At 60.4% G+C, this 56,363-nt stretch carries 57 protein-coding genes (1 of these 57 running past the window's edge); 40 read left to right on the top strand and 17 right to left on the bottom strand.

Annotation, left to right across the window (positions count from 1 at the left end):
• Window positions 1-1,839 carry the 3' portion of a type IV secretory system conjugative DNA transfer family protein gene (locus G518_RS35730; RefSeq protein ID WP_051236978.1) on the top strand. The gene continues 18 nt to the left of window position 1, outside the view, so 1,839 of the gene's 1,857 nt are visible here — the last part of the coding sequence; its start codon lies off the left edge, out of view; it ends in the stop codon at window positions 1,837-1,839.
• A 63-nt stretch (window positions 1,840-1,902) separates the two neighbouring features.
• On the opposite strand, the gene G518_RS0118040 is transcribed toward G518_RS35730, so the two are convergent.
• The 3 genes from G518_RS0118040 to G518_RS0118030 form a co-directional block, all read right to left on the bottom strand.
• Window positions 1,903-2,145, bottom strand: coding sequence for a hypothetical protein (locus G518_RS0118040; RefSeq protein ID WP_028603752.1), 243 nt, complete (start codon window positions 2,143-2,145; stop codon window positions 1,903-1,905).
• 78 nt (window positions 2,146-2,223) lie between these two features.
• Window positions 2,224-2,505 carry a hypothetical protein gene (locus G518_RS0118035; RefSeq protein ID WP_028603751.1) on the bottom strand — a complete coding sequence of 94 codons (282 nt, stop codon included), beginning with the start codon at window positions 2,503-2,505 and terminating at the stop codon, window positions 2,224-2,226.
• A gap of 290 nt (window positions 2,506-2,795) precedes the next feature.
• The gene (locus G518_RS0118030) at window positions 2,796-4,703 is read right to left on the bottom strand and encodes a DNA cytosine methyltransferase (protein WP_028603750.1); all 1,908 of its coding nucleotides are present in this window, start codon (window positions 4,701-4,703) and stop codon (window positions 2,796-2,798) included.
• Window positions 4,704-4,925: 222 nt separating this feature from the next.
• Between G518_RS0118030 and G518_RS0118025 the strand changes: the two genes are divergently transcribed.
• The 4 genes from G518_RS0118025 to G518_RS0118010 are packed head-to-tail and all read left to right on the top strand — an operon-like array spanning window position 4,926 to window position 12,988.
• Complete coding sequence (locus tag G518_RS0118025; protein WP_028603749.1) at window positions 4,926-7,265, top strand: ATP-dependent DNA helicase; 2,340 nt, start codon at window positions 4,926-4,928, stop codon at window positions 7,263-7,265.
• 2 nt (window positions 7,266-7,267) lie between these two features.
• Window positions 7,268-8,311 carry a conjugal transfer protein TraF gene (gene traF, locus G518_RS0118020; protein WP_028603748.1) on the top strand — a complete coding sequence of 348 codons (1,044 nt, stop codon included), beginning with the start codon at window positions 7,268-7,270 and terminating at the stop codon, window positions 8,309-8,311.
• A 19-nt stretch (window positions 8,312-8,330) separates the two neighbouring features.
• Window positions 8,331-9,785 carry a conjugal transfer protein TraH gene (locus tag G518_RS0118015; protein WP_028603747.1) on the top strand — a complete coding sequence of 485 codons (1,455 nt, stop codon included), beginning with the start codon at window positions 8,331-8,333 and terminating at the stop codon, window positions 9,783-9,785.
• A 23-nt stretch (window positions 9,786-9,808) separates the two neighbouring features.
• Window positions 9,809-12,988 carry a conjugal transfer protein TraG N-terminal domain-containing protein gene (locus G518_RS0118010; RefSeq protein WP_028603746.1) on the top strand — a complete coding sequence of 1,060 codons (3,180 nt, stop codon included), beginning with the start codon at window positions 9,809-9,811 and terminating at the stop codon, window positions 12,986-12,988.
• Window positions 12,989-13,033: 45 nt separating this feature from the next.
• On the opposite strand, the gene G518_RS0118005 is transcribed toward G518_RS0118010, so the two are convergent.
• The gene (locus G518_RS0118005) at window positions 13,034-13,309 is read right to left on the bottom strand and encodes a hypothetical protein (protein WP_028603745.1); all 276 of its coding nucleotides are present in this window, start codon (window positions 13,307-13,309) and stop codon (window positions 13,034-13,036) included.
• Here G518_RS0118005 and G518_RS40470 point away from each other — a divergent pair.
• From G518_RS40470 to G518_RS0117910, 18 genes are all read left to right on the top strand, one after another.
• Window positions 13,308-13,646, top strand: coding sequence for a hypothetical protein (locus G518_RS40470; protein WP_028603744.1), 339 nt, complete (start codon window positions 13,308-13,310; stop codon window positions 13,644-13,646). The two genes, G518_RS0118005 and G518_RS40470, sit on opposite strands and share 2 nt — an antisense overlap.
• Window positions 13,647-13,699: 53 nt before the next feature.
• Window positions 13,700-14,494, top strand: a complete 795-nt coding sequence (locus G518_RS38615; RefSeq protein WP_051236976.1) for a lytic transglycosylase domain-containing protein — start codon at window positions 13,700-13,702, stop codon at window positions 14,492-14,494.
• Window positions 14,495-14,508: 14 nt separating this feature from the next.
• Window positions 14,509-14,925, top strand: coding sequence for a hypothetical protein (locus G518_RS0117990; protein ID WP_028603743.1), 417 nt, complete (start codon window positions 14,509-14,511; stop codon window positions 14,923-14,925).
• 13 nt (window positions 14,926-14,938) lie between these two features.
• Entirely contained in the window at window positions 14,939-16,273 is a 1,335-nt protein-coding gene (locus tag G518_RS35715) for a GspE/PulE family protein (RefSeq protein WP_051236973.1), read from the top strand.
• A 12-nt stretch (window positions 16,274-16,285) separates the two neighbouring features.
• Window positions 16,286-16,984 carry a thioredoxin domain-containing protein gene (locus tag G518_RS0117980; protein WP_028603742.1) on the top strand — a complete coding sequence of 233 codons (699 nt, stop codon included), beginning with the start codon at window positions 16,286-16,288 and terminating at the stop codon, window positions 16,982-16,984.
• A 410-nt stretch (window positions 16,985-17,394) separates the two neighbouring features.
• On the top strand, window positions 17,395-17,991 hold the full coding sequence (locus G518_RS38610; RefSeq protein ID WP_028603740.1) for an OmpA family protein: 597 nt from the start codon (window positions 17,395-17,397) through the stop codon (window positions 17,989-17,991).
• On the top strand, window positions 17,988-18,287 hold the full coding sequence (gene traL / locus G518_RS0117965; RefSeq protein ID WP_028603739.1) for a type IV conjugative transfer system protein TraL: 300 nt from the start codon (window positions 17,988-17,990) through the stop codon (window positions 18,285-18,287). The genes G518_RS38610 and traL overlap by 4 nt, the downstream gene beginning before the upstream one ends.
• A complete protein-coding gene (locus G518_RS0117960) occupies window positions 18,284-19,150 on the top strand; it encodes a TraE/TraK family type IV conjugative transfer system protein (protein ID WP_028603738.1) in 867 nt (288 codons plus the stop codon). Before traL ends, G518_RS0117960 begins: the two co-directional genes overlap by 4 nt.
• A 19-nt stretch (window positions 19,151-19,169) precedes the next feature.
• Window positions 19,170-19,952: a TraK domain-containing protein gene (locus G518_RS0117955; protein WP_028603737.1), complete on the top strand. Its 783-nt coding sequence runs from the start codon at window positions 19,170-19,172 to the stop codon at window positions 19,950-19,952.
• 2 nt (window positions 19,953-19,954) lie between these two features.
• Entirely contained in the window at window positions 19,955-21,211 is a 1,257-nt protein-coding gene (locus G518_RS0117950) for a TraB/VirB10 family protein (protein ID WP_028603736.1), read from the top strand.
• A gap of 20 nt (window positions 21,212-21,231) precedes the next feature.
• Window positions 21,232-21,849, top strand: coding sequence for a TraV family lipoprotein (locus G518_RS38605; RefSeq protein ID WP_051236971.1), 618 nt, complete (start codon window positions 21,232-21,234; stop codon window positions 21,847-21,849).
• A 31-nt stretch (window positions 21,850-21,880) separates the two neighbouring features.
• Window positions 21,881-22,261, top strand: coding sequence for a TrbC/VirB2 family protein (locus G518_RS38600; RefSeq protein WP_051236970.1), 381 nt, complete (start codon window positions 21,881-21,883; stop codon window positions 22,259-22,261).
• 61 nt (window positions 22,262-22,322) lie between these two features.
• Entirely contained in the window at window positions 22,323-24,842 is a 2,520-nt protein-coding gene (locus G518_RS0117935) for a TraC family protein (RefSeq protein WP_028603735.1), read from the top strand.
• Window positions 24,843-24,872: 30 nt separating this feature from the next.
• On the top strand, window positions 24,873-25,445 hold the full coding sequence (locus G518_RS0117930) for a hypothetical protein (protein ID WP_028603734.1): 573 nt from the start codon (window positions 24,873-24,875) through the stop codon (window positions 25,443-25,445).
• On the top strand, window positions 25,426-25,986 hold the full coding sequence (gene lepB, locus G518_RS38595; RefSeq protein ID WP_051236967.1) for a signal peptidase I: 561 nt from the start codon (window positions 25,426-25,428) through the stop codon (window positions 25,984-25,986). Before G518_RS0117930 ends, lepB begins: the two co-directional genes overlap by 20 nt.
• Entirely contained in the window at window positions 25,952-27,151 is a 1,200-nt protein-coding gene (locus G518_RS0117920; protein ID WP_084651951.1) for a TrbC family F-type conjugative pilus assembly protein, read from the top strand. Before lepB ends, G518_RS0117920 begins: the two co-directional genes overlap by 35 nt.
• A gap of 9 nt (window positions 27,152-27,160) precedes the next feature.
• Window positions 27,161-28,345, top strand: coding sequence for a TraU family protein (locus G518_RS0117915; RefSeq protein WP_028603732.1), 1,185 nt, complete (start codon window positions 27,161-27,163; stop codon window positions 28,343-28,345).
• Between the two features lie 10 nt (window positions 28,346-28,355).
• Window positions 28,356-29,315, top strand: coding sequence for a tetratricopeptide repeat protein (locus G518_RS0117910; protein ID WP_028603731.1), 960 nt, complete (start codon window positions 28,356-28,358; stop codon window positions 29,313-29,315).
• Between the two features lies 1 nt (window position 29,316).
• Here the strand turns inward: G518_RS0117910 and G518_RS35690 are convergent, their stop codons facing one another.
• The gene (locus G518_RS35690) at window positions 29,317-30,129 is read right to left on the bottom strand and encodes a DsbC family protein (RefSeq protein WP_051236965.1); all 813 of its coding nucleotides are present in this window, start codon (window positions 30,127-30,129) and stop codon (window positions 29,317-29,319) included.
• A gap of 153 nt (window positions 30,130-30,282) precedes the next feature.
• Here G518_RS35690 and G518_RS0117900 point away from each other — a divergent pair, with 153 nt between their 5' ends.
• Window positions 30,283-31,011 carry a hypothetical protein gene (locus tag G518_RS0117900; RefSeq protein WP_156909450.1) on the top strand — a complete coding sequence of 243 codons (729 nt, stop codon included), beginning with the start codon at window positions 30,283-30,285 and terminating at the stop codon, window positions 31,009-31,011.
• Here the strand turns inward: G518_RS0117900 and G518_RS41065 are convergent.
• Window positions 31,003-31,530 carry a hypothetical protein gene (locus tag G518_RS41065; protein ID WP_156909449.1) on the bottom strand — a complete coding sequence of 176 codons (528 nt, stop codon included), beginning with the start codon at window positions 31,528-31,530 and terminating at the stop codon, window positions 31,003-31,005. The two genes, G518_RS0117900 and G518_RS41065, sit on opposite strands and share 9 nt — an antisense overlap.
• A 350-nt stretch (window positions 31,531-31,880) precedes the next feature.
• Between G518_RS41065 and G518_RS0117885 the strand changes: the two genes are divergently transcribed.
• The 3 genes from G518_RS0117885 to G518_RS0117875 are packed head-to-tail and all read left to right on the top strand — an operon-like array spanning window position 31,881 to window position 34,028.
• Window positions 31,881-32,147, top strand: coding sequence for a hypothetical protein (locus G518_RS0117885; RefSeq protein ID WP_028603727.1), 267 nt, complete (start codon window positions 31,881-31,883; stop codon window positions 32,145-32,147).
• A complete protein-coding gene (locus G518_RS0117880; RefSeq protein WP_084651949.1) occupies window positions 32,122-32,919 on the top strand; it encodes a helix-turn-helix transcriptional regulator in 798 nt (265 codons plus the stop codon). The genes G518_RS0117885 and G518_RS0117880 overlap by 26 nt, the downstream gene beginning before the upstream one ends.
• The gene (locus G518_RS0117875; RefSeq protein WP_028603725.1) at window positions 32,916-34,028 is read left to right on the top strand and encodes a fatty acid desaturase; all 1,113 of its coding nucleotides are present in this window, start codon (window positions 32,916-32,918) and stop codon (window positions 34,026-34,028) included. Before G518_RS0117880 ends, G518_RS0117875 begins: the two co-directional genes overlap by 4 nt.
• Here G518_RS0117875 and mnmH read toward each other — a convergent pair.
• Window positions 34,008-35,006 carry a tRNA 2-selenouridine(34) synthase MnmH gene (gene mnmH, locus G518_RS0117870; RefSeq protein ID WP_245598016.1) on the bottom strand — a complete coding sequence of 333 codons (999 nt, stop codon included), beginning with the start codon at window positions 35,004-35,006 and terminating at the stop codon, window positions 34,008-34,010. The two genes, G518_RS0117875 and mnmH, sit on opposite strands and share 21 nt — an antisense overlap.
• Window positions 35,007-35,218: 212 nt before the next feature.
• Here mnmH and G518_RS0117865 point away from each other — a divergent pair, with 212 nt between their 5' ends.
• The gene (locus G518_RS0117865) at window positions 35,219-35,680 is read left to right on the top strand and encodes a hypothetical protein (RefSeq protein ID WP_028603723.1); all 462 of its coding nucleotides are present in this window, start codon (window positions 35,219-35,221) and stop codon (window positions 35,678-35,680) included.
• Between the two features lie 242 nt (window positions 35,681-35,922).
• Here G518_RS0117865 and G518_RS35685 read toward each other — a convergent pair whose 3' ends face one another.
• The 6 genes from G518_RS35685 to G518_RS0117835 all read right to left on the bottom strand — a co-directional run bounded on the left by G518_RS35685 (window position 35,923) and on the right by G518_RS0117835 (window position 42,654).
• A complete protein-coding gene (locus G518_RS35685) occupies window positions 35,923-37,098 on the bottom strand; it encodes a replication initiation protein (protein WP_281170540.1) in 1,176 nt (391 codons plus the stop codon).
• 510 nt (window positions 37,099-37,608) lie between these two features.
• Window positions 37,609-39,795, bottom strand: coding sequence for a hypothetical protein (locus tag G518_RS40695; protein WP_028603722.1), 2,187 nt, complete (start codon window positions 39,793-39,795; stop codon window positions 37,609-37,611).
• 17 nt (window positions 39,796-39,812) lie between these two features.
• A complete protein-coding gene (locus tag G518_RS0117850) occupies window positions 39,813-40,943 on the bottom strand; it encodes a hypothetical protein (RefSeq protein ID WP_028603721.1) in 1,131 nt (376 codons plus the stop codon).
• 96 nt (window positions 40,944-41,039) lie between these two features.
• Window positions 41,040-41,636, bottom strand: coding sequence for a hypothetical protein (locus tag G518_RS0117845; RefSeq protein WP_156909448.1), 597 nt, complete (start codon window positions 41,634-41,636; stop codon window positions 41,040-41,042).
• Between the two features lie 97 nt (window positions 41,637-41,733).
• Entirely contained in the window at window positions 41,734-41,934 is a 201-nt protein-coding gene (locus G518_RS0117840) for a hypothetical protein (RefSeq protein ID WP_028603719.1), read from the bottom strand.
• 207 nt (window positions 41,935-42,141) lie between these two features.
• Entirely contained in the window at window positions 42,142-42,654 is a 513-nt protein-coding gene (locus G518_RS0117835; RefSeq protein ID WP_028603718.1) for a hypothetical protein, read from the bottom strand.
• 180 nt (window positions 42,655-42,834) lie between these two features.
• On the opposite strand from G518_RS0117835, the gene G518_RS0117830 reads away from it, so the two are divergent.
• The gene (locus G518_RS0117830; protein WP_028603717.1) at window positions 42,835-44,850 is read left to right on the top strand and encodes a DNA topoisomerase; all 2,016 of its coding nucleotides are present in this window, start codon (window positions 42,835-42,837) and stop codon (window positions 44,848-44,850) included.
• 53 nt (window positions 44,851-44,903) lie between these two features.
• On the opposite strand, the gene G518_RS35680 is transcribed toward G518_RS0117830, so the two are convergent.
• Window positions 44,904-45,899, bottom strand: coding sequence for an AAA family ATPase (locus G518_RS35680; protein WP_051236959.1), 996 nt, complete (start codon window positions 45,897-45,899; stop codon window positions 44,904-44,906).
• A gap of 170 nt (window positions 45,900-46,069) precedes the next feature.
• Between G518_RS35680 and G518_RS0117820 the strand changes: the two genes are divergently transcribed.
• Window positions 46,070-46,993, top strand: coding sequence for an ArdC family protein (locus G518_RS0117820; RefSeq protein WP_028603716.1), 924 nt, complete (start codon window positions 46,070-46,072; stop codon window positions 46,991-46,993).
• A 94-nt stretch (window positions 46,994-47,087) separates the two neighbouring features.
• On the opposite strand, the gene G518_RS0117815 is transcribed toward G518_RS0117820, so the two are convergent.
• Window positions 47,088-47,969 (bottom strand): hypothetical protein, encoded by an 882-nt coding sequence (locus G518_RS0117815; protein ID WP_028603715.1) that lies wholly within the window; start codon window positions 47,967-47,969, stop codon window positions 47,088-47,090.
• A 170-nt stretch (window positions 47,970-48,139) separates the two neighbouring features.
• Between G518_RS0117815 and G518_RS0117810 the strand changes: the two genes are divergently transcribed.
• The 6 genes from G518_RS0117810 to G518_RS41560 all read left to right on the top strand — a co-directional run bounded on the left by G518_RS0117810 (window position 48,140) and on the right by G518_RS41560 (window position 52,207).
• Window positions 48,140-48,598 (top strand): hypothetical protein, encoded by a 459-nt coding sequence (locus tag G518_RS0117810; RefSeq protein ID WP_028603714.1) that lies wholly within the window; start codon window positions 48,140-48,142, stop codon window positions 48,596-48,598.
• Window positions 48,599-48,811: 213 nt separating this feature from the next.
• On the top strand, window positions 48,812-49,171 hold the full coding sequence (locus G518_RS0117805) for a hypothetical protein (protein ID WP_028603713.1): 360 nt from the start codon (window positions 48,812-48,814) through the stop codon (window positions 49,169-49,171).
• Window positions 49,172-49,445: 274 nt separating this feature from the next.
• Window positions 49,446-49,892, top strand: coding sequence for a single-stranded DNA-binding protein (gene ssb, locus G518_RS0117800; protein ID WP_028603712.1), 447 nt, complete (start codon window positions 49,446-49,448; stop codon window positions 49,890-49,892).
• 105 nt (window positions 49,893-49,997) lie between these two features.
• The gene (locus tag G518_RS0117795) at window positions 49,998-50,771 is read left to right on the top strand and encodes a ParA family protein (protein WP_028603711.1); all 774 of its coding nucleotides are present in this window, start codon (window positions 49,998-50,000) and stop codon (window positions 50,769-50,771) included.
• On the top strand, window positions 50,771-51,916 hold the full coding sequence (locus tag G518_RS38590) for a ParB/RepB/Spo0J family partition protein (protein WP_051236955.1): 1,146 nt from the start codon (window positions 50,771-50,773) through the stop codon (window positions 51,914-51,916). The genes G518_RS0117795 and G518_RS38590 overlap by 1 nt, the downstream gene beginning before the upstream one ends.
• Window positions 51,917-51,919: 3 nt before the next feature.
• Window positions 51,920-52,207 carry a TrfB-related DNA-binding protein gene (locus G518_RS41560; RefSeq protein WP_084651943.1) on the top strand — a complete coding sequence of 96 codons (288 nt, stop codon included), beginning with the start codon at window positions 51,920-51,922 and terminating at the stop codon, window positions 52,205-52,207.
• A gap of 94 nt (window positions 52,208-52,301) precedes the next feature.
• Here the strand turns inward: G518_RS41560 and G518_RS0117780 are convergent, their stop codons facing one another.
• Window positions 52,302-52,583: a hypothetical protein gene (locus G518_RS0117780; RefSeq protein ID WP_028603709.1), complete on the bottom strand. Its 282-nt coding sequence runs from the start codon at window positions 52,581-52,583 to the stop codon at window positions 52,302-52,304.
• Window positions 52,584-53,686: 1,103 nt separating this feature from the next.
• Here G518_RS0117780 and G518_RS0117770 point away from each other — a divergent pair.
• From G518_RS0117770 to G518_RS41455, 4 genes are all read left to right on the top strand, one after another.
• Window positions 53,687-54,199: a hypothetical protein gene (locus tag G518_RS0117770; protein ID WP_028603707.1), complete on the top strand. Its 513-nt coding sequence runs from the start codon at window positions 53,687-53,689 to the stop codon at window positions 54,197-54,199.
• 323 nt (window positions 54,200-54,522) lie between these two features.
• Window positions 54,523-55,341 (top strand): hypothetical protein, encoded by an 819-nt coding sequence (locus G518_RS0117765; RefSeq protein WP_028603706.1) that lies wholly within the window; start codon window positions 54,523-54,525, stop codon window positions 55,339-55,341.
• A gap of 63 nt (window positions 55,342-55,404) precedes the next feature.
• Window positions 55,405-55,740, top strand: a complete 336-nt coding sequence (locus G518_RS35670) for an H-NS histone family protein (RefSeq protein ID WP_051236953.1) — start codon at window positions 55,405-55,407, stop codon at window positions 55,738-55,740.
• Window positions 55,638-56,075, top strand: coding sequence for a DUF6283 family protein (locus G518_RS41455; protein WP_342663774.1), 438 nt, complete (start codon window positions 55,638-55,640; stop codon window positions 56,073-56,075). The genes G518_RS35670 and G518_RS41455 overlap by 103 nt, the downstream gene beginning before the upstream one ends.
• A gap of 96 nt (window positions 56,076-56,171) precedes the next feature.
• Here the strand turns inward: G518_RS41455 and G518_RS35665 are convergent.
• Window positions 56,172-56,363 (bottom strand): hypothetical protein (locus G518_RS35665; protein WP_028603782.1); only part of this gene is annotated, 192 nt, incomplete at its 5' end.

Raw genomic sequence — 56,363 nt, 5'->3', positions numbered from 1 at the left:
ATTGAGCGGTACTTGAACCGCACACCGGATCGCAAGAGGCTGCTCAAATCGGTGTACGAGATGAAGATCGGCGGCCCGATGGAAACAGGCGCGCTGCTGGCTCTCGGTACTGGCGCGCTGTCGCTCGCGCCTCCCATCGTGCAGTACACCGGCATCCTTCCGGCCGCCATCTTGAGCGGCCTGGGCGCCACGGTGATCGGGCGCCAGTTCACGCGCTTGCTGAACAAGGACTTCTTGCTGAACAGCCGCGCCACGGTCGAGTCGTCAAAGCCACCGATCGCACCTGGCTCAGACGCACCCGGACTGCTCATTGGCTACACCTCAGACAAGGGTCTGCCGGTGATGATCCCCGACCCTAACCTGTTTCGGCACATGTGGATCATGGGCCAGTCGGGTATGGGTAAAACCGTCGCCGGTTCCCAGATGATGTTCCAGCAGATCCAGCGCGGTGGCGGCGTGCTGTTCGTCGACGGCAAGCTGGACATCGACAACATCGAATCGCTCTACCAGTTCGCGAAGTGGGCCGGCCGCGGCCATGAGTTCTGGGTCATCAACCCCGGCCAGGCCGAGTTCAGCAACACCTACAACCCGATCCTGTACGGTGACCCTGACGAGGTGGCAGCGCGCATCCTGTCGATGATCCCGTCCACCGAAGGATCCGCCGGCTCGGACTTCTACAAACAGTCTTCCAACGAAGCCCTGGTCATCTTCCTGAGCGCGCTCAAGCGCGCGCGCCTGGCCTACAACTTCAGCGACCTGGCCGTGCTGATGACCAATGCTCTCAGCATGGAGGAGCTGGTTCAAAAGGTGGAGGCGGCCGCGCCGGACTGCGCCGAGCTTCGCAACCTCAACCTCTTCCTCGATCGCTACCGCGTGCCGCTGAACGATACGCGCAACCCTCTCGCTGGTCAGATCAACATGACCAAGATGAAGGATGTTCTGGGCGGGCTGGCAGGGCGGATGTTCACCTTCGGGAATGGCAGCTTCGGCACCGTGCTCAACGACTACGATCCAGAGGTCAAGATCTACGACGCCATTCGCGGCAACCAGATCATCTACGTGGCGCTGCCGACCCTGGGGAAAGACGTTGCGGCCAACAACTTCGGCAAGATCCTGATGGGCGACGTGCGCACCAGCTTGAGCTGGCTGCAGCGCAACAAGCAAGACCGCCCGACGATCCCGTCCATGATGTTCCTGGACGAGGCCGCGAGCTACGTCACCGAATCATGGGCCGTCGTGTTCGAGCAGGCGCGCTCCGCCGGCGTGTTCCTCCTGCCGGCAATCCAGACCGACTCGGGGTTCTCAGCCGTCAGCGACGATTTTGCGGAGCGGGTGATCGGCAACACGACCACCAAGATGTACTTCCGGGTCGGCACCACACAGGCGGCCGAGAAGGCCTCCGAGCTCATCGGCAAGACGCGCCGGGTGGCACGCACCCAAACCACCAACACCAGTTCCTCGACTTCGAGCCAGTACGTGCAGATCAGCCCGCAGCGAATGGGCGGAGAAGGCATCTCCGGTGGCATCAGCGAGCGCGAGGAAGAAGTGCCGTTGGTGGAGCCGGACGTGCTCACCAGCCTGGCAATCGGTGAGGCCATCCTGCAGTACGAGGGCAACAAGATCTACGACATTGTCGTGCCCATCGTCGGCCTCTCGAAGGAGTGCCGCGTCAAGCTGGGTCCGCTACAGCTCAACCACAAGCGCAAGGTCAAAACGCCTGGCTTGAACCTGGTCGGCCGGTGGCAGGACTTCGTGTCGACGCCCGTGAAGACGCGTGTTGGCAAGCGCAAAGACAAAGAGAAGAACGTCGACGAGTTCGGCTACGAGAACACGCCATAAGCTCGTCGCCTACCCGGTGCCAAGCCGGTTGGTCGCCAGCCCGCAACAAAGCGAGGTCCGCGGTCAGCCCTTCCGTGAACCTGGTGCTTTCCTCTCCGGCTTGTGCCCTTTGCGCTCTTCCAGCAGCCACGCACAGGCCAATTCGATCCCGGAGCTCAGCCGTCCACCGCCGAGCTCCAGCAAGGCCTCGTACAGCGGCGTGGTCAGCGAAACGGACTTCTTCACCACGGGTCGATCGCCGTCCTTGAAGGGGCGGCCGGTTCTGTCAGGCTTCAGTGGGGGGCGGTCATTGTCCGGCGTCGTCATAGCTTGACTATCCTAGCGCGCCGCCCGCTATGGACCTGGCGGCCATCAGCACATTCTTCCTTCGCTTTGTCGACAACCTCATCGCGGCTCTGGGAAGACCTCAGCCAGGAAGCACTCAGCGGGTGCGTCTGGCCACTCTCGGCGAATGAGGTCGAAGTCCCCGTAAGCCCAGCACCGCAGAAATTCTATCGGCTCTTGACTCCTGCCGTCGTTCAACATGTACGTGTTCACAGCCATGAACGAGGCATCTCCGCCGCTCATGCCGGGGCCTCGCGCCGAATCCACAATGGCGGTGATCTGTGCCAAGGCATCGCTCGGCTTCCATTCGCAGATCTGTCGAATTTCATACAGTGCATCCATCTCAATCTCCTGTATTCATCTTGATGATGATCGACTGGCTAAGCGCATTCGGCACTTGCTGGAAAGCTGCATCAGTTTGCACCGTTTGCCGACCGGCGCTTCGTGCTGGCTTTCGCGATTGACCAGCTCAGCTCGCCCCAGGTGTGCATGCAGTACTGGCAATCCCTAAAGAGGCCGCGTGGCGTCACATACCACTGCTTGACCCCTTTCTTGCCGCACTCTGGACAGATGAGCCGCTTAGGCTTGGGCACCCCATAGCCTTGGCCTTTACGAACGCCCATGGAACCCCCTTACGCAGCGACGCGTTCGCGATGCTGATAGTCGCTGTAGTTGGCTTCGATGATCTGGCGCAACGGCACTGGCGAAACGCTGTTGCCACACATGCGGATCTGGGCCGTCTTCGTCAGCAGCCGGCCGGTGGACGTTCGGTCGATGACATAGCTCGCCGGGAAGTCTTGAGCGTTGTAGAGCTCTCGCGGGAGCAGCATGCGCAGCCAGATGTCGACGATCACCCAAGGTTCGCCGCGCAGCCACACGGTCACCAGCGCCAGGCGGTCGCGGGTGGTGATGGTTGTGGCCGGATCGTTGAGATCTGACCACTGACCGCCGCTGCCGTGATAGCGCATCAAGAATGCAGCGCATCGCAGAGCATCGCGCTCATCTTCTTCGCTCAAGTCTCTGTAGTTGATCTCCGACCGTGGGCTTTCATCGTTGGCCACGGCTTGCAGGTGAGCTTGTATCAGCTGCTGCTGACTGCCTGACGTGGTGACCACGGACATGCTGTCGAAGAGGTCGCGCGCCGGCGTTGCGTTGAAGCCGCCATTCGCTTGAACCATGAAGGCAGTGGCGACTCGGTGGCCGCCGCTGCCCGTGGCAGTGACGGTCCCGATCGGGCCCGCCACATCATTGGCGCCATAGCTGCGCCGCTCTTTGCCAGATGCGCCCTCGCCGTGGCCGGCCTGAACCAGACAGGCTGTGGCCAGGCCGTGCTTACGGCCGCCGGCGACGACCGTGCCGAGCGGCCGATCGATGTCCAGAGCCCGCGGCGCCTGGCCATGTCGCTCGCCATACCCCAGCTGGACCAGGGTGGCGGCCGAGACGGCCACTTCACCGCCTTTGGCCGTGGTGATGGTTCGCAACGGCTCCTGAGGGTCCCATGCCGTGTCACGAGAGTGAGTGACCGGGATCAGCGCGGGGGTGACCAGCATCAGTTCGCCCCGGTTGGCGCCCGTGACGGTGGCCAGCGGATCGGTGACCGGACGGGTGCGGTGGCTTGAGCATTGATGCGTAGCGGGCACGATGAACGGGTTGGGGTTGCGCAAGACGTATTTGTCTATTCCGTAGGCAATGCGTCTCAAAGACGCATCGGCCAACGGCTTGGGGCGGTCAAAAATGCTCCGGCCTGGCACGGACCAGTCGATGCAATCGGAGGCTGGGCGGTGTCGTTGAAGGCCCTTGGTGGGCTTCTTAGCGTGCGTGGGCGCCGGCCAGACGATCGGCTGGCCATCACAGCGCGCCAGCACATACAGGCGGGTGCGCGTGCTGTGCGCGCCCAGGTCCGCGTTGCAGATGGTTCGCCACTCGACCACGTAGCCCATGTCCTCCAGGCCTTTGACGAACCGGCGCCACTGCGAGCCGCTGTCACGCGGATCGGGCACCAGGTATTGGCGGTGGCGCGGGACGTATTCGCCAGGGTCGGCCACCCGAAAACTGCGTCGGCGCGTCACCGGATCAACGATCTCATCCAGCGTCACGACGCGGCCGGTCGCCTTGTCGCGCTTGGCGACGAGCCTGGCCCAGCTGGTCTGGCGCGGGACGTTCTCGACGCTGATGAGCGTGGGCCGTGTCTTTCCCGCCCAGCGATGCACCACCCATGCCAGGGAACGAATGGCCTGTTTGCGCGGCTGACCCCCCTTCGCCTGACTGTGGTCGGTGCAGTCCGGAGAAGCGTGCAGCAGGCCTACCGGGCGGCCGCCCGTGGCCTCCAGGGGACACACGTCCCAAACGTCCGTGCACAGATGGCGCGTTTGAGGGTGGTTGACCTCGTGCATGGCGATGGCGACCGCATCGTGGTTGATCGCGATGTCGACATGGCGGCCCAGCGCTTGCTCGATGCCCGTGCTGGCGCCGCCGCCGCCGGCGAACAAGTCAACAACGAGGGTTGCCCCGAGGGAGAGGATGAGTTGAGGTGTCAGCATGTGTTTAGTCGTACCAAAGTCGATGAGACTTTAGTAGCACCAAACTAACAAGGCAAGCACTTTTTGAAGGATTTACACCACCACCGCCATTTCGCGCGCGCGAACACCTGATAGGCGGGGAATAACCCAGTTCTCGTAAATGGAGCGCAACCTATAATTGCAAAACCTAGACGATAATTGCAAACATTAGAGCGCTAAAAGCGCTTCACGCCCCGCAGATCAATGTTGCAGAACGCTCCAGACCGCCAATCAACGCTGCCAGGCCTGCAGGCCTCGGCCGCTGCCGTCTCCGTTGCGGCCGAATTGCTGTCGTTGAACGTGCTGTCCTCAGGTTGGGGGCGCGCCACGGTGGCGCCCATAGACGGATCTGCACAGCTGTCATTGATCGGCAACTCTCTCGCGGGCCTCACCGTAGGGCATACCTACGAATTTGTTGGTGTCCTCAAGAACCACGTCACATACGGGTCGCAGCTCGACGTGCAGTCCGCGCTCAACTTTGTGCCAAGTGACCCAATTGAGATTCGCAAGCTGCTCATTCGGTGTTTCAAAAACGTGGGCGATGCGAATGCCCGCAAGCTGGTAGCCCTGCACCAAGAACGCAAGACTCTTGCCATGCTGCGCGATCAGCTGATTCGCAACCCCTATCAGATCGACTTCACGGAAGTCACGTCACTGCTTGTGGAGTTCACGGCCGTCGACGATGTCCCTGCGATGGTCGAACGCCTCTTCGCGCTGCATCTTCTTGGCATCGAACGAATGAGTCCCCGTGTCGTCAAGAGCTTGGCGACCCGGTACACGTCGGTACCGCAGCCTGAGCACGGCTCGCTGCTCGACCCGATTCAGCAGGCCTGGGACCACTTCGCTGCCAATCCCTATGCGCCGGTGCGGGACACCGAGGGCTACGGCTTCCCCACTGCGGATGCGATCGCACGCACCCTCAAGATCGCAAGTGACAGCGCCTACCGCCTGGCGGCGCTGACCACCTACGCGCTTGACGAAGGCTGCGCGCGAGAGGGCAACACCTATTTGCGCAAGCGCGAGCTCGCACAGGCTATTTCACTGGTCGACCCCCGTGTAACCGTCGACCAAGCCGTGGCCGCGGCTTTGGCGTCCGGCGAACCCATTCACTTGGAGACTTCGGGCGCCGGCGAGCAGCGCTACTACCCTACCCCGCTGTTTCTCGCCGAGAAAAGAGTTGCCGCGTCCCTGGCAGCTCGCATGCGCGTCTGCCCGCCCATGCTGGATTTGTCCAGAGATGAGCTCGGAAGGCTGATCCGCGATGCAGAAAAAGGCATGGGGTTCAGCCTTGACCCCAGTCAGCAGCAAGCTGTTCTGGCCATCCTGTCCAGCACACGCACCGTGCACACGGTGACGGCCGGGCCAGGCTGCGGCAAGACAGCGATCATGGAAGTGCTGGTGCAGGTGCTGGCCACGCGCAATACGCGCTCAACCGACTATGGGTTCGCCGCGCCCACGGGCAAAGCGGCCAAGGTACTGGGCGCGCGGATCGCGCGAATCAACGCCACGGCGCGCACCATCCACGCCACGCTGGGAGTCAACGAGGACGGGTTCGAGCACAACGCGAACAATCTGCTGGGCTTCAAGGTGCTGGTCATCGACGAGTCCTCGATGCTGGATCTGCTGCTGCTGGATGCGCTGCTGCAAGCAACGCCAATGGACACGCACCTGGTGCTGCTGGGTGATACGCAGCAGCTGCCGTCTGTGAGTCCTGGCAACTGCTTGGCCGACCTCCTCAGCCTCCCCTTCGACCATCACCGCCTGTCGAAGGTGCATCGCAACCAAGGCGGCATCCTGGAGGTCGTCAACCGCGCCGCTGCCGGCGAGTCGGACACCGCCAACCGCGAGGACGTTCGATTCATCCCGGAGCTGCCGGAGGCAACCGAACAAACAGTCGATGCGGTCATTACCTACTACGCCAAAGCAGCCGAAGGACTGGAGGGCGGCCTGGCCAGCGTGTGCCTGTTGGTTGCTCGCCGCAAGGGTAAATCGGACACGCCGGGTTGGAACACCACTTACCTCAATCAACGGCTGCGCGAGCGCTTCAATCCAGACGGCTTGAAGGTGCCAGGTGCGCCGCTTCGCGTAGGCGATCGGATCATCATCCGCAAGAACATCTTGATCCGCATTCCCGAGGAGAAGGGGGACAAGTTTCGCCAGGTCGTCAACGGTGACACCGGCAGCATCGAACGCGTGGCCACGCGCTCTGACACGGGGCGCCTTGAGCACCTGGTCCTCGCTCTCGACGACGGGACCCACGTCCCTTTTCCAGCAGAGCACCTGGCCAATTTGGATCTGGCCTACGCCATGACCGTGCACTCCGCGCAGGGCAGTGAGTACCGGCGCGTCGTCTTCCTGTGCATCAACGGCTCGCCGAGCTTCGTGCACCGCGGCATCGTTTTCACAGCGTACTCAAGGGCCCGTGCTCACCTCACCGTGATCGGTAACCCCTCGGTGCTGGCCAACATCCTCCGCCGTCCGCAACCCGCTCGACTGAGTGGGTTGGTGGAGCGCGTCACGGCACTCCAACTCATTTCGAATTGACCATGGCCCACACAAAGATCGCGTCCAAGTTCTGGCCCAGTCTGGGCGCCCGACTGGCGGCCGGTGGGCTCTGCCTGGCCGCGGCCGCCGGCGCCATTGCGCAAGTGTTGTCGAACGAATCGCAGTACGTGAACAAGAACCGCAACACAGGCTGGTTCTTCTACCGCGACCAGAACCCGCCGCCACCGCCCAAGCCTGCGCAGGTGGCTTCGCAGCCAACGTCCGTGGTCTTCGCGCCCAACCCGGCGCCAGCGGCTTCTTCGATCCTCGCGCCCGCCAAGCTGGCCAACCCATTCAGCGTGTCATGGCTGAAGGAGAAGCTGCCCATCCTGCACGAGAACGCCATCAACAACCCCAGCGATGAGAACGTGCGCGCCTACAAGTACGCCGAACGGTTGATGCTGGACATGGCCACGAACTATGGCAACGCCGTCGAACGCGTTGTGGCAGCTGACCCGATGCTCAACGAAGAGGCGCGCTTCCCAATCGCTGCGGCCGCACGCGCGTCGGCACTGTTCCAGGTGGATGCTGCGCGCAAGGAGATCCTGAAGACCATCGCGCCAAAGACGGGCATCTGGTTTGTGTTCGATTCGACGTGCAGCTTCTGCCACACGCAGTACGACACCCTGCAGGACATGGTCAAGGAATACAACTGGCCCATCCGCTACATCTCGGTTGACGGCAAGCCGCTCAAAGGGATGACCACTTTCTGGCCGGATCCGCGCGGTGAGCGCTCCAAGACTCTCGGTGTGCAGATCACGCCCGCGATTTTGCTGGTCAGTCCACCGCGCAACGTGACGATCGTCGCGCACGGCGCGCTCGCACGCGCAGCCCTGGAAAAGAAGATCGTCACCGCGGCTATCTCCATGAACATCGCACCGCCCGAGTTGGTCGATGTGGCCCGCATGCAGGAGCGCGGAATCCTCACCCCTGCCGACATCAACAAGCTGCAAACACAGAAGGCCGACACAAGCGACCCACGTCAGCTCGTGGAGATCATGAATTCGGCCATCTACGGTACCTACGACACCTCCACAAAACGCTGAACAAAGGAAGGCTCGCACCATGAAAACGCTGTCACACACGTCCCGCCGCCTGCGCAAGGCCATCACCCCCTTGGCACTTGCTGCGGCTTGCGTCACCGCACCAGTCTGGTCGGCCACGGATTCGATGGATGCCATGTGGAATTACACCCGGCCGGCCATGGGCGGGCCCAGCGGCTCGATTGGTGGCTACCTCGGCGGCCTGCAGGTGCGCGTGCCGGTGCGCAACTTCAACCTGCTCAGCGTCGATGCGCCGCGCTTCCATGCAGGCTGCTCCGGCATCGACATGTACCTGGGCTCCTTCAGCATGATGTCCGCGGAGGCCTTGTCCGGGGTGCTGCGTTCGATCATCGCGAGTGCTGGGGGGTATGCCGTGCAGATGGCGATCGAAGCGATCTGCCCGCCTTGCGCGAACTACGTCTCGAAGTTCCAGACGCTCATGAGTCAGCTCAACAGCGGCGCAATGAACACCTGCCAGATCGGCAAGACCATCGCTCTGGGTGCCGCGGCGAACCTCTTCAATGACGAAGAGAAGGCGCAGAAGTATGAGCAAGAGGCAGCGGTCACCACCAACTCGGTGAACGACATCTACGAGGCCATGACCCGCGTCTTCACCAGCCCGAACGCCAACCGTGGTGCCGCACAAGACAAATCCACCGCCTACGGCAACAGCCTGGTCAACTCGCTGGCCACCAGCGGCGCAGCCGAAGGCCTGGACGAGGCCCTGCTGGGCGGGCAGCAGAACGCGATCGAGCTGATGATGAACCTGTTTGGGTTCGCAGTGACGCCCACTACCGATCAAGGCGGCTCTGGCTCGAACCCGCGCGAGGACAAGGTCTATCAGCCGCTGCTCAGCTACAACGACCTGAAGAACGGTCGCTCAGGCGACGAAGGTGCGCAAAAGATCAACGCCTGCGCCAGCTCGCTGCTGAGCTTCGGCTCGAACGACTGCCAGCACATCGAGCCCAAGTCGTTCACCTTCAACGGCATCAAGCGCGGCATCGTGCGTCAGCTGGCAGGCGAGCAAGTGGGCGACGGCCTGACCATCAACGAGATCAAAGGCGGCTCGATCCTGGCCATCACCGGCACGCAGAACAAGACAGGCGATGTAGCACTCAACGACGTGCAGCAGCGCCTGATGGCGGTGGTCCCCAGCGCCCTGCGGCCGCTCTGGAACATCGCTGGCTCCGACACCGTGACCGGCATGGACGCCGCGAACAAGATCGCGGACGTGCTGGCCGATGTCGTGGCGTCGCAGCAGCTGGAAGCGCTGGTCCGCACCATGCGAATGGCACACCGCCCCGGCAGCGTAGGCGACAAAAAGGTGGCTCCATTGTCGGAGGCGCAGGAGCGGGCAATCCTGGAACGCCAGAACGAGATGCGCACCGCCGGCGCCACAGGCGCTGCCCTGGATGCGCGGATCGCCAACCTCGTGTCCGCCTTCATCCTGGCTCAGCGCAATGACCAGCCGACCTGATCAAGACCTATAGGACAACCCTCATGGCCTACAAACACCGCCTATTGCTTGGCGCAGCAGCTGCGCTCGGTGCAGGATCGGCACTCGCAGATGGTCCCGTACCAACCACGATCCCTGGTGATTCGCACCTGACCACGGTCTATACCTTGGGCGACTACAAGGTGTTGGCCTCAGCTTTCAACGCTGTGGCCAGCTTCTTCAATGGCGGCGGTGCCATAGGGGACTCCTTCATGGGCCAGCTGCTGCTGCTGGCCTCCATGGTCAGTCTGTTCTTCTTCATCGCCATCGGTGTGGGGCGCATGAAGATGGGCTTCTCCGCCTGGTTCCTCACCCTGGTGTTCGGCATGGTGCTGTTCATGCCCAGGACCACCGTTTACACCGCCTCGTACTTCGACGTGAACGGCGGTAGCGCCGGCGGCGCAACGCCCTTCGAAGCGGTGGACAACGTCCCAATTGGCGTCGCCTACCCGCTAGGCATCACCTCCTTTGTTTTCAAAGAGCTGACCATGCGTTACGACACCTGGTCAACCACGCCAGGTGGCGCGGCCGACGACGGTGGCTTCGCCGAGAAGGGCCTGGAAGGCTACTTCTCACCTCTCAAGACGATGTTGCGAGTGCAGAAGCTCGCGCTTCCCCCAGTCATCCTGCAGAACATCCGCACGATCTCAACTTGCGATGGCATCGAAGGGCGCATGGCGATGGTTAACGAAGGTGGCCTCAACGGCGCGCTGAACATGCTGGATCAAGGGCCTGGCGTCTCAGGCAGCGTTCGCATCAAGGTCAAGACGTCGGATGGCTACAAAAACTTTGATGTGCCATGCGCGACCGCGCTGCGCACGGTGTTTGCTCAGATGCAGGCATTCGTCGTAAATGAAGCGGCCACGATGTCATCTCCGATGGCCCGATCTATTGTCACAAGCAGTGGCATGGGTGAAGCCATGGGCATCAACAAAGGAGCCACTGAGCGGGCCAAGCAGATTCAGAAAGAGCTGGACGGCGTCGTGAGCCAGTTGCTGGAGTTGACTGGAGCAAGCTCGTCAACGAGCACAGCGAAAACCGAGCAAGATCTCGAAACCATCATGACTGGCGCAAACGGGAACCCTGCCCAGATGGCCCGAGCGTTCGAGAACCAGACCGCGGTGACGGCCGCCAACACCATGGCCAACGCCGTATTTTCGCGGGTCATGGCCGCCTGTGGCACCCGAAACTCGTCTGAGTGCAATCAAGCCACCTACAGCTCATCTGAAGCCATTGCGCGCGGCGCAGTGAACGCAGCCGGCGAAGCAAGCGTTTTCAGCGCCTTCATGTCACACGCCATGAATGCCCTGCTCTACATCTACGTCATCCTGTCGCCGATCATTCTCATGGTGGGCGTGATCATGGGTGTCGCCGGGCTCAAGATCTGGGGAGCGTACCTGCTTTTCGCAGCGTGGATCAACAGCTGGCTCCCCACTGCGGGTGCCATCAGCGCGTACATGCTGCACAACTACACCAACCAGGTCGAACGCATCGCAGCTGCCGCGCAGTCGGACGCGCTGACTTCCGGCGGAGCCTTCAAGATTCCGTCCCTCCTGTTGCCGGGTGGGCTCAACGACTTCATCTTCTCCACCACGAACATGCTGGCATCGGCCAGCACGCTGCTCTCGATGGTGCCGATGATTACGCTCGCCATCATCAGCGGATCAATCTACGGCCTGGTGGGTGTCGCACAACGCATGAACATGCCTGACAACTTCAACGAGGACCGGCTGGCGCCCAAGCTGGATTCATCTGGAGTAGTTGGATCGAGTAACGACATCGCGGCAGGAGCGCGTGACGCAGCCATCGGCTCGGACGCTGTTGCTGCGACTCAAGGCGCTGCAGCAGCTGCCGGCAACTCCATCGACTTCAAGTACAGCTCGGCTGAACAGCAGCAGCAAGCTACGCAGCTGGCACAGCAGGTTTCGGCGGCAAAAGAGCACGCGGAAAGTGAGGTAAACGCGTTCGCCAAGGCCACCGGATCCCAGTTCCAAAGCATGAGCGGAAAAATGGTCACGCTCAGGCACGACGACGGAGTCACCAAGACGTATGACTTCTCCGATTCCAACCAGGTTGCAGATGCTGGTCAATATTCCCATACCAAGTCTGCAAGCGCGCAGGTTGGTGCACAGATTGGGGGGGAACTTGGTGCCGGAGGCAAGGGCGCAAAGGCGAGCTTGGGCGCCTCAGGGAGCAACGGTTTGGGCGAAGGAAAAGTCAACGCCGCTATTCGAACCACCACCGGAACATCCGGGTCATCTACTTCAGAAGGCGGCAGCACAGGAACCACCGTCACGACTGCTGACACTTCCGGCTATTCCAGTGCGGCGATCAGCAGTGCGATTCGGACTCTTACCTCGTCTACGTCAGACACCAACAAGTACATGACAGCTCTGTCTCGGCAGGAAGCATTCACTCACTCTCTGTCTAATTCGTCTGGGATGGACGCCAGGACAAGCCTCAGTGGTGCAGACGCGCAAAGAGCCGTCGCTTATGGCGCATCGAGCGGAGAGCTGGGCGCAGTTATCAATGCCGCTTCCAGCATCAGTCCTGAGCTGGGCGCATCGCTTCGCGAGGCTCAGAATAACCCTAGCTCATTCACGCAGAAGCTATTCGGCGCGTACCAAACCGGGGCGGACGGATCCGCCAACCGCGCTGCGGCCTCAGCCGCTATCTCCGAGGTTGCCAAGATCGGCGGAAGTCATGAATCTTCGGTCGCTGGAAAGTGGGAGACAATCCAGAAAGCTGCATCTCAGAACGCGGGCCTCTACGGCGCCCATTCCGCAATGGACAAGATGGCTGGCCAAACGCCGTTTGAGAGCTCAGCGGCTGCAGTTGGCCCTGCGGCAGATCTCAAAGCTCAGCACGTCAACACCAACCAACCGGGCGGCAGCGCAGCCAACATTCCGGCGCCACGGGGCGGCCACCAAGGAAGCATGCAGTCTCTCCTTGACCAAGGCCGAGGTGACGTTTCCGCTGAGCGGGGTGCACAAGCATCGCGGGCCGCGAGCAAGTCTACTCAGCAGTTGCGCCCGGTTCACGAGCCAGACTCACCTCCAGGTGTCCGGATCGGTGACCCTGGTGGAGTTGGAGGTCGCGCGGTAGATGGGGCCGTTCGCGAAGTTCAAGGCGCGGTTAATGGAGCAGTTGAATCGATCCGTCAATTCACAAAGCCCAAAAAGTAATAGCCAGCAAAGCTGGCTATTGAGTGAGGCTAGCTAGGGCTAGCTTCACGTCTGGGTGGGATACCCGAGATTGAGGTCTACCGGGCTGTAGCGAGGCAGTTCACCCAGCACTTGCAGGCGCAGGTGATCAGGTACCGTTTCATCCCTGTTCAGGTACCGGACGGAGTCTTCAAACAGATCGACAGCGCGCACGTTCGGCGCCTTTTGGCCAGGAGAGCGCCGGCCCGCAACGCCCGCTTCCTGGATCACGTTCATACGCACCAGGCGGTCATAGGTTCCGTTTCCGATCAAAAACCGGAGAAGCATTTTTTTGGCATTCATGGCAGACCTCACTCAAGATCCAGGACAGCTAGTACGCGCTCTCCTGGTTTTTTTACTGGCACTCGTCATTTTCTTCGCGATTCTCCGACTCGTCGCCTCGTTCCTCATGAATCTCTACCTCGACATGAGGGAGAGACGCTGGCAGCTCCGATCAAAGCGTTCGGGTGCGTCCGCGCAGGAGCTGCAGCTTGGCACCGACATCTTCCGAGCCCTCGGCCGCTTGAGGCCGGATGAACTCGAAGAATGCAAAGGCATGTCGAAGGATCAACTTATCGCATACCTGGACGGGAAGTTCAAGAATGCGAAGCGCCCAAGTCGTGTAATCAAGTCAGATTAATAGATCAAGCGTCGCTCGCATCATACAATCTTTGCAATCACGTAATTGCAAGTATGTTGACTACCGTGCGCCGCCTGGCTTTGCTGCCCGTTGCTTTTTTGGTCCACCAAGCTGCCTCCGCAGATGTGACCTACGTTGACCGCTGCCTATCCGGCAAGGTCGACCGCCCCGCGTGCAAGTCCATGATCGAGAACTTCTGGCGGTACAACGAACACCTGGAGAACGCGGCCAGAGCCAAGGGATTGGATCCTTCGCTCATCAAGGCCATGGCAGCTGTTGAATCCAGATTCAAAGCCAATGCAGTCTCGCCCAAGGGCGCGACCGGCTTGCTCCAGATCATGCCCGCCACCGGCACCCAATTGGGGGTTCATCCATCCAACCTCGCCGTGCCTGGCGCCAATGCCATGGCCGGCGCTCAGTACGTGCGGGACATGTACTTCCGCTTTCGCGACTGGAAGCTGACGATCGCGGCGTACAACGCAGGTCCTGGCGCGGTTGCGAAGTACGGGAATCAAATCCCGCCGTACCCCGAGACCCAGTCCTATGTGGCACAGGTCCTCACGCTTTACGCCCGATTCAAGCATTCGGAGCAGCTGCATTCAAAAGTGTCCGTGCCTGTGGCATTGCCGCCGGCGCCCACGGGTGCACCTCAACCTCAACTGGTGAACACGTCGGTCCACCTGGTCAAGGCTGTGACCGCTGCGCCGACCGTTGCTCCTCAGCTTCCGCAGCAGCGCACCGTCGCACAGCATCAGCCGGCCGCGCAGGCGCCCGGATCACACCCAACAAAGGTCAATCGATTCCAGCAGTCTGTCACCCACGTTGGTCGGTTTCAGTACCTGCAGTAGCCAAAGGACATGGCATGAACGCTATTCAAGGATTCTTCGCCGCACTGCTCGTGATCTGGGCCTTCCTGATCGTGGCGCCGCAGGAGAACGAAATTCGCGCCCGCAACATGTGCGCGCCGTTCGAGGTCATCGTGCGTGTGTTCGGTGCATCGACCAAAGCCATCGACGAGTCCACGGGCGAGTCCATCAGCAAGCACACCTCCACCAATGTGGGGTCCAGCTGCCGTTCGCGCATCGCGCCTTCCATTTTGGCTTCGGTAGGTCTGTGGCAGGGCGATACCAGTGTCGGAGCGGCGCCGGCACAGGGAGCGCCGATGCCGGCCGGATCGGCGGCCGCATCCGGTGCTCTGGGTGCGTCCGCACCTGCCGCGCCTCCTAAAACCGCCAGGCCCATCGTGCCGCCCGGCATGAGTCAACCCGACGCGCTTTAAGGAGCCTTGACCGATGAACGCACCCGATCTGCAAGCGATCGATCTGACGCCTATCAATCGCTTTGAAGAGTTTGAACCGCTGTACCAGCGTGGAGACAAGCTCTTCGACCTGGGGGAGCTGGACAAATTCATCAACACCGACCGCGGTGACGAGGAGGTAGTGAAATTCCTCAACTGGATCTTTCCTTACGCTGCCCACGTCAAGGCATCCGACATTCACCTGGCGAACACCGAGCGCGGGTGCGCGGTTCGGCTTCGTGGCCAAGGCACGGAGTTGCAGCAAGAGTTTCTGCTGTCACGAGACGCAGGGATGGAAATTGACAGGAAGATCCGCGCGCGGTGTCGGCTCAACATCAACGATCGCGAGAAGCCACTCGACGGCTCCTTTTTCTTTCAAGCGGAGGTCGGTGGTCAGGCGCCTCGCCTTATCGACGTTCGGGTCTCGATCATGCCCACCAAGATGGGCCAATCCATCGTGCTCCGGATACTGGATTCATCGAACGCTGGCAAGCAGCTAAACGACATCCTCATGACCGACAGCATGAGGGAAGTCCTTCTGAGGCTATTGGAGTCTCCCGAGGGAATGCTGCTGGTGTGTGGCCCGACGGGCTCCGGTAAAACCACGACTCTGTACGCCTGTCTAAACCACCTCAACTCGCCTTCGCGTCACATCGTCACGGCCGAGGATCCAGTCGAGTACCGCCTGCCAGGCGCGAACCAGGTCGAAGTCAACTTCCATCGGCCGTTCCCGCGGGTGCTGAGGTCGTTTCTGCGCCAGGATCCAGACATCATCCTAGTCGGTGAGATTCGAGATGATGAAACTGCCAACGTCGCGGTCAACGCGGCCAACACAGGCCACCTGCTCTTGAGCACGTTGCACGCGAACTCGGCCGCTGTCGCGATCACCCGTTTGGTTGGCCTGGGCGTCGAACGCTACACCATGGCCGAAGCCCTGCGCGGCTTTTTCTCGCAAAGGCTCGCACGCCGTCTCTGCACTTGTGCGCTGCCCTACACGCCCACCGAGGATGAGCTGCGGCGCGTTGCTGAGCACGAATTTCCCGTCGAGCACATGGGCACCAGTCGCTTCCACGTCGTCAACCACGAAGGATGCGAGCTCTGCCAGAACGGGAGTACTGGCAGAGGGTACGCGGGTCGCGTGCCCGTGTTCGAGTTTGCCGAGAACACGCCCGATGTGGCCAGGGCAATTATCACGAACGATCCCGAGCTCATGGCGTCGGCATTGAGCGCTCAACCCCAGTACGAGACGCTGACGCAAGCAGCGCTGGGACTGTCCGCAAATGGTCGACTGGACTTCCACGAGGCCCTATATCTCGTCCAACGCTACTGAGGCTTTCCCAGCATGAACCCACGTCAATCCCGCCGCACCCTGCTCGCCGCCTTGGCCGCGATGGGCACGTTCCCGCCTTTCTTGGTTAATGCTCAAACGCCGGTGCCAAATGCCAGCGCCGACCAAAGCGGTCAGGGCCCAAGAACCGCCGTCCCAACGATCAAGCCGTTCATTGAGATCGGTCGATTCGAAGAGGACAAAGATCGCCTGTTCATGTTCATGCAGTACACATGCCCGTTCTGCGCGAGCTTGCATGCCCCGATCGTGACGTGGGCGCAGACGCTTCCTTCGCCAATGAAACTGGTGACGATCCCATTGGGCGAAGACAACGACGCGACCCGAGCATCCATCTTTGCGCACTATGCCGTGCGCGAAATCGCCCCCAAGCAGCTCGAAGCCTATTCCCAGTTCGCGTACCAGGTAGGCCAGAGCGCCAATCCAACGGCCGCTGGCTATCTCAGCGTCCTGCCCAAACTGGGCCTCAAGCGCGAAGCTGTGGTGTCCGCCATCAATTCCCCTCGAACCCGTGACAGGGTGATGCGAGGCCTGCGCCTGGCAGGCCGGTACCGCGTCACCGTCACCCCTACCTTCGGTGTGGCCGGTCGTTGGACCACCAATCCGGGTTTCACCAGCGGAAAGAGCCAGGACCTGGTTGCGCTGCTCAACGTGCTCGTCACGACCGCCATCCAGGGCGGCGATCTGACGATCTGAGTGCCTTCAATGTCGGCGAGGTTCTATCGGCCGTTTGCATCCGTCGTCGGAATCCTGATCGCGACGGCCATTTGCATCGCGACCTTCGTTCTTCAGCCGAAGCCATCGTGCTCCGATGGCGGTGATCCGACGGCCGCCGAGAACAACCTGATCAGCTTCGATGTTCGGCACCCCGTCTGGGCATCCATTCGCGACACGTTCACCTTCAACAAGGCTGGAGAAAGCTGTTTCGGTAAGGCTTCGGCCGTGGCCTACCTCGGCTGGTCCGACGCCGCTTTCCAAACGCTTCGAGCAAAGAGCCACAGCATCTACGTGACCACAAGGCATTTACTCGCCGGGTGTCTAATACTTGCAATCCTGGGTGCGGTTATCCGTATAATGATTGCAATCGTAACCCGTAGGAATGGTAGATGCCGACACGCCGCAACCTGGGATTTTCAAGTGCCGCCTTGATCGCGTTGGCCTTGGCTGGATGCAACACGACACCGCCTCCAGCCAGGGAATTGGGCATCGAGCGAGCAGAGTTGGTAACGCTTGTAAGTTACACCCAAGATCAGATGGCGGTGTACGCCGAAGGGGAAGGCACTTACTACTGGCGAGGCCGCTCCGACATGCTCCCCCCGGACGCCGTTTTCATCTGGCAGGACGACGAGATCTCCATCACGCCAGCAGTTGGCACGCAAGTATTTCCCCGCCCACGCACCGAAGCCGTCCTGCTGGGCACCGTCTATTTCGGGACGAACTCCGCAGTCCTGACTCCCAAGGCACGCAAAGCCCTCGATGAGCTGCCCGAGTCACATCGCCTCTCGATCGTGTCTGGCCATGCCGATGTGCGCGGCCCTGATCGCATCAACGACCCACTGAGTGAGCGCCGCGCCAACGCGGTTGCCGACTACTTGCGCGCGCGCGGCACCTTGGTGGGCAATGTGACCTGGCACGGGTCACGCCAACCCGAACCGACCCTGCAGAAGTCTCGCCGCGCTGAGATGTGGAAGGAAACCGAATGAAAACCGAACAGATCCCCCAGAAGCTCGACAACCCTGCCCAGGTCTTTTGGCTTGAGGTCGACGAAATCATGCCGTTCTTCATCTGCTGGGCTGCAGGTCTCTTCCTGCGCAAGCTCACAGGTTCGACCTGGATGGTCACCGGCGGCATCGCCGTCGGCATCTTCTTCTCGTGGGTCTACATGAAGCACAAGCGCGGCAGCTTGCCTGGCGCGCTCCAGCACATCTTCTACAACGCCGGCGTCATGGGTTTGAACAAGCGCTTCTCCAACGGCCTCCTGCGGAGCTTCACCAAATGAAACTCAATTTCTTCGCTGGCAAGCTGAAGCAGTCGCTTAGCCAAAACCAAATATTGGCCGTCGGCCTGGTGGCCGTGGTCATTCTGGCCACCATGCAGCAACTCAAGATCAACCAGATGCGAGAGCGCCTGGTAATCCTGCCTGCCGGAATGACCGAAAAGACTGAGATCGCAACGCGGAGCGCGAACGAGGCGTACTACAAGGGCTGGGGGGTCTTCGTTTCGAGCCAGGTCGGATCGGTCACACCTGGCGAAGCGGAATCAACCGGAACCGTACTGGAGCCCTATTTCACGCGGGAAGCCTGGCTTCCGGTCAAGAGCCATCTCAACTCGATCCGCCTGGATCCGAACTACCAGCAGTACGCGGCTGTCAACCAGTTCTCACCCAAGTTGGCCATCTACGAGCCCAGCACGAACAAGACCTTCGTTCAGGGCACACAGAAGACCTCCGTCTACCGGGACAACAAGGCCCTGCCTTTGTCTCAGATGGAAGTCACCTACGAGATGGACATCAAGATCCAGTCCGGTGTGCCGAAGGTGACGAACATCACCAGTTACCGGGGTCCTGCCCACACCATTGCCTGGGCACAGCGCTTCCCCAGCGCCGCGGCCGCATTCAAGGCGCAGCAAGCCAATCGACCTGACCAACTCACGCCTCAGCTGAGTGGCAGCGACGACGCGGCGGCCGACGCGCCCGCCGGCGGTGCATCGGCATCAGCTGCGCCCGCTCTCGTGGCACCTCCGTCGCCTACGGACGCCTCCGTCGAAGGCGCTCCTTCTGACGGCGCGAGCCGCCCGCCAGCTGCTGCCGCGCGTAACGGCAATCAGCCTGATTCCACCCTTTCATCGGCTGATCGCCTCTAAAACCACGGGAGTCATTTTCATGCGACGAAGCGCTATTCAACCGACATCGCTTGCGCTGCTGCTGGCCTCAGCCATGGCCGGCGCATCCGCACAACCCACCTCGGCAGGCCTTGGGCGTCTCAACGTCAACAAGAGCATCGAGGTCCAGGCTGAGTCTGGCCTGCAGAACGTCGTCACGCGATACGGTGAGAACCGCTCGGTCCCCGTGTCCGCCGATCAGCCCAACATGATCCTGACCCCGTTTGCTGACCCTAACGTAGTCGGCGATGGGGTGGGCTATGACTTGGGTCGCAACGGCAACGTGATCATCGTCTCGGCAACGAAGAAGCGCCCATTCTGGATCTCGATCGTCGACAAATCGAATCCAACGGCGACGCCGGTGTCGCTGACGCTCCAACCCCGGCCGGGGATGCAGTCCCAGACCATCGTCATGCAGGTGGCCGGCAAGGGCGCTGTGGACAGCGACAGCGATGGTCACGGGTCAGGCTTCGTGAACCGTATGCGCGATGTGCTGCGCGACATTGTTCAGGGCCGTAACCCTCGCGGATACACGGTGCGGCCGCTGGCCAGCAAGATGGCTCTGACCAACGGCCTTACCGCGAAGCCGGTGGAGCTGTATGCCAGCTCCTCGCACGACATCTATCGCTTCCGCATCACCAACGGCAGCTCTACAACGCAGACCCTCACCGAAGAGTTCTTCGGCGACAAGGACGTTGCGGCTGTGACCATTTACCCGAATCTGTCGCTGCAGCCGAACCAGTCCACGGACGTGCTCATCATGACCAAACGTGGAGGCAACTGAACATGGCCGCCCTCACGAATATCAAGCGCAACTGGGCGCACATGGACTCGAAGAAGAAGCGCAATACGGCGATCCTTCTCGTGATCGTCGCCGCCCTCGGATTCATGGTGCTCACCGGCAACAGGCCGCTGATGACAAAGCCCGACACGTCGAACAACCAGACCACCCTGGTGACGCCGCAAACACGCTCCCTCACGTCGCAGGACGTGATGGATGCGTTGCAGGCCCAGAACAGATCTCTCGCCGACATGAAGAGTCGCCTCGAACAGATGAAACTCACGCAACCCGCACCAGGCGAAGGCGGGGATTTCAACGCAGAGAAGGTTCGGTCGCTCATCGCGGAAGAGATCGCCAAGGCCAACCAGCACCTGCCGCCTCCGCCGACCAATGCGTCGACGCCAGGCGACACAGCGCCCCTGCCCACAACGGCACCGCTTGACGGTTCCGGCGCCGGCGCTGGCGTGCCCGAAGTGCAAGAGCCAAAGGGCCCACGCTTTCGCAGTCTGACCGACAGCCTTCCAGGTGCCACGCCACCTGAAGCGCCTGCGTCCATGGCCGCCGGCACCAGAGTCACGCCGACTGGCGCAGGCAAGTCGCGTAGCAAGATCGGCCAGGCCGGCATGTACCTGCCACCAGGGACGCTGCTGCCCTACGTGATGTTGTCCGGCATGAATGCGCCGACCAACCAGAGCGGTACCAAGGATCCGATGCCGGCGCTGCTGCGTGTCCGTGGCGATGTCATTCTGCCCAACGGCTACACCGCAGACCTCACCGACTGCTTTGTGACCGTCTCAGGCTATGGGCAGATGGCCGACGAGCGCGCGATCCTCCGCACCGAAAAGATCAGCTGCGTTCGCACGGATGGCATGGCCATGGAAGCCGACATGAAGGGCTACATCACAGGCGAAGACGGCAAACCCGGTGTTCGCGGTCGCCTGGTGAGCAAGACCGGCGAGGTCATTGCACAGCTGCTCAAGACCGGCGCCATCAGCACCCTCGGCAACGTCGTTGCAGCCACAGCTCCGGTCTACGCCTCACGCATGAATCAGGGCAGCAACAACGTCGTGGTCAACACCGGCAGCAGCCAGAACCCGGAAACCATCGCCGCGGCCCAAGCGAGCAGCGGCTTCAACAACGTGATGGACAAGATCTCGAACATCTATGCGGAGTACGCCAAAGAGACGTTCCCGGTCATTGAGATCTCCCCCGGCCGTGAAGGAAACATCCAACTCGTGAATGGCCTGGAACTCCCGCACTGAACCGTTTCAAGGAACCGACCATGAACTTTCAACGCCCTTTCTTCGCACTGGCCGCGACGGCCGTCATCACCCTCACGGGCTGCGCCAGCTCCATGAACATCGGCGAGTCCGGACTCACCTGCCCAGCCGGCGAGGGAATGCCTTGCACGGACTCTCGCACCGTGTTCGAGCGCACCAACAATTTCCAGCCTGGCGATTCGATGTATGGCGCGCGGGTCCGCGGTGAAGGCGGTGCCGGCGGCGCTGCGGTCGGCAACTCGCCTCAGCCATTCGACAACTTCGATGTGGACATGCGCGGTGGGGTCATCAACCATCCGTTGCCGGTGCGCACCGGCGCCAAGGTCATGCGAATCTGGGTGAATTCCTGGGTCGACGAGCGAGGTGACCTGAATTACCCGTCCCTGCTTTTCACTGAAATCACGCCGCGTCAGTGGAATGTCAACGAGTCGGCATCCAAAACCATGTCCCCACGTCGTATGACGCCTCTGCGCGTCAAGGAAGGAGCCTCAGCATCGCCCCAAACCAAGCCGCTGCAAGCCAAGCCAGCGCAGGCAGCTGCGCCTGTCGCAACAACTCCTGCGGCCCCCGCCGCACCAGCCAAGCCGGCGCCGCTGTTGCCGGCGCCCCTGGCCAACTGATGTGCATTCTTTTTAACCCCAAGGAGCTTCCATGACAGCACTCACCCTCAACCCCATGGGCCAACTCCCGGCCGAAAAAAACAACCTGGATCCAGCTAAGCGCAAGGAACAGTTGCGCCGCTGGGCTGCTCGCGCCGCGATTGGTCTGATGATGATCGTCGCACTGGCCATGCTGCTAATCCCTGAAGCGGCACACGCTGGCAGCGACAGCACTTTCCGCGCGATCGTGGACTGGCTTGTGGGGATCTTGAAGGGCTCTGGCGGTTTGATGATCGCCGTGATTGCCTTGATCGTTGCGGTCATCTCGCTGCTCAGTGGGCGGTTCATGGCCGTCGGCATCGCCTTCGCCGTGGCCATCGTTGCCATCTACGGCCCGGACGTGCTGGAAAGCTGGTTCACCGCGATTTTCTAAGCGCCCTACCCCCCACGGGCGCGCTCGCGGGGGGTCCTACCACCACTGCACCCGCACGCCCATGAACATACTCGGAACAATTGGCGAGCTGATCCGCAAGGATGAGATCAGCGAATACCTCACCGTCTCGGCGAGCGACGGCAAGGATGTCCTCTTCTTCGAGGAAGAGATGGCGATCGGGTCACTGCTTCGCTTCAACGCTCTCTCGGGCGCTTCCGATCAAACCCAGATCGCGCTCAACACGGTCTGCAATGAAAAGTACCCCGCCGGGACCATCATGCAGATCATCCAGTTCGGTTCACCGAATTTGGAGCAGACCGTCCACCAATACACCAAGCTGCGCGACATAGCCGAACAGCAGCACAATACCGACAGCGATAACTCGCGCGACTTTTGCATCGACTCGACACGCTCCCGCGCTCAAGCATTCCTGGATTTCACCCGCGATCGCGTGGTCCCGAGCTCCGACGTTCGCCTCACGGAGACTAACAGCTACTGGACCCTCAAGATTCCGCTGACCATCAAGGAATTCCTGGGCACCCAGAAAGAACTCGACCAGATCCAGCGCGAGATTGAAGACTTCAAAATCATGCGCGCGCGGCTTATGTCGCAGCTTCAAACTGCAGGTATTCAGTCCTACCCGGTGGAGACCGCAGAGTACCTTGCCATCATGCGCCGGTACTTCGACGTGTACGGCGACTGGGACTGGCGCTGGGATCCCCAAGAGCAGTTGTGCGACCAGATCATGCCGCCTGGATCCCACATCAAGTGGACCGACAAGACCAACCGCTACCTGCATCTGAGCGGCTTCGCCGACAACGAAAAGCACCAGCGACTCTGGTGCGGCATGCTGGCGATCGACTCCTACCCCAAGTCGGCGTCTTTGGCCGAGATGTTCGAGATGACCGGAGACCCGAGTGGTACCGGACCACAGATCGGCATGCCCTACGCCCTGTGCACGACGATCCACTACCCCGACGCGATGATCAAAGAGCAGAAGATTCGCAAGGGCCAGGTGATCACGGACCGGCAGGCCTTTGGCCCGATGTTGCGGTGGAGCGAAAGTCTACGCCACAAATACGAAGGCTTCGCTCTCATGGGTCGGTCAATTGCTGACGGCGATGCGCCGGTCGAAGTCGGCACTACGCTGACACTGTTCAACCGATCGCGCAACGAGATCCATGGCGCGACGGCTCGGATCATCCCCTACTACAACTCGCTCGGCTGGCGCATGCGCCAGGAGCGTTATCTGGTGGGGGTCAGCTTCTTCAACCAATTGCCGTTGTCACCGTCGCCGACCAGCATCCTCCAGACCCACCGCTACAAAACCATGAGCGGTACGCACGCTGCACAGTTTCTCCCGGTTCTGGACGAATGGCAGGGAAGCGGGGCGGCCGTGTTGCTGTCGACTCGCCGCGGTCGCGCCTTCGGTTTGGATTTCTATGCGCCTGAAAACCCAAACTTCAACTGGGCGGTCATCGCCGATTCCGGCTCGGGCAAGTCTTTTTTGCTGCAGCGCCTCCAGATGGACTACGTCAGCTTGGGCTGCAAAGTCTGGAACATCGACAGCGGTGGCTCTAGCGCTCGGGCATGCATGATCTCTGGCGGCGAGGTTCTGAGCCTGCACCGCGAGAGCAAGGTCAGTCTCAACCCCTTCACCAAGGTGCAAGACATCGACGACGAGATGTCCATGATCATCGCGCTGCTGGGCAAGATGGTGGAGCCCGACGACAAGCTCAAGGCCATGGATGCCGCCATCTTCATGGAGGCGATCAAGTCCTGCTGGAGCCACAAAGGCCCGGACATGGAGATTGGGGATCTGATCCAGTATCTAAACAACCAGACGCCAGAAAAAGACCGTAGCGGCCGCGCACTCGATCTTGCAAAGCTGCTGATGCCTTTTGGGCCAATCGGCTCCTATGGCAGTTGGTTCAAAGGGGCCAACAATTTCCGAGCTGACGCCTCTTGGACCGTGCTCGAACTTTCCGACCTGAAGACGAACCCGCACCTCCAGGCCGTAGTGCTCATGCAGCTGGTCAATGCAATCAAGCAGGAGATGTATCTCGCGCGAGATGGCCGAAAGCGCATGCTGATCGTCGAGGAAGCTGGCGAGCGTTTGCGAACCGATCCAGGCTTCGCGGGGTTCATGAGCGAGGCGTATTCGCAGGTGCGAAAGGAGGCCGGCTCGATCGGTCTCGTTCTGCAAAGCCTTTCTCAGATGTTCAATCACACCAAGGATGGCGAGACCATCATGGCGAACTGCCCGAGCAAGCTGCTCATGCACCAAACGGCTGAGACCTTAAATGCCGCGGAGCGCAATGAGTGGCTGAACCTGAACGCCTACCAGCGTTCCATCGCGCGCCAGGTCCACACAGTCAAGGGGCAGTACTCGGAAATTGCCGTCTTCACACCTGGTGGTTCGGGGATCGCGCGCCTGGTTGAAGGCGCCTACAACCAAGCGCTCTTCACCACCGAAGGCCCAGCCTTCCACGAGGTGATGAAAGCACTCCGCAAAGGTGCCACGCCTCACGAGCTGCACGAACTCATCGAGCGCTATTCGCTGGCCACCGACGAGGCCTGATCGCACATCCACCAGCCACAGGGAGAACCTATGTCCGACGAAACCACCCAAACCGACGCAGCGCAACCCGTGGTTGCGGCTCCCACGGCCACCCCTTTGCTGCCTGAACCACGTGCCAGTGAGAAGTCATCCCTCAACACGATCCTGGTCGTCATCATCGTGATCTTGGGCGGCCTGATTGTTGCCAACGGCGTCACAAAGTACTTTCCCGGCTTCGGGGCAAGCGCGCCAGTCGCAGTGCTGGACTCCGACCTCGTCAGTGCAGCCGGGATACACGACTTGCTGCAGCGTGCGCCCAGCATGACGCCAGAGGCCGTTGAGGCGGAGTCGAAGAAGCGCGCCGAAGCCCTCCAGCACACGCTTGCGGATCTTCGCCAGCGCGGCTACATCGTGATCGACCGCACTGCGGCGCTTTCGTGGCCAGCTGCTGCGGACATCACCGAGCAGACCGCGACGAACCTCGCGATCCCGCCGGCCGCATTGCAGGCAGTTCGTGATCGCCGAGCTGAGCAGCAGCGCCTGGCCAGGACGGGCAACGCCGCTTGGCCGCCGACCTCATCGGCTCCAGCTGAAAAGACGATCAGTGGCTCAAACCTCGATTGATCGCGCTCGCCTGTGGCACTGGATCCTGCACCCGGATCCTCAGCTGCTGCGTCGCCGTCTCATCGGCCTGGTCATCGTCATGACCATGGTCAATCTGACGATGTTCGGCACCAACTGGCTCGATCGCAACTACAGGCTGTTCTACGAGAAGTACACCGAAGGGTGCCTGCCCTATTCGTTCTACGCGGTTGAGCGCAGACCGGCCATCGTGATCCAGCACGGTGACGTGGTGATGTTCACCGCGCATCGAATGGAGCCGGTGCTTCCCGACGGTTCTCGCATCGGCAAGCTCGTGATCGGCGTACCTGGCGATCAGGTGGATGTGACCCATGGCCGCCTGTACGTGAACGGCCGCTACTGGGGGTCCACCAAGCTGGGCGCCCAGAAGTTCGCGAAGCAGCCGAGTAGCTGGGACAAGAGCTACGTCTTGAAGCAAGACGAGTTTTTCGTGTTTGGGAGTGAGCCACGTAGCTGGGACTCTCGCTTTTGGGGACCTGTGAAACGCGATGAAATCATTGCCCTTGCCCATCCTCTGTTCTAGCCTGGTCCTGCTCCTCTCTGCATCGGCGACCACGGCTCAGACCCACCTTGCTCAACTGGACGCGGCGACGACCGAACGCCTTCGCCAACAGTCGGAGGCGCTGAAGCGCGACCAGCCGGACAAGCGCGTCGACGACACGACCAGGCGCCGGCTCGAATACCAGGCGCAGAACCCTACTAACCCGGCCGGGACTGCCAAGGCACCGCTCCAGAACAAGGATCTGCAGGCCGCGCAGCGCGATCCGATGACGGCTGTCACCGCCGGCGAGAACCCGATTGCGCAAGAGCTGGCCGGGGTGACCACCGTCGTCTTTATTTCCGACTCGATGCCGGCGCACACGCTCGCGCCGATCATGCAGGCCGGCGTCGGCCGGCCGGAAGTGCTTTACCTCCTGAGGGGGTGGAAGGGCGACGGCCAGCAGCTGGCCCCTCTCGTGAAGAGCATTCGGCAAAAAGCCGGCTTGAGCGATACCGCGCAGATCAATCTGTACGTGCTGCCCAAGGCCTTCCGCCAGTACCAGATCGAGCGCGTGCCTGCCTACGTCATCAAGTCCAAGTCCAACGGCTGGCGCGGGCTGATGGGCAACGTCTCGCTCAAGGTGGCCACAGATGAGATCGAAGCCGGCCGCTGGGGTCACACCATGGGCAATACCTGGGCCGTGGCCGAGCCTGACAAAGCGCTGGAGTACGAGCAGAAGCTGCGCAGCATCACACCCGAGATGGTCGCGAAGCAGCGCAAGAGCATGGCTGAGAGCGCAGAAAAGACCCTCACCAAGGGGTCACCCCTGCCGATGGTCAAAACGGCCGCCAGCCGTCTTTTTGACCCGGCAGTGCCCCTCGAAAAGGACATCGTCATCGACGGCCAGGTGCGGGCCAAGAAGGGCCAGATGATGAACGCGCTGGCGATCGACCCGACCGGCCAGCGCTACTACGCCGCCATCGACGCCACCGACCCATGGCAACTCACGCTGGCCAAGAAGTGGTCAGCGCAGTACCCCGGCTTGATGCTGTTCTTCACCAACCGGGACGGCCGAATCAATGAGATTGGGGTTCCCGCGTACCCCGCGGCGAAGAACGTACTGGCCCGCATCGGCATTACCGAGGTGCCTTCGCTGGCCAGCCAGGAAGGCCTGAAGCTGCGGATCCAAACCTTCACAAAGCAGTAGGAGATCGACGTGCTTACCCTGATCAAACGCGCATTGAAGACGGCAGCGCTCACGGCGTGCATGCTGGGCGCTGCCGTGTCCGTCGCACAGGTGCCGGAGTCGTCGCTCCTCAACCCGAACGCATCCGAAACGATGAGCGCCAAGCTGTGCTCAAACGCCACGGACGTGATGGCTAATCCACTGAACTACATCTGCGTCGACTCAATGTTTCCGATCCGGATCGCATCGGTCGACGCCGGCGAGGCCACCGATAAGATCGGCTCTCCCTGGAACGCGCACAAGAACCCGATGTGTCAGTGCGGCATGTTTCCAAGCTACCCCATCGGCATGTGGGTGCCCGATCGCATGATCGAAGCTGTGGAGCAACCTGGTTGCTCCCCACTCACTGGGTTGAACCTGGCCAGCGCGCTGACGGTAGCGCTGAGCAAGACCCTGCCGAAGGGCCGAGAAAGTACGACAGCCGACGCCGGCGGCGGATCTGAAGCCGGCTTCCGCCACGTCAACACCTGGCAGTCGATGCTCCCGCAAATCCTTGGTTTGCCGGTCGCGAAGTGCCAGCCCACCATGCCGTTTGAGACCACATTGATCTCACCGATGTGGAACGCAAATGACCCGGTCACACCGAACCTCCTCTTCCCCGAGTGGAACCTCATCTACACACAGGTCATTGGCTTCGTGAAGTCCACGTTGTCGTGCGTCAACGCCACCTTGAACACCAAGGCTCAGCAGCCTATTGAAGATGCCATGTACTGGCAGCTCGGCTGCTGGGGAAAATCCCTGCCGGCCAACGGCCGCTATGCAGACAACGACCCCGTGCGCGGAAGCTCACTGGTCGCAGCGCGTTCGCTCTTTCACTCGGCCCGCACGGGCGGCAACGGCCTCTTCCTAACCGTTGGTGATGCGGCAGTCTGCGGACCCGTGCCCGCGCCCTTCCCCCAAAAGAGTGGCTTCAAGCACTCGATGATGTTCCCGTTCACGGAAAAAGGTCCGCTGGATACAAGCGGCCGGGCCCAGTTCGACATCAAGTCGCCGCTGAGTCAAATCCAGGAGCTCAACCCGCTTGCCGCAGTATTCAGTTCTTGCGCCCACAGCATTGGATCCAGCCACTGGCGCTGGGGCATGGGCAAGCACAAAGCCGTGACGCCGCGTGACTACGTCTACATGCAATGGCGCTGGATCGACTGCTGCCAATAGGAGTGACCAAGTGAGCACGATCAACCGCAGACAAGCGCTCGCGCTTGCACTCACCTCCGCCGCGCCGATGGCGGTCTTCAGCCAGCCAGGCGGCGCCGGTTTCGGCAAGCAGGAGCGGGACGCGCTGAATCTGGCGCGTGCGGCCGCCAGCGGCTCACCAGGCGCGGCCGACAAGCTCAAACGCCAGGCCAATACCGGCGACCGATGGGCGGCCATGCAGTACGGCTGGCTGGCCCACACCGGCCAGATGCCCAACCGCCTCGGCCGCGACATGGAGATGGCCATGCGGGCCTACAACCTGTCCTGCAAGGTCGTCGGGGAAAACCAAGAGTTGATCTCGCTATCAGGCAACCAGATAGCCGCATACAACGCCGGCTTAGCCTACTACGCCGGCCAGGTCGAGGGCAAGCGCGATCCGTTTGCTGCGATCAAGTGGTTTCGCGCGGCCAGCGGCGAAGAAGGCGGAAAGCTGCCCTTCTACCCGGCCTACGTGTACCTGGCCAAGATCTACGAAAACGGTGAAGGTGTTCCCGTCAACCTGAGCGAGGCCGCTCGGTATTGGACAGCAGCTGCTGCGCAACGCGAGCCGACCGCGCTCTACACGAAGGGCAAGATGCTGATCGAGGGCGTGGGCGTCGGCAAGAACTACTTCGAGGGCTTCACCTTGCTGATGCGCGCGGCCGACCAGTGGCAGATCGATGCCATCTACATGCTCGCCCAGATCTACGCGAACGGAAATTTCGCGCACGACCGCAATGACCTGGAGGCCACCAAGTGGATCCAAATCGCGGCCAGCAAAGACGAGCGTTTCCGCAAGCTCGCCGATCAGATGAATGCCAAGTTGTCGCCGACGGATCAGAAGAAAGCCCGCGCCGCGTCGGTGAACTGGATGCGATCGCACATGAAGGCGCCGGAACCCTTCGACTACACATTGCCCATCAATGCGCCGCCGCCGCGGCGTGGCATCTAGGTCAGGTCTTCGACATTCTCTTGGTTGCCGCCTGCTGCAACGCCTTCTCGATGTCTTGGCTTGAGCTTGCGCCCACGCGGCGCGTGCCATCTTCGAAGATCATGACCGGCGTGGACTTCACGCCAAGACGCTCCGCGGCCGCCATGGCGCCGCCCAGGCGCTCGACACCTCGCTCGCAAAGATCAGCTGCCGGGCGCACGCCCTTGCCCATCCATTCGGACCAGGCCTTCGCCGGATCCTCACTGCACAGGATGCGAGCAGCTTGTTGCTGAGATTGCGGGCCCAGGATGGCCACCACCAGGCTGTAGACAGTCACGTCGGGCACGGTCGCGAGGGTTTCGTGCAGCTGTCGGCAGTAGCCGCAGCTCGGATCCTCAACCACCAGAATCTTGCGCGATCCGTTGCCACGTTTGAGTGCCAGGCCAGTCGGAAGGTGCTCCCAGGACACTTTCTGCATCTCCACCATGCGGTCCTCAGTGAGGTTGCGGCCGTTGGCCACGCTGAGCACGTTGCCCACGATGACGTGCTTGTAGTCGCGGGTGACGTAGGCCACGCCGTCGCTCGTCGACATCTCGATCAGGTGCGGGGACAAGGCCTTCAACGACTGAATCTTCGCCATGTCATCCACAGCGCGCAGCGCTACCTCCACCTGCTTGGCCTCGGTGTCGCTGACAGCATCGGCAACAGCGTCCCCAATCTGTTCTTTAGCCGTCGGTGGTGCTGAGTGGTCAGAATTTATGCAACCTTGGACCAGGAAAAGAGTCCCAAGGAACAACGGTGCGAAGCGCAGATTCGAGAACAGTCTCACATTCATAGTCGGCCTAAGTGTGCGGAAAATTGCGAAAGTTGTACGATTATCCGTTACTGCTCTCGAATCCAGCAACCGCAATCGGCCGGGCTGTAATACGCGGTTACACTACGGGTGGGTTATAGAATCTTCCGTCTCACATGTCGGAGGCTCATGGACATGGACCAGATCACTCAAGTCGTCTCTTGGACTGACACATTGAAGGACTCCACGGCTGGCGAGCAACGCCGACCATGGGGCGGCGAGCGCATCGACGACGGTCTCATTGACATTTCGGGAACGCCCAAGGCCAAAAAGGCCCCAAAAGCCGACCCTGCCCGCGCGGCGCGCAGAAAATCCCCTCTCACCGAAGACGAGAAGGATCAGGCCAAGCGCAAGACCGAACTCGAACGCCGGCGCCTCATCGCGGTCTACGAGGATTTGCGCGACGAGCTGAACATGAACAACCGCGAGATCGTGGACGCGCTCAGAAAGCGGCGCTATGAGATCTCCTACGCCAATTTCCAGCGCCATGTTCAAGGCAATGCATCGGTGCATGCCATTGCGAGAACCGTCAGCAAGGCCCAGGCCTTCTACGACGAGATGATGAACAACCCGTACATGAATATGACTACCGAACAGGTCATTCATGCGTGGTTCACCGACGTTGGCTTGCCGTACCACGAGTTCGGCGTGCGCTCCGCTGCGCTGAAGGAGTTCGCAGCGATCGTGGATGAGACCTACTCCACGCTGTGGCGCTGGCGCCTGGCAGAAAAGATTCCCACCTATGCGGCGAACCGAATCACCAAAAAGGTCGAGAAGATCAAGGCTGGGCTTCAGCGCGCCAAGGCGCGGGAAGAAGCCAAGAAGGCCCAGGCGGCGCGCACCCAGGCCCGCGCGTCAACCTGAGCTTGCGGTCAGCAGCGACACGGCTTGCTTGAACTTCAAGCCGGTCAAGTGCATCACCAGGTCAATCGCACCGCCGCCGCCGGCACCTAAGCGGCCGTCGTGCCACCTGAGGTCCGCTCCAGGACGTTGAGTGATCAGGATCTCGGCCACAAAGCCAGTCATCAGTCCGACGTAGATGCGCCGGGTCGACGGGTCCTTCGTGGGCCGAAACTCAGCATCGACCTTCCAGCTGGCGATCGCCTGACTCTCTTGGAGTCGGCAGAGGACCTTCTTCGCGGGAAGCAGCCGCACCGATTCGAGCATCGCAGCACCATAGGCAGGCGCTCGCTTGCGCGTGTTCGCGCGCGCGAAACGGACCGGGTCAGCCGATGCGCTGCACCTGGTCGACGCTGAACCAACGGGAGCGCGCATGCGTGCGACCAGCAGCGGCAACAAGGCCACGCTTGCAGTCTCGAAGCACCACGCCGGCGTCACTTCGGCTGACAACTCCACCAGGTTTACGACTGCTGACTCGGGCATGCGACGAATGTATCATTTTCCATATAAACTCTGAAATTATTAACCGCAACAGTCATCGCGTCGCGATTGCAAGCGTGCTCGATGGCGCCGGACACCGTCATGCCAAATTTGCACCTCGAATGCCCCTACTGCGATCACTCGCACGGGGATCCCCTAGAGGTCCTGGACCACACCCCAGAAGACGCCATGCGCTGCGAGCAGTGCGGCCGCACGTTCGCGTTTTCGAACATCGAGTGTCCGCAATGCGAGACGGACAACATCCGAACGTGGGCCGAGGGAAGCCCTCGACCCGAGGACATGCGGTGCTGCGAGTGCCACCATGCCCTGGAGGCGTCCGAAGAGGAATAGCCATGCAACCCAGTCCGCCTGAACCACTCCAGATCGGCAGCAAGGATGGAGCACTGACCTTCATCCTGCAGGCCACCCGCAGTGGGCTGCGCGTGGAGCGCCGCTACACGGCGGATGTTCAGGACTACACTGGGTTTTCCTCGATCGGGACGATATTCGAGGATATAGAGTCGTTTCAAGAATTCTGTGACGCAGATAGACTGCGCTTCACTTATCCAATGGTTTACAAGGAGTTAAAAGACCGTGCCTCAAACTTCTTTCACTCCTGAACCCGTTCCTAGGGAGGAATCTCTGGCGGCAGTCGTTTCAAATCCGAGTTTTGCCCAGGACGCGTTGGCGTTAATCCACGGAATTGCCGAAACCAGGGAACAGAATGACGTTCTGGAGCTTTTTCACAGCTCCCGTGCTGCACTGGGCGCCGATCAAGCTATTTTCGTGAGCTTCGTCCGCGACGACGAATCGAGAGAATCTATTCGTTTCTTGCTTGCCGCTTCGGCGCTGTGGTGTCTGGAATATGAGCAAATGGCCTGGTTCGGCGATGACGCATGGCTGATGCACGCCATCACTGACCCAAACCCCATTTCAGACAGCGCTATCTCCTATCGCACCAATGTGCAAAGGAATATCCGTGAGCTCGCCCGTAAATTCGGGGTCGAATCAGCCTACATCGTCCCCGCGCCGACCAGCGGCGGTGTGTCGCGCATCGGCGCCTTGATCCTTACATCCCAGCGCGCGGGGTTCTTCGAGTGCCCTACCAGCCGACACCTGAAACCCATCGCGCGCGCCTTGTCGATGGAGCTGCACGAGTGGTGGACCCGACGAATCCGCGAGGACATCATCGTGGACCATCGCATCGACGACACGGATCTTGAGCTGCTGCGGCTGGAGAAGCGCGGGCTCAAGACGAAGCAAATCGCGGCCGAGACCCACACCAGCGAAGCGAGCGTGAACAGCCGCTTCCAGCGGCTGAATGCCAAGTTCGGCCAGCACAACCGCAAAGCCTCGGCCCGCTTCGCAACGGAATACGGTTTGATCCCATGAGCACCGCGGACTCATCCACCAGCGCCGACCGAAGCCTTTCGGGAACTCGTGAGTGGGTGAGTGCTGCAGGCTACCTTTTCGTTTTGGCGCCAAGCCTGCTCTTGGCCGCCTCCGCGTGGGCCGATAGCTCACCCGCGCTCGCGTTCATCGGCTTGATCCTCGTCGCGCCGCTGCTCCGCGCGTTCTTCGGAGATGTCGGCGACGAGGCACCTGAATGGTCCGAAGCTGCTTCCAATGCGCTCGCACAGTTGCCCATCGTCGCGGGCCTGGCCTACCTCACGGCCGTGGCCTCGCTCGCGGCCGCGATCGCCGTCAAAGGCTGGAGTGGGTTGGATCTCCTGTGGCTGGGCGCTGGACTGTGGACCACGTCGAGCCTCGCCACCTGCATTGGCCACGAGCTGCTGCATGACCGCAATCGACCGCTCGCGCTGTTGGTCGGCAAGCTGGTGATGGGCGTCGCAGGCTACCCACTGCAAGAGCAGGAGCACATCATCCATCACCGACGCGTGGGTCGGGTGGATGAGGCGGAGTGTCCCGCGGTCAACGAAAGCCTTTGGCGCTTCACCTCGCGCCGAGCTGCCAAGGTCATTCGCCAGGTTTTCGAGCTCCGCCAGCTTCGCGCGGCCAAAGGCACCATGGTGCAAACGAAGGTATGGAGCACTTGCATAGTGACGCTTGGCACTGCGGCCTTGTTCTACTGGTCCGGTGGCTGGCCAGCAATCACCATGTACGTCCTCGTGGCGCTATCAGTAGCCTGGTCAATGCAGGCCGTCACCTACCTGCAACACTGGGGCCTCGATCGCGACACGTCACTGGCCACGCCAAAGGGCGGTTGCTACGGATGGGAAGACCGCTGCCGGCTGCAAGGCTGGCTGACGCTGAACATCACCGCTCACGCGGCCCATCACCTGAGATCCACGGTTCCGTTCTACAGACAGGTGCCTGAAGCGGACTCACCCAAACAGCCCGCTGGCTACATCATCCTGCTCTTCGCCGCCATGGTGCCGCCACTGTGGTTCTGGCTCATGGCGCCGGCGTTGCGCCGCTGGAAAGAAAACCGGCCAGACCAGCCCACGGCTGGCCACGCGCTAATTTGCCTCCGACGCTAACTTCGCTGCGACGGCGTCAAGGGCGGCCGCTGACAGATCGGAGAGCTCCAGCGGCGCGTTTGCAGGCAGGCCTGGCAAAGCCCGCCTGTCCGACCTTGCATAGCACGGGTCATAGTGCGCAACCATCACGCGCTCGAACAGGGTGTCCACCTCGCCCCGAGCGGCCAGATCCTTCCAGAGTTGCAGCTCTTCACCGCCAATCAGGGGTTTCAATGGCGTCAGTCGCTCAACCATGGCAACTGGATCCGTCACGAAGTGCGGATAGTCCTCGCGCCAGAGCTTGATGCGCTCCTCCATCGGCGCTTCGAGCCTCAAAGGGGTCGCGCGCCCAATCGCATCATGCAGGCACGTCGGAAGTTGGATATTGCCGATTTTTTTTGATTCGGCCTCTACCCAGACAGGCTTATCCGTATCAAATGAGCGGAGCTTGCTGAGCAGTAATGTGTCGAACCACTTCTGCGTTGGTTGCTTCTCACCAGGTACTGCACCAATCAACGATCCCCGGTGATTGGCCAAGCCCTCCAAATCGAGTACTTGGCATCCCGCCCGCTCCAGCGCCTGCAACAGGCGTGTTTTGCCGCAGCCCGTACTTCCCGCCAATACGCGAAAGCTGAACTGCTTGGGAAACTGCTCAAGGGACGCCCTCACCCATCGGCGGTAAGCCTTCCAGCCACCGAAGAGAACATCAACCCTATACCCGATTGTTCGAAGGTTCTCCGACCACAGTTTCGAGCGTTTCCCGCCCCTGAAGCAATAAACCAAGATCCGCCCCCGCGGATCAACCTTTGCAATAACTTCTTGAATATGTCTGGAGATATTCGCAAGCGAATACCGAACACCAATCAAATATGCCGCATGCGTATCATTTCTATGAAGCGTACCGACCTCTGCATACTCCTCGTTATTGACAACAGGGAGATTCAGAGCGCAAGGAATGTGATCTTCAGCGTATTCCCGAGGCGATCGGGCGTCGATCACCAGGTCATAGGAACTGAACTCCAAAACTTCAAGTTCAAGGGGGTGGGGCGTTCTCAAGGTATATCTATCTTACTAAATTTCATATAGGCCGCTCGCGATGAAATTTAGCTTAAATTCATCAGGCAAAAGTCACACTTCTGCCGATAAAGTAGCCTCACCGGATAGACCGGAGTGCGGATCCGTAGTTGTTTCTGAAAGTAACGGGTGAGCCAATGAAAGATCGTAAGTGTGCACCTGACACCAATCGACAGGCAACAAGCGAGACAGACACCTGGCTGGTGAGCTTCATGGAGAACCTGCGCCGCATTGAGCACTGGGTTCTCGTCACGGCAGCCGATTGCCCGAGCGCCATCCACGCGGGTCGCCTGAAGCTGCGCGAGCAGCTGATGAATCCGCTGGGCGGCTTGGACTTCCGAAAGTGCGTTCGAACAACCCACGACGGTGTCGCCAGCAATCCATTTCGACCATCGTCGTACCTGGCTCTCGACGAGCGTTTTGGCAACCCTCGCCCTGTTCACCTGAGCACTGAGGCCGTCGAAGGCTTCCTCCTCAGCGACGATATGCCGGCGAACATGCCGCTGCCGAGTCACGCGCAGTTCGCACCCCGGAGATCATTCGATCAAGCCTCGACCGATGAGCACGATTCGGTGCGCTCGATGCCCACGGTTCACTAGCAGCGCACCCCACCTAAACCCCGTATCGCACGCCGATCACCACTGGGGGTGATCGGCGTTTTTCGTTCTGGCGGAGGTCCACCCTAAGGACCACAAGCTGCGCGTCGTCGGCGGCCGCAGCTCGACCATGCGCGCGCCGGAAGACCCTCCGGGCGCTGCGCGCCCTGCGCGAGAGCCATGGATAAGTCCTACGGACTTACCCACCGCCCTCTTGCAGCTACTCGTCTCTACGAGACTTTCTCTCAACTTGTATCAAATGCAACCGGGCCGCCACCCGTGTCCTTACTTTTTGTTCCCCTGCCCTCGTTCTTTCTTCCGCTACCGCGGGGGGTGGTTATCTGATGTGCACCATTTGGCACCCACTTGGCCAGGATACGAGCGCTCCTGGGTGCGATGGTCTTGAGCGCTGCAAGGAGTTCCTGGAGGGTCAGCAGCGGGCCACAGTGGCCCTCAGGCCCGGTCGGCACGACCACGCCGGCCAAACGCCCAGCAGAGGCCGCCAGCGCCGCTTCCAGACGTGCTCTGTACCTGGCCACGGTGCGCCGATCGACGCCCGCCCTTTGGGCAATGCCGGCGTCCGTGGGAATCAGCTCTCCGCCGCTTTGCAGGCTGGCCAGCGCGGCCATGAGCTTGGCCAACGTGGACTGGTTGCGGAGAGAGTGCGTGCGCGCGGCCGCGGCTTGTTGCCGCTCCTTGGTCGTCAGGGCCGGATCGAAATGCATGGTGCCGCGCACGCGGGCGGAGCCGCGGTACTTGTCCCACGTCCACCGCGCAACGGACTTGGCGATCGCGCGCAGATCGCTGTGCCTCAGGTCACCCTTGGCATGGCCAGCTCGCCCGAAATCGTTGTGGGCCTCATTGAAGGCCAGCAGGCGGTCATAGAACGGCTCGAAGGAGCCGTCTCGCGCCTTGCCGACGATGCTGTACGCGAAGAAGCGGCAGGCGTCGAACAACGCGCAGTTGCGAGACTCAGCTGCCTGCTCGGATACGTTGCCGCGCCGGAGTTGGGGCAGATCGATGTATTCCGCCAGCTCGCCCAGCGTGTACTCGTGGGAGTGGATCTCCCAGGTCCGCCAGAGAGGATGACCTGGTGTTTTGGCGACTGGGCCGCCGTGATAGGCCAGATCTGCCCGAAGAGACGCCGCCATGGACGCGTACACGGCGCGCTGATACTGAATGGGCTCGCTGCGGCCTCGGGGACTGGTGCACACCGGCGCGATCGCGTAGTAAAGGTGCGCGCCCCTTACTCGCTCGCCATCCACGGTTTGGACGATCAGATTGGGAGGAGGAAGTCCAGCCGCCTCCCAGCGCTGGCCATCACCTTCCTCGATGTCAAAAATAAGCCAGGAGACCCGCTCCCGCCTATTGATTTGCATGTACGGCCACCTCAGCGCGTAGCTGAGGGGCCGGCTGAACACGGCAGTTTTATTGTCTGAGCAGCGGGGGAAGTATGGCGCTTCCCGCCATATTCTTCCGAGTGGGCCAGTGCCAGATTGAAACCTGTCGCGTAATCCGTTCTCTAGGACTACCGATTCCACGCGAGCGCTCCGGTGTGCGTGTCAAACCACACATAAATTCATGTGGTTGACCACTTGCGCGCGAAGAATCAGAACATGTATACTCTCTCCGACTTGTGCGGCGGTGAGAGTGTTGATTTTTTGTTCTGATTCCAGACGCAACGATCAGCGCTTTGAAGCAAACCCTGAAAAGGCCGGTATTCCACTACCGGCCTTTTCTTTTGTGGGGCGCCGTTCAAGAGGCACTGCACGAATAGATGACACAAGGCTCCAGTTGGTTGGGTTGAGCTGGGGCAGCGGACTTGACCGCCGCGATTGCAAAGTGCACACGACGCACGCAGCGCGCGACCGTACAACTTTGGCAATCGTTCCAGATTGTGACACAGGTTCTACACTTTCGATAGCGCGAAATTAGGGGCGCAGCGTAACGACAAGTCCGACGCGTCCCAGCGCCTTGATCAACTTGTGCTCGATCGCGACGATCTGGGCGGCCCGTCGCCACTCCTCGTCCGTCTTGATCACGTCTTCCACGCGCAGACCAAGGGTGTCCAGCCAGCTCTCCAGGCCGAAGAGCGACGCCAGCTCCTCCCCCTGGTCTTTCCGCTGGACTTCCTTGCTGGCCGCGGCCGCCAGCAAGCGCATGCGAAACAGGCCAGGCGCGATCATCTCGTCGAGCTCAGGCTCCGCCTCCGCCACTGCCTCCGCCACTGCCACTGCCACTGGCTCTGGCTCTGGCTCTGGCTCTGGCTCTGGCTCTGGCTCCGACGCTGCCTCTGGCAGTACCTCATCCCCGGCCGCGCTCACCAGGTCGACCTGGTCGTGCGCCTGGTCATCGCCTGGCCCTGCGACCTGGTCCTGCGCCTGATCGAGCTCCTTTTCATCGACTTGGCCGGCGGCCTGGTCCTGCAGCGCGTCATCCCCGTTCGCCTCTTCCGCGCGCTCGGACGCTTCATCGAACGCTGACGTGCTACCCAGCATGTCCAGAAAGGCGTTGTTGGCAGTGCCCTGCTCCAGCTGCTCATTCGTCGACTTCTTGCGGAAGGCGCCTTGGCCCCCGGTCCTGGCCACGCTGAAATGCGGCACCAGCCAATAGTCCTTGACGTTCGTAACCGGCGCGAGCTCCGGCATGGGCTCCGGCGCGAGCAATATGCAAGACCCCCAACTGAACACGGGCTTCACCCGCGCCAGATCCTCAGCATCTTTCGGGGCGGCGAACGTGTCGTCAGTGAAGTAGTCCTTCGGCTTGTAGAACGACACTTTGTAGAGGGACGATTCAGGCGCCCTGCCCATTGGCTCGTGATCGGTGAAGAGCAAATCGTTCTCGCCCATCCAGATCAGCACCTGGCGCGTCAAAGCGTTCACGGGGTTCACGCCGGTAACGGGCAGCGCATGTAGCTCCTGCAGCCCAGCCACCTCAGCAATCTGTTGAATGAAAGCGTCCTCCTTCAGCGCCACCACCGTCTTGCGGAAGTGCGGCAGGTGGAACTTGACGCCCACGTTGGTTCTCTGTTCCTGGCTGTTGACCCGGCCGACTCGCGTCAGCACCTCGACCAAAGCGTTGTGCAGTTGCGATCGATCATTGCTCTCAACGAACGCCTCATCGGCGCGGGCATCCTCGCGAAGTGCCGCACGCGTGCGGCCGTTCTCCATGGCACCTGCCATGCGATCGCACTTGATCAGCAGCTCCAGCAGCGCATGAAGCCGATCGCTGAGTACTCCGCCATCCGCCGCCATCGGTACGGCCGAGGGGTGGTGATAGTGCGCCAGCACCGCCTGCATCACGTCGATGTCTGCAGCTGAGATGCCGTCGTGCCAGTACCCCTCCATGCGGGCCATGATGCGGGCGCCAACCAGGTCGTGATCCTTCGTGCAGTCGACCAGCGCGTCACCCTCCCACACATAGCACTCGATCTTCCCAAGATCGTGGCCAAGTCCCAGCACAGCGATGAGTGGATCCGCGCGATCAAAGCTGTAGTTGGCATCGCGCAGATAGATCATCTGGTAGCCCGACGGCGCGCGCGCCGGCACGTAGCTGTACGCAACACACTCCCTGAGCATGAGCCAACAAACCAGCAGCGAGTGGGTCAGGAGCGTGCGCCCCCCGTGGTTGTGCAACGGGTCATCGGCGTGCGTTGCCGGCCACGCACGAACGCGCTCGTGCCAAAGCGTTCTGACGATCTCCTCCAGCAAAGCGGCATGGCCGGGTGATCGAGTCCGGGTGTTCTGGATCCACTGATGCAGGAACCCAGTGGCCTCGGCCGCCACCACTTCAGGTGGCATGTGAGGCGCAAGCTCCTCGACCGTGGGCATGGCCTCGGCCGCGGCAAGCCGCGCACGGTGAATTGGGACTTTGCCAATCGTCGCCGCCGCCCCGTTCCACGAGTCCGGTACCAGTGCCTCGATCTGCTCCTGCCGGTCTAGCCAGTGCCAAAACAAGGCGACGACAACGCCAATGGCGATGCCAAAGGCCCAAGCACCGACGCCGTGCAAGATGCCGGCCAGGCTAGCGTATCGCTGGCCTCCCGCGATCAGTAGGACGATCCACCAAAACCCAAAAACGATGACGGCTGCGCGGGCAACCTCTTTGGGGCGCAGCATCCTCAACCACCAGTCGATCAAACGTCCGCGCTGTAGGCCTCCGCGGGAGCATCGGGCGCAGCCTCCGGCTCGACCTTGGCCGCGCGCTTTGCCGCTGAACGACTGTTCTTCGCGGCCCGCAGGGCGGCGAGCTGCTTGGCGTAGTCCTTGACCCACTGCGGTGTCAGATGCGGCTTGGCCGGATCCAGAAAGAGGATGCTCTTGCTGTCAGCCATCTCGGGCAGGCGCGTCAGCCGGATATAGCTGTGGAACCGGGGCACCGCATTGCCTTGTCCGTCCGGCACGTACATGGTCAGGCCCACGTCCGTCGATTCTGACTTCGTCGCCGCGGCCGCGGCGTCATCGCCCTCTTGCTCTGTTTTAACGGCCGCAGGCGGCACCACGCCCATTGGATTGGTCTTCACCAGGTGGCGGCCCTCGCAGTAAAGCATGGCCCCGATGCGCGACATCTCGATGGCGCGCGCGGCCTGGTTGCCGAAGTAGCGGACGGTGATGAAACTGTCTTCGTTGCCTTCTTGGCGAAGGTGAATCTCGGCGTGGCCAGGCGACCGCGTGGCCTCGTTAGGCTCGACATAGCGCGAGCCGACACAGATGCCGGCGAGCTGGACGTGGTTGTTGGCGCCGCTGTTGATCAGGTCACTGTCCTCGAAGACACGGCGCTTGTCGTTTTCTTCGTCTCGCGCAATCAAATCCATCACGTTCCGCGGATGGGCTTCGAAAATGTTCGGACGCTCGATCGACCGCACCATGAAGGTCGTGTAGCTCTCGCCCGTGCTCTTGTCGACGCCGCCGACCACGGTGCACAGCACCTTGATCAGATCGCCGTTGGCTTGGCGGGACGCCAGGCCTTTCGGCATGACCAGGGGAACCAGAATCGGTCGACGGTTGGGTGTCTGGAGCTCCAGAAGCACCTCGCTCCCCGACGGCGAAGTGCCACGAATCACGCCATAGTGAAACGCGGAGTTGCGGAAATTGGAGACGTAGGCGGCCTTCGATGGATCCGCCCGCGCGTCCAACGACAGCTGCTTCATCACCGGGCGGCGCTGAGATCCCGACTCAACACCGAAGGTCTTGACCTTGCCTTCCCCAGCTTCTGCCCCTGCACTTGCATCACCCTGAGCAGCACTCGCGACGGATTCATCAACCATGATTGGCTCCTTTGTGTAGCAGTTAATCGCAATTCGTAATTGCAAAGTTTATATTATTTCTGCACCAGAGCCTAATCGCACGCCTGCTGCAATTCGTCAGTCCTGATCGGAGAGATCCGCCTTTCTGGGTCGCCCAAGCTGCTGATAGGACTCCGCGGTGCGTGGAATCTGGTCCGACCAGCCCAACTTGCTGAGCTTGCGCTGAAATCGATCCTCAGCGCCCTTCGCACTGGCTTGCCGCACGATGGCCTCGTCCGAGGTCAGCAACGCGTCCTCCGATGTCGGCTCAACATCGGCCAGCGCGCCCAGATGGTCGTAGTTCCAGCCATCCTCATCTTCCGCAAGCGCATCGATGGAGCCGGCCAGGTGCACCCCCTCTCGCGCCGCATCCCGCAACGACCCTGAGATGCAGATGTCAGCGATCCGGTACACGAAGGAATAGATGCCCTCCAGCGCGGTGATTCTTTCGAAAAGCCGCTCTTCAATCATTCGTCCATAGACGAGCAGCTTGTAGTTCAACAACTCGGCGCCTGCTATGGCGTTTCTCTTCTTCAGGATGTCCAGAATCGACTTGCGCACACGGTCGTCACGCAGAAAGGCGGTGGCTACTTCCTGGCTCTGCGCCCACTTGTCTTTGCTGATCGCTCGCATGGTTTCCAGCAGCAGGTTGCCGCTGGCTTCTTGGCTGGCCATCATCGCTACTCCGGTTTCTCGATTGCAAAGAGTGTACGCAAGCTGTTTCTTTCGCGCATAAAAAAAGCCACAACGAGTGTGGCTTGTGGATCATTGGTCAGCGACGGCGACGCTTGGTGGCGACACGCCAGCTTTCAGAGTAGGTCTTGCCATACATACGACGGTAGCGGCGACGCGCGAAGTACGAGCTGGCGAGGTTGTAGACACCTTTGATGATGGCCAAGATTGCCATGGCGATCACGATCGAGATCAGGAACGGCAACGGTTCACCAACGAAGTCTGAAAAGGACGAAATCATGAGATCTCCAGGAAGGGGGAACCCCCAAAAGCCCGCGGCGACTTGATGGGCGTGGCCCTGCGCTTTGGACGGTTGAACATCCCTGGAGATGGCCAGTCCTGAAAACTGGTGTGCTCTCGGACCGACTCGCCCAAAAAGAAAGGCCATCTTCAAAGAAGATGGCCTTGGGACTCACATGAGCGTGGAACACGCTCCACCCATCAATCCTTAGAAGATGGGTTCATCACTCGCTGCGTCAAATTCGGCAATGGCTGCAGCAGCCGGTTCCGAGTGCGGTTCAGCGGCGATGTCGTCACTGGGAGCATCGGCCGAGTCGTTGTCAGCAGCGCGTTTGTCGCTGATAGCAACCGACAGGTACGAGACGCCCGAAGTCGACTTCTTGTACCAGCCAGCCAAGCGCTTTTCGCTCTTGTCAGGCATCGTCAAAACACCCGTCATGTCAGGCGCCTTCGCGTTCTCGCCCTTGCGGTCGTTGCGAAACAATGCGCCGTCAGCGTACTGACGAGCACCCTGCGCGCCCATGGCAATGGTGAGTTTCAGGTAGTCCCCGCCCAGTGCCTTTTCGGACGGAGCCTTGATGCCGCTCACCGAAAGCTCACGCTTGGGCTCGTAGCAGGAATAGTCAGCTTTGACCTGGATGTCCTTCGACTTGAAGAAACGCACGTTGTCGTTGTTGTTGGTGAACAGGGAAAAGTTCTTCAGGTTTGCGATGTTGCTCATGGTGATCTCCTTGAGATTGACGATGGTGTCGAGCAGACAGCCATCCGGTTGAACATGGCTGGAGATGGCATCAAAAAATAAAGCCGTCGAAACCCTTGAACCTGGTCTCCAACCCCGGCCGGCTTGGTGTTTCTTGTACTTTATCCATACAATGTTTGCAATTATCAATGGTGGATCGATATGCCTCAGACTCTTGTTATCGCCGAGAAGCCTGCCATGGGCAGGGACATCGCCAACGCCATCAGCCAGTCCACAGGCAACCCTGTCCAGCCGGCGGGCCTCGGACAACGGGTGGGTGATGTCGTTGTCGTGGGCGCCCTGGGGCACCTGCTGGAGCTCGCCGAGCCAGAGCACTACGACCAGCAGTTCGAGTTCCCTTGGCGCCTGGAGGTCCTACCCTGCCTGCCTGATCGGCTGGAGTGGGCACCGCGGGCCAACAAGGGCAAGGGCAAGGGCAAGGGCCGCGCAACGCCTGACAACGGCGTGATCGACCGCCTCAAATACATCTCGGAAGCGCTCAAGCGCGCCGACCTGGTCGTGCACGCCGGCGACCCCGACCGGGAAGGTCAACTGATCGTCGACAACATCCTCAGGCGCTTCTCGTGGAAGGGTCCCACCAAGCGCCTTTGGTTGCACGCACAGACCGACCAGGGAATTCGGGACGCATGGCGAAAGATGCAGTCCAACGAGGACTATCGGCTGCTCGGCCTGGCCGCGCTCTGCAGGGCCGAAGCCGACTGGGGAGTCGGCATCAACGGCACGCGGGCCTATTCGACGCTGTGGTGGAAGCGCGGCCACAAGGGCATCCTGGCCCTTGGGCGCGTGATGACCCCAGTCATTGGCCTCATCGTTCAACGCGAGAACGAAATCCGCAACTTCGTACCTATCGACCACTTTGGCATCGTCGCCACCATCAACGTGCAGGGCAAGGGAGCCTTTCAGGCGACCTGGCAGCGCCCGAAGGATGCAGAGGGAAGGGCAGAGTTCGACCCATCTGGACAGCTGCTCCTTTCCCGCGAATACGCGCAAGCCGTGGCCAGGTCCTGCAGTGGCAAGACATCGACTCTGCAGGTGACCAGGCAGCGCAAGGCAGATGGGCCCCCTTTGCTGTTCAGCCTGACCGAGCTGCAGAAGGCGGCCGCGCGCATGGGCTACTCGCCGGACGCCGTGTTGCAAGCCGCCCAGGCGCTCTACGAGACCCACAAGCTCACGTCCTACCCCCGCACCGATTGCCAGTACGCCCCCACCGACCAGTGGCCGAAAGCCGCCAAGACCATCGAAGCGGTTTGCGCCAATCTGGGCGCAGGGCAGCCGTTCAAGTTCAACACCCCCTTGGATCCCAGTCAGAAGTCCGCAGCGTGGAACGACGCCAAGCTAAAGGAGCACTTCGCCATCATTCCGTTGCTGGCCCACAAGTCGATCCGTGAGCTGCCCAAGCGCGACGCCGACATCTACGCGCTCATCGTCCGCCAGTACGTGGCGCAGTTCGCCCCCAACCACGAGTACTGGAGCACATCGATCGTGGCGCCGATCGGCGAGCACAGCTTCAAGGCCACGGGCAAAGCGGTGATCAATGAGGGATGGCGCTCACTGTTTGGCAGCAATGACGACGAGAAGGAGGTCAAGCTGCCCCAGATCGAAGACGGGGAAGCCGGCCTGGCCAGCCCGGTCGAAGTCAAAGCCAAAAAGACCGAACCCCCCAAGCGCTTCACGCCGGTGACGCTGCTGGACGCCATGGAAAAGGCCTGGCAGTTCGTCACCGACCCCAACATCAAGAAGCACCTCAAGCAGGTGGAAGGCCTGGGCACCTCTGCGACGCGTGCTCCGCTCATTGCCAAGATCATCCAGAACGAGTTCGTGATCGAGAGCAAGAGCGGCAAGATGACCAGCTATGTGCCAACACCCAAGGCGGAGGTCTACATCAAATGCGTTCCGCCCAAACTCGCTGTACCGGATCTCACCAGCTACTTCGAAGGCCTGCTCGACAGCATCAAGGATGGGCAGCTCAGCTACAGCGACTTCCGGGCAAAGCTGCAGATGCTGGTGCAAAAGACCGTGCTCGAAGCCGCCAGGGATGGCAGCGCCTTGGCAGCGATGCCATCACCCGAGCAGATGCCAGAACAGGCTCAGCTGTCCAGGCGTCCGGCACGCGCGGGTAAAGCCCGCCGCCCCTCCAGCAAGGGTGTCCGGGCATAGGCCAAAAAAAACCGCTCCGGGGAGGAGCGGTTTGGGATCACTGGCGAGCTGACTCAGCTCAGTACAACGCCGTCGCGCTGCGCCATCTCATTCACCACGTTCTCGATGGCGGTTCGGTCTTCGACTGAAACGCGAAAGAGCATGGTCGACTTGAGCATCGGGAGCAACACCATGGGCTGCTTTTCCGCAGGGCAGGTGGACAGCTTGGCGCAAACAGAGATCAACACGCGAGTGCTCATTGTGCAGCGGATGTCGCCGTTGGCAAACGAGTTGCGCACGCCGTTGGCCACCTCCACCATCAACTTGATGAGGTCCTCGCGGACCTGCGGCGAGCGCCGATGGAGCATCGTCACTTCCTGATCGGCCGGTAGGTAGTCCACCGAGATGCCCAGCGTGAATCGATCGAGGAGCGCCAAGTTCATGGGCTTGATTCCTCGGTAGTTCGACTTGCCAGCGCCGTCGATCGCGTTGCCGGTCATCGCCACCCGGAAGTCCGGATGGGCCTTGACGGTCTCGCCGGTCTCCGGGATGGAGTAGCTGGCACCGCCGACGTTGCGCAGGGTGTCCAGCACGCGGTTCAAACCACCGACCGCACCAGGATCCAGAAAGTTGCCCTCATCGAGCAAGAGAATCGCACCGCGCCGCATTGCGTCGATCACGGGTCCATCCTGCCAACCTGTGGATCCGGCTTCGGTGATAGTGATTCTGCCAATCAGCTCCTGGAGTTCCAGTTTTTCATGGCATCCCACGGCCACGACCGGCCAATTGGTACGAGCAGCTGTCTGCTCCACCAGGCTGGTTTTGCCTGGCCCAGTCTCGCCGGTCAGCATGAGCGCCTTCTCGTCACCGCGGTAGAAGAACCGCAGCAGGGCGAGTTGATCCGGCCGGAACACGTAGCTCATATCGATCTCAGGGACGCCGTCCAGCGCGCCCGTCCTCACCGGAAACATGGTGTTGGCCCGCTGGCTCTCCGGCACCTGGATCCCGAACAGCTCATCCGCGCCAACCTGCGCGTGGGTAATCTGAAAAGTAGTTGTCTCGTCAAACATTGAAGTACTCCTGATGCCCCAGCTTGGCTGGGGGGGGTTGAACATGCGTGGAAATGGCATTCCCCCGAAATGCATCAGGCGTGTTCGCGCGCGCGAACACTGCAAAGCCGGTTTTTCCTGTTCGAGCTATCTCCAGCCATGTTCAACCCCTCTCTCCTTCAGGAGTGACCATGGCAAAAACCTCATCCCAATCGACCGACGCCCGCCGCGAAGCGGCTACCCGTCTCTGTGACATGGCCCGACTCTGGGTCATCCAGAAAATCACCGCCACGCACCCCTGGCAAGGTGTCGACTTCATGCCCGTAAAGGCCAATGGCCTGCCCTACGTCGGCGTGAACATCCCAGTGCTGCTGGCCCAAATGGAAGTAGCAAAAGCCACGTACAGCGGCTGCTTCGGCTCCCACAGCCAGCACGCGAGCGCCGGCAACAGCGTGCGCAAAGGCGAGAAAGCCTGGCACGCAATCTATGCGGGTCGGGTCGCCAAGAAGCGTGACAAAAAGGACGATGAATCCCAGTCGACAGAGTCGTCCGCACCGCGGCCGCTCGACGACGACGATGAAGACGCTTGGACCATCCAGGTGTTCAACTCGATCCCGATCTTTCACATCAGTCAGACAGAAAAAGCTCCCAACGATCCCGCAGCCCTTTCCGCCGCCAATCGAGAGATTCGCGTGAAGGAAGCGAAGGTCGATGTCGACGCCATGCTGCTCTTCGCCAAGAAGGCAAAGGCAATGGCGGCTGAGCACATCGCCGAGTTCAACGCGAAGCAGAAAAAAGAAGGTGCCAAGCTCACCGGCGTCATGGCCACCTTCATCGAACGGCTGGCGGCCGACCTGGTTGTTGCCTACCACTCCGGCCTCGGCTTGCGCTACGCTGGTAAGGTCAACGGCATCTACCCTCAAGAGTGCTTGTCCGTGCTACAAGGCCTGTCTGGTGGAAAGATCATGCGTCCATGGGGTATCGCTTCCGCAGTCATGCGTGAATGTGCTCCCGAACTGGACGAGCAGATGAAAGCTGCGACTGAGGAGGCGATCGCCAAGCGCGAAGCCTACAAACAGAAGCAAGCCAAGGAACAAGAAAACCTCTGGTTCTGACCTGATCCCAAAGCCACCTTCATCGGTGGCTTTTTTTTGCCTGCTCACAAAAAAGCCCAGCCACTCCAAAAAAGAGTGAGCTGGGCTGATGCGATCAATTTGTTCCGGTAGCGCCGGCGGCCTCCAGATCCGCCTCCACGACGGAAAGCACAGTTGCCGCCGGGTAGGCGTTCTCCGCCTGTTCCTGGGCGTGCTCAGGGTCCTCAGCTTGACACGCAAACTTGATGCTGTGCAGATCGTCTTCCCGAAGCACCACGACGAACGGTGACAGAGGTCGTGTGCTGTCGATGTAGCTCGAACCGCGCTCCACCATCAAATCCTGCAAGACGCTGATGTCCACGCCCTCGTGTAGCTCATCGGGCGTCCAGATGGCGACGGCGAAGCCAAGATCGCGCAGCGCTTGAACCCGGCCCAGAGGATCATCCGGTTCATTGACCTCGACCAACTGGTCGTTGTTCGCGCAGGCATCTAAGACCGTGTCAACCGCCGCGTTCAACTTCGAGCGCAGCACGCCATCGCCCAGGGCAAGAACGACTGACTCCATGGCATCTCTGAGACCCTTTTCGTAGCCGACGGTGATGTCAGCGAATGCCGCCTGGATCTTCGACATCGGCGAGGGCGCCTCTTCCACTTCGAAGTGCGCGACGAGATCAGCGATCGGCTGCTCCTCCGATTGAATCATCACATCGTCGTGACGCAGCATCGCCTGGAAGTAGAACCCTTCTTTGCTGACCACCAACTCGGGGGCCTCCGTTCGCACCTCGGTCTCTTCGTCGTCTTCGTAGTACGTGGTCAGCCAGCTGGTGCGGCTCACGCCCGTCAGATCGAGCGCAGCCGCCAACTTCGACAGCTCGACAATCTGCATTACCGTTTCGTCACTGATCTCGAACTTGACGATGGCAACTTGATCGTCACCCCAAACATTTACGCTGTACTGCTTCGGCTCGCGCACAGCAACATGAGAAACATTGGACATGCTTCACTCCTTGGATAGTCCCAATGGGACTGGTTGAACATCCAAGGAAATAGCTCCAGCTCTAAAGGCAGCGCTGGCCTGGCCAGTCCGAATGCGCCGGCGACGACACTTTTCACCGAATCACCATCTCCAGGGATGTTCAACCAGGCGCCAGCCTCCCAGGAGTCGACGTGATCCAGTCTCTTTTTGAGTTCTTTCAGGCGTTCGCCGCCTCGATCCTTAGCGCGATCGGCATCCCGCTGTCCTTCACCATCCCGGTGTCCAAGATGCTGGCCGTGGTCGCCATGTTCGTCACTGCCGTGTACCTGCTGCGCCTCACGGCGCGTCTGTACGCAAGCCTCGTCGACACGTTGATTCGGATCAGCACCGCGTCAAACCGCCTGAAGCAGCTCCTCAACAGGAGCAAGCCACAAAGCCGCGAGGTCGACTCCCCAAAGGACTTGCCTCCAGTAGCTTTAGGTGCCGCACTCGGTCTCGCTCTCAAACGCCTTTCTGGCCAAGAGCTCCAAACGCTTCAAAGCAAATCAACGACTGAAATTGTCCAGTTTCTGGACGAGAAGTTCGGTGATGGCCAGGAACCAGGCAACTGGAAATCCACCAAAATCGAATCGATACTTGCCAAATTCTGACAAGCATTTTTGATCTACACAAAGGAACCTGCGGGTTCCTTTTTCTTTGCCCGAAAAGGGGATCGGGTTGGGGATATATGTTGCACATGCCCGTGCACTGGGTTCGATCCGATCCGCCGTCATTGTTTCATGGATCGGGCCTGCCTGCCAGGCGGGTTTTATCAAGACGGCCATCTCCACGCATGTTCAACCCTTCCATCAAACGGAGGACCCATGCTGGATGTTCAACGCATGTCCGACGCCTACATCGAGGCGATCTACTTCACCGAAACCGGGGATCTCGACCAACCCCCAGCAACCGCAGAATTGACGGCCCTGTGTCGTTGCCAGGTCTACACCGCCTGCCGACGATTCTCAGACTCACTGCGCGAAGCGCCATGGCCACTCAAGCTCGATGCCCTGGATGCCGCGCAACTGGGCCATGACCTCTGGCTGACACGAAACGGGCACGGCACGGGTTTTTGGGATCGCCCAGAAATCTATGGCCAGGCAACCGCCGAGCTCTTCACTATGGTCGCCAAAGCCATGGGAGAGCATGACGCCGAGTTCGATGTCGGTGAGACATCACACTGATCCCCAAAAGCCGCCTCTTCAGGGCGGTTTTTTTTCGCCTGTCGCCCCCATGACACACCGCGCATGTTCGCGCGCGCGAAACGGTCTTGCCGTCTACGTTCTGCAATTCTTGCTCTGTTTTTCATAGCTGTCTGTCCTTTGTTACTCTGTGCTTTGATTAATGCAAGCTCTACGCATTGACAGCGCTTGCAATTTCGCAAGAATGCGAAGCGTGATCTAGATCACCACCCAAAGGCGGCCTCGGCCGGCCTCCCCCCCAACCAAGAGGAACGACATGGCATCAACAAACATGGCAGTACTGACCGGGTACCTGGGCACGGACCCGGAAAAGCGCTATTTCCCCGACGGCACACCGCAGACGACTTTCCGCGTTGCCACGACCGAACGATGGAAGGACAAGGACACGGGCGAGCAGAAGTCGCATACCGAGTGGCACAACATCGTCACGCAGAAGGGGACCGCGGAATTCGCAGCGACCTATCTCAAGAAGGGCGACTCCGTGCAGGTGATTGGCAAGCTGCGGACGCGCAAGTGGGCGGACAGGAACGGCGTCGATCGCTACACGACCGAGATCCGCAGCAGCGACGTGCAAAGCCTGGAGCGCAAGCCTGCCGACAAGGCTGCACCGACAACGCCTCCACATCAGGACGAAGCGCCGGCGGAAGCCACGACAGACTCCCGCGGCTTCGACGGTCCGGACGAAGACGACATACCCTTCTAGACGCTATCTTTTTGATAGCACGTTAGCGAACAATAAGGCCCATTGCAAAGCACATGGGCTATTCACCTCAGTCTGCGCAACTCAATCATCTGGAGGAAACACCTCATGAAAATCCTCACCGTCGCCAATCAGAAAGGCGGCGTCGGCAAAACCACTTTGGCCGTCCACCTGGCCTACGCCGCCGTCGAGCAAGGCTCGAAGGTGCTGCTGGTCGATTTCGACTTGCAGGGCAACCTCAGCCTCACCTTCGACCACGTCCCACTCGTGGCCGAAGGGCTGACAGCGTCAGTTCTCTTCGGCGAGGACACGCCAGATGTTCTCAGGGGAATGCACAGCGAATTGCGACCAGGTCCTATGGCGCTCATACCAGCCGACAGCGAGTTGATCAACGTCGAGAAGGAGGACAACGGGGTGTTGACCAATCCCGCGCAGGCGCTGCAGCAGCTCAGCGGCCTGTATGACCTCTGCATCATCGACACACCGCCTACCCTGGGCAACGTGCTCATGGGCGCGCTTACCGCAGCCAATTTCGTGGTGACCCCGGTCGCGGTTGGGCTCTACGAACTCGCCGGCGTCGAGAAGCTGAACTCCACCTTCCGCGCCGTCCGCAGCAACGGGCTGAACCCTCAGCTCAAGCACATCGGCATCGTCCCGATGCAAACCACATCCCGCTCGCCAGCTGTCGTCGAAGCGCTGGCCAGCCTCAGAAGCGAGTACGGCGACGCCGTGCTGCCAGTCGAACTTCGCGAGCGCGTCTCAGTCCGGGCAGCGATCGCTTCTGGCAAACCCGTTTGGTACCGCACCAAGGGCAGCGGCCACCTGGCCGCCGCCCGCGAATGGAAAGCAGCCTGCGCCGAAATTCTCAGGAGGATCCACTGATGAGCAATCCGTTCACAAAGCTCAAGTCCAAGGGCAGCACGATCAACGAGATCCTGGACGCACCGCTCACCATCAACATCAACCTCGATGACATTGAGGTTCGCCCGCAGATTCGAAAGAAGTTCGACGGGGATCACACGGTGGCCGGCCTATCCGAGAGCATCAAGAAAAGTGGCGTCATGCAGGCGATCGGCGTATGGGCACACCCTACGAAAGGCAACTTTGTCCTCATCTGGGGTGAGCGTCGATGCCGCGCCAGCCGGCTGGCTGGCCTCACCCAGATCCCCGCAAAGGTCTATCACTTCCCCGAAGAAGGCGCAGAGCAAAAGATCAGGCAGTTGCAGTACGAGGAAAACGTCCACCGGAAAAACCTGGAACAGGAGGAGGAGGCAAACGCCCTCAAGGCCCAGTTGGACCATCTCGGATCAGTCGAAGAACTGCTGACCCGAAACAGCATCTCGCGCGCTTGGTACGTGAAGGCCATGGCCATCCTGGACCTGCCTGAGACCACCAAACGACTGGTGTCCGAGAAAATCAGCAGCGACAAGGAACTGCTCTACGCCGTGGCAACCATCGAACGCGAAGACCCAGCCAAGGCCGCGGAGATCGTCGACAGATTGAAAGAAAGCGACAAGTCGACCTCGGCCCGAAAAATCGTGAAGGAAGTCAAAGACCGCGGCAAGCCTGAGAAACCGCCCAAGGCCAAAGTAAAAGCCAATGACCCCGATCGCGATGATCGAACGGGGGATAAATTCGAGGGCCAGGCGCCCAGCGTCACGACGGCCAGGCCCGTAAATGGTGGCGGGGGTGGCGACATCCTGGCCGGCATGGGCGCGGCCGGAGGAGATGAATCGCCGTTCACAACCTCACCTTCACCGAGTTCGCCGGCACCGACGGCCACAGCCAGCCGCCAAGCCAAAATCGAAACGCAAGCAGCACCTGGTCAAGACGCGGCTGATGCGCGCGAGTGGTTCGATAAAGGGCACAGAACAAGCCGGACCGCACCGGCCGTGATGAAAGGATTGCGCGAGGGCACGTTCGGAATGGAAGGCAGAGCTGCAAGGAGACTCGCAGCATTTCTCAGTGGCGCAGATGCCGCCGGCGAGGAGGAATTCTCCGCCGACGAGATCGAGAAAATGCTCTGATAAATGTCTGACGAACGCATTCCAACCGCTCTAAAGACTGGAAAGCGAGGCCGGCCAGTGGCCGGTCAGCGATTATCTGAAGCCCAGTTCGCTGCAGTTGCCTTGCTATTAGGGCGCGTCTCAAATGAACGTCTGAACCTAGCCAAGCTCCATTTAGTAGACGGTCTCATGCAAAGCGCCATAGCGAATAAGTACGGGTGCACCAGACAGAATGTTAACGGTGCAGTGCAACTCGTCCTAAAAGCCTCCCACATGCTCGAAGAGGCAAGCAAGCTAGCGGGCAAAGCCTGAGGCTCAAAAAAAAAGCCCAGCATCGCTGCCGGGCTTTGAATCAGTCTACGCAGGTATCAGGGAGCAACCTGCCAGCACATCTTACCGCAGAACGTCATTCGGCGGGCGTTGAACCGGCATCGGGTGGCGGAATAGACAGTGCTTTCGCAATGACCTGATTCTGGTAGTCCGTATCCAGACAGGGACTACTGATCGCCTTCAGGTAATGCCTCACACAGGCGATGAGGAATTCACTGGATTTTTCACCAGCCTCAAAAAGTGCCGTGTGAACGTCCCTGTCATTCTGAACAGCAACAGTCAATCGGTAATTCATTTTTGAATCCCAGACCGGCGCGCTGCGAGGCCGCCCCATCACCGACTTGTCACCAGTTGACATGTCACTTCTTCCTAAAGATGTTTAGACTTAGTTTTGCCAAAGTACAACTAGCCCGACTACTAATTATGCCAAAGTCAGTAGATTTGACAACCGCATTGCGCTAGTCTTGTTACCTGCGTCTATTTTTGCGGAAGTCTCCACATACTTTCGCCAAACTATGTCTCACATGAAACATCCACCCGCCAAAGGTCCGACCATGTGCCTGGCAACAACCGCGAGGCGCACAAACGCGCTAGAAACGCGTGAACAGGTGCGCAGTGCTCGAAGGTACAGCTGGTCAAAAAAACCTCTCCTGAGCCGATCTGAGGCCTCCCCTTGGCCAACTCGCGCTCGGGTCGACATCCGCAAAACTAAGTTCGTCACCCAGCAAGATCTGCCTGCCGCTGCGGCTGACGCAGCACGGTGCCGCCAAACGAAGTCCGCTCAGAATCAGCGGCGGCAAATAACAGCCCAGTCTGTTTCTTTGGCCTTCGGCATCGGCAAAGAAGGCACCAGAACCAAGCCCAGCGCTGAATTCAGTCCAGCCCGGCCAAGGCCAGGGCAAAGCCTCAGCCCTTCCGGCGCAAACCGCCTCAAAGGAATCACCGCTCATACCGCATGCCGCAAATCAAATTCAACGGCGCCCCAAATCGACGCCATCGACAGACAACCACCATCGCTCATCAAAGACGCACAGAAATTGCCCGCGAATCCCGGTCAACCCAAAGTGGGCCGCTCGCCGGCCATATTACGCGGACGCCCTTCCCGGCCGACTGAATCCCTCAGCTCGTTATTTGGCCGCGCGCGCCACAGACTGGCTCCAGCGGAGTTCTCCGGCAGGCCAGGTGGCCACCCCCACCCAAGTACCTCACCCCCCCGCCTTCTTGCCCTGAACCACATAGGTTCCCTCACCCCCCTCGCTTTCTGCAAAAAGGCACTCCTCTGCCTGGCCCTAACGCGCGCCGAAAGGAATGCAAGTTCCTAAGCCTTCCGCCGTAAAAAGGTGAGCCTCTGCCTTTGTCTCGAAAATGGTTTTCCTATGCCTTTGCCAAAAAAAAGTTTCCTATGCCTTTGCTATAAAAGGCTTGTTCTCTGCCTTTGCTTTTTGACTGGAAAATTCAGCCATGCCTAAACCAGCCAATCCCAAACAAACGCCACCCGAAAGGATGGACCTGTTCGCGGACGCATGCATCAAGACCGTGGGTCTCGCGATTAACCGAATACTCGACTACGACATGCTGATCTTCGAAGCCAATAGGAAAATCCAAGTCCTGTGGCCGGACGTGGAAGACCGAATCGAAGTGGTATTTCAAAAGCGAAGCCGCATCAAAATGGACAAGGTTCTGGGGTTTGACATGGAGCCCACCCTCATCCGCGTGAAGCGGTCCAGGTACGGCTGGTACCAGCAGCGCCTGGTCCTCGAAGAGGGAAAAAAGCTGGAAGCCATGCGGCCGATGAAGGGCAAGCGCGACTACCCGGAGGGCCAGCGGGTCAAGCTCGCCCTGCGGATGATCGAGGAATGCCTGGCCGAGCGCGCGAAGACCGAGGAGATCCTTCGCCAGCTGCGCAGGCGGACCGCGCGGGTCAGCACCGCGCCCATCTTCGTCCAGGGCAAGCGCGCGCTGAACGCCATCTAATAATTACATGCGCCTCACGCTCGCCCGCCGGGCGCCAGGGCTCGCACCGCTCATCACCATCTAGTACTTACATGCGCCCTCTCCGGCCGCGGCCGCTCAAGGGGGTTCCGCGCACGAGTCACACCTAATACTTACATGCGCCTGCCCATCGACTACAATCCGCCCTCTTGCCAGGCACTGGAATGTCATGTGCGCTTACACATCATTCGTGTCACATCAATGACGCACTAAGGGCTCATCCGCTATAGTCCGACAGGTTTTGCGGGCCGACGAACTGTCCTCGGCATTGATTGGAAACTGAACCATCCGAAGAGAGACGATCAATGAACGCGTCCACCACCAAGAAAGTCCCCGCAAAAACGCCAGCCAAGAAAGCGGTGCGATCGGTTCCCGCTACCAAAGTGAAGCGGAGAACGGCTCCCAAAAAGAGCGAGCCTATTGACGAACTGGAAGTCGATCAATTCATCAAACAAGTATCAGGTGAATTGCTGGACGTAGTCTATGAGATTCCGACCGAAAACATGCTCGCCAAAAGCGTGTTGCTCTCCATCGCCTGGCACACCGCAAACGACTGGTACTGTTACGCTGATTCCGCTTTAATCGCGCAGTACGCGTTTTGTGCACGCAGCGATTCGGACGCCACGCTTAAATCACTCGAAGCCAGTGGAATTGTCAGTATTGAAGGGCCGGCACGGCAACGCCGCTATTCGATTGACATCAGAAAAGTCAAACTGATCTCCCAACAAGGCAAAAAACACAAAGGGCAACAAGGGGAAGCCTTTGCCAAGGACGATCCTAATAGTCTGCCGAGGCTACCGGGTCATTATCCGATCATGAACATTATGGTCTGGAGCGCAAAACTCCCGACAATTCAAAAGCTGGTAATCCGTTTTCTCGTCGACTCAGCTCGGGATGGCTGGTCAAATGTCCTTTTCTCGGAACTTTGCTATGTGACCGGCTTGACCTCCGAAAAAGCTGCGGCCACCTTACGCCAGCTGGTCGATTTGGACATCATTGCACCACCGGCCAGAAAAACGGCGCTTGCCGAATCGCCGCGAGATTATGATTGGGAACGCAAATCGGTAACTAGATGTTTGATTAAGCCAAGCGGCTTGATTCGCCTCATCCCAATTGATCGCTAAGGCTTGCGCTGTCTTTTTTCAGGGCTTAGCATTTAGGCGCATTGAACAGGCCCTTTCATCCAAATGAGCGCATCACTCAGCGAATTGCTAGCACGCAGGAAAGAACTGCAAGCCCAGATTGAAGTTGCCAGGCAAGCCGAGTTGTCAACCGCACTTGGCGAAATTGCCCGCATCGTGGAGCAGTACGGGATCAAGCGCGCGCAGCTGCTCACGGTCCTCACCAGAAAATCCAAGGATGCCAAGTACAGGGATCCGGTGACCGGAACGACCTGGTCAGGCAGAGGCCGGGCCCCGGCGTGGCTGGCACACAAGGATCGGCGCGAGTTTTTGATCACGCGCCAGGATGCGGCCAGCGCTTCTGCCGTCGATGCCTCCGCCGGCGAGCACCAGGTTGCCTGAGGCAAACCCTCTGCCCGTTGGGGTCGATCTCGAACATCCGACCAGGTGGCTCGAACGAGCACGGTGAGCACCAGGTTGTCACCGTGCTGGTCTCTGGATCGGCCTACCGTCGACAGCCGTGCTGCAACTGCCCTTGGCGGCTCGATGCTGTTGGCGAATTCCCGGCCGAGGCCTTCAAGCAGTCGGCGCACACCGCATACGACTTGTCGGTGCTCGCGTTCGCCTGCCACCAGTCCGGATCCAGCCGGCCAGCTGCGTGCGCAGGCTTTTTGCTGCGCGGCGCTGATCGGGGTCTCCTCGTTTTCAGTGCAATAAGTGACGGTACGAAAAGCTAGCACTGGCGCGGAGGTGGTGTTGGTAGATCGTTGATTTCATTGACTTTCCTGTTCACTTTCAAATCTGCGATTCGTGGCGTCAAACCGTGGTCGGTTTCATCCATTGGTGCCAGTTATCGATGCATTTGGCCGCGAAGGCAGGATTTGGTCAGCATAGCGGTCAACCGGGAAGCGAAACACACCCCGCAAGTTGATGCTCTCCAGCCTGGTGGGCGCAATCTTCCCGATCAGTTCCGGTGGAATGACCTGGCGGCGGTTCGACCAGCGATCCAGGACCGCCTGCATCTG

This window comes from Ottowia thiooxydans DSM 14619 (assembly GCF_000422885.1).
GTDB classification, from domain to species: domain Bacteria; phylum Pseudomonadota; class Gammaproteobacteria; order Burkholderiales; family Burkholderiaceae_C; genus Ottowia; species Ottowia thiooxydans.
The sequence above is the reverse complement of the archived record's forward strand: the minus strand, read 5'-3'. Positions and strand labels throughout refer to the sequence as shown.

Coding starts and splice junctions, on each gene's coding strand:
- G518_RS0118040 (WP_028603752.1), bottom strand. CDS start 2,145: ATGACGACGCCGGACAATGACCGCCCCCCACTGAAGCCTGACAGAACC.
- G518_RS0118035 (WP_028603751.1), bottom strand. CDS start 2,505: ATGGATGCACTGTATGAAATTCGACAGATCTGCGAATGGAAGCCGAGC.
- G518_RS0118030 (WP_028603750.1), bottom strand. CDS start 4,703: ATGCTGACACCTCAACTCATCCTCTCCCTCGGGGCAACCCTCGTTGTT.
- G518_RS0118025 (WP_028603749.1), top strand. CDS start 4,926: ATGTTGCAGAACGCTCCAGACCGCCAATCAACGCTGCCAGGCCTGCAG.
- traF (WP_028603748.1), top strand. CDS start 7,268: ATGGCCCACACAAAGATCGCGTCCAAGTTCTGGCCCAGTCTGGGCGCC.
- G518_RS0118015 (WP_028603747.1), top strand. CDS start 8,331: ATGAAAACGCTGTCACACACGTCCCGCCGCCTGCGCAAGGCCATCACC.
- G518_RS0118010 (WP_028603746.1), top strand. CDS start 9,809: ATGGCCTACAAACACCGCCTATTGCTTGGCGCAGCAGCTGCGCTCGGT.
- G518_RS40470 (WP_028603744.1), top strand. CDS start 13,308: ATGGCAGACCTCACTCAAGATCCAGGACAGCTAGTACGCGCTCTCCTG.
- G518_RS0118005 (WP_028603745.1), bottom strand. CDS start 13,309: ATGAATGCCAAAAAAATGCTTCTCCGGTTTTTGATCGGAAACGGAACC.
- G518_RS38615 (WP_051236976.1), top strand. CDS start 13,700: ATGTTGACTACCGTGCGCCGCCTGGCTTTGCTGCCCGTTGCTTTTTTG.
- G518_RS0117990 (WP_028603743.1), top strand. CDS start 14,509: ATGAACGCTATTCAAGGATTCTTCGCCGCACTGCTCGTGATCTGGGCC.
- G518_RS35715 (WP_051236973.1), top strand. CDS start 14,939: ATGAACGCACCCGATCTGCAAGCGATCGATCTGACGCCTATCAATCGC.
- G518_RS0117980 (WP_028603742.1), top strand. CDS start 16,286: ATGAACCCACGTCAATCCCGCCGCACCCTGCTCGCCGCCTTGGCCGCG.
- G518_RS38610 (WP_028603740.1), top strand. CDS start 17,395: ATGCCGACACGCCGCAACCTGGGATTTTCAAGTGCCGCCTTGATCGCG.
- traL (WP_028603739.1), top strand. CDS start 17,988: ATGAAAACCGAACAGATCCCCCAGAAGCTCGACAACCCTGCCCAGGTC.
- G518_RS0117960 (WP_028603738.1), top strand. CDS start 18,284: ATGAAACTCAATTTCTTCGCTGGCAAGCTGAAGCAGTCGCTTAGCCAA.
- G518_RS0117955 (WP_028603737.1), top strand. CDS start 19,170: ATGCGACGAAGCGCTATTCAACCGACATCGCTTGCGCTGCTGCTGGCC.
- G518_RS0117950 (WP_028603736.1), top strand. CDS start 19,955: ATGGCCGCCCTCACGAATATCAAGCGCAACTGGGCGCACATGGACTCG.
- G518_RS38605 (WP_051236971.1), top strand. CDS start 21,232: ATGAACTTTCAACGCCCTTTCTTCGCACTGGCCGCGACGGCCGTCATC.
- G518_RS38600 (WP_051236970.1), top strand. CDS start 21,881: ATGACAGCACTCACCCTCAACCCCATGGGCCAACTCCCGGCCGAAAAA.
- G518_RS0117935 (WP_028603735.1), top strand. CDS start 22,323: ATGAACATACTCGGAACAATTGGCGAGCTGATCCGCAAGGATGAGATC.
- G518_RS0117930 (WP_028603734.1), top strand. CDS start 24,873: ATGTCCGACGAAACCACCCAAACCGACGCAGCGCAACCCGTGGTTGCG.
- G518_RS0117920 (WP_084651951.1), top strand. CDS start 25,952: ATGAAATCATTGCCCTTGCCCATCCTCTGTTCTAGCCTGGTCCTGCTC.
- G518_RS35690 (WP_051236965.1), bottom strand. CDS start 30,129: ATGAATGTGAGACTGTTCTCGAATCTGCGCTTCGCACCGTTGTTCCTT.
- G518_RS0117900 (WP_156909450.1), top strand. CDS start 30,283: ATGGACCAGATCACTCAAGTCGTCTCTTGGACTGACACATTGAAGGAC.
- G518_RS41065 (WP_156909449.1), bottom strand. CDS start 31,530: ATGCCCGAGTCAGCAGTCGTAAACCTGGTGGAGTTGTCAGCCGAAGTG.
- G518_RS0117885 (WP_028603727.1), top strand. CDS start 31,881: ATGCAACCCAGTCCGCCTGAACCACTCCAGATCGGCAGCAAGGATGGA.
- G518_RS0117875 (WP_028603725.1), top strand. CDS start 32,916: ATGAGCACCGCGGACTCATCCACCAGCGCCGACCGAAGCCTTTCGGGA.
- G518_RS0117865 (WP_028603723.1), top strand. CDS start 35,219: ATGAAAGATCGTAAGTGTGCACCTGACACCAATCGACAGGCAACAAGC.
- G518_RS40695 (WP_028603722.1), bottom strand. CDS start 39,795: ATGCTGCGCCCCAAAGAGGTTGCCCGCGCAGCCGTCATCGTTTTTGGG.
- G518_RS0117850 (WP_028603721.1), bottom strand. CDS start 40,943: ATGGTTGATGAATCCGTCGCGAGTGCTGCTCAGGGTGATGCAAGTGCA.
- G518_RS0117845 (WP_156909448.1), bottom strand. CDS start 41,636: ATGGCCAGCCAAGAAGCCAGCGGCAACCTGCTGCTGGAAACCATGCGA.
- G518_RS0117840 (WP_028603719.1), bottom strand. CDS start 41,934: ATGATTTCGTCCTTTTCAGACTTCGTTGGTGAACCGTTGCCGTTCCTG.
- G518_RS0117835 (WP_028603718.1), bottom strand. CDS start 42,654: ATGAGCAACATCGCAAACCTGAAGAACTTTTCCCTGTTCACCAACAAC.
- G518_RS0117830 (WP_028603717.1), top strand. CDS start 42,835: ATGCCTCAGACTCTTGTTATCGCCGAGAAGCCTGCCATGGGCAGGGAC.
- G518_RS35680 (WP_051236959.1), bottom strand. CDS start 45,899: ATGTTTGACGAGACAACTACTTTTCAGATTACCCACGCGCAGGTTGGC.
- G518_RS0117820 (WP_028603716.1), top strand. CDS start 46,070: ATGGCAAAAACCTCATCCCAATCGACCGACGCCCGCCGCGAAGCGGCT.
- G518_RS0117815 (WP_028603715.1), bottom strand. CDS start 47,969: ATGTCCAATGTTTCTCATGTTGCTGTGCGCGAGCCGAAGCAGTACAGC.
- G518_RS0117805 (WP_028603713.1), top strand. CDS start 48,812: ATGCTGGATGTTCAACGCATGTCCGACGCCTACATCGAGGCGATCTAC.
- ssb (WP_028603712.1), top strand. CDS start 49,446: ATGGCATCAACAAACATGGCAGTACTGACCGGGTACCTGGGCACGGAC.
- G518_RS0117795 (WP_028603711.1), top strand. CDS start 49,998: ATGAAAATCCTCACCGTCGCCAATCAGAAAGGCGGCGTCGGCAAAACC.
- G518_RS38590 (WP_051236955.1), top strand. CDS start 50,771: ATGAGCAATCCGTTCACAAAGCTCAAGTCCAAGGGCAGCACGATCAAC.
- G518_RS41560 (WP_084651943.1), top strand. CDS start 51,920: ATGTCTGACGAACGCATTCCAACCGCTCTAAAGACTGGAAAGCGAGGC.
- G518_RS0117780 (WP_028603709.1), bottom strand. CDS start 52,583: ATGTCAACTGGTGACAAGTCGGTGATGGGGCGGCCTCGCAGCGCGCCG.
- G518_RS0117770 (WP_028603707.1), top strand. CDS start 53,687: ATGCCTAAACCAGCCAATCCCAAACAAACGCCACCCGAAAGGATGGAC.
- G518_RS0117765 (WP_028603706.1), top strand. CDS start 54,523: ATGAACGCGTCCACCACCAAGAAAGTCCCCGCAAAAACGCCAGCCAAG.
- G518_RS35670 (WP_051236953.1), top strand. CDS start 55,405: ATGAGCGCATCACTCAGCGAATTGCTAGCACGCAGGAAAGAACTGCAA.